42 protein-coding genes (1 of these 42 running past the window's edge) are annotated in these 57,671 nt (G+C 64.7%); 16 read left to right on the forward strand and 26 right to left on the reverse strand.

The genetic code is table 11. The annotated features are described in order from the left end of the window. Window positions 1–213: 213 nt before the first annotated feature. Entirely contained in the window at window positions 214–1,470 is a 1,257-nt protein-coding gene (locus tag ABB27_RS06865; RefSeq protein WP_057627682.1) for a flavohemoglobin expression-modulating QEGLA motif protein, read from the forward strand. 6 nt (window positions 1,471–1,476) lie between these two features. Here ABB27_RS06865 and ABB27_RS06870 read toward each other — a convergent pair whose 3' ends face one another. The 8 genes from ABB27_RS06870 to ABB27_RS06905 form a co-directional block, all read right to left on the reverse strand. Then, window positions 1,477–2,718: an FAD-dependent oxidoreductase gene (locus ABB27_RS06870; protein ID WP_161809620.1), complete on the reverse strand. Its 1,242-nt coding sequence runs from the start codon at window positions 2,716–2,718 to the stop codon at window positions 1,477–1,479. A gap of 85 nt (window positions 2,719–2,803) precedes the next feature. Beyond that, a complete protein-coding gene (gene gltS, locus ABB27_RS06875) occupies window positions 2,804–4,009 on the reverse strand; it encodes a sodium/glutamate symporter (protein ID WP_057627685.1) in 1,206 nt (401 codons plus the stop codon). A gap of 467 nt (window positions 4,010–4,476) precedes the next feature. Then, a complete protein-coding gene (locus ABB27_RS06880) occupies window positions 4,477–4,872 on the reverse strand; it encodes a RidA family protein (protein WP_057627687.1) in 396 nt (131 codons plus the stop codon). 34 nt (window positions 4,873–4,906) lie between these two features. Continuing rightward, window positions 4,907–6,346, reverse strand: coding sequence for an N-acyl-D-amino-acid deacylase family protein (locus ABB27_RS06885; protein ID WP_057627689.1), 1,440 nt, complete (start codon window positions 6,344–6,346; stop codon window positions 4,907–4,909). A gap of 3 nt (window positions 6,347–6,349) precedes the next feature. Then, the gene (locus ABB27_RS06890) at window positions 6,350–7,225 is read right to left on the reverse strand and encodes a MurR/RpiR family transcriptional regulator (protein ID WP_057627691.1); all 876 of its coding nucleotides are present in this window, start codon (window positions 7,223–7,225) and stop codon (window positions 6,350–6,352) included. Between the two features lie 2 nt (window positions 7,226–7,227). Next, the gene (locus ABB27_RS06895) at window positions 7,228–8,583 is read right to left on the reverse strand and encodes a GntT/GntP/DsdX family permease (RefSeq protein WP_057627692.1); all 1,356 of its coding nucleotides are present in this window, start codon (window positions 8,581–8,583) and stop codon (window positions 7,228–7,230) included. A 23-nt stretch (window positions 8,584–8,606) separates the two neighbouring features. Continuing rightward, window positions 8,607–9,872 (reverse strand): amino acid deaminase, encoded by a 1,266-nt coding sequence (locus tag ABB27_RS06900; protein ID WP_057627694.1) that lies wholly within the window; start codon window positions 9,870–9,872, stop codon window positions 8,607–8,609. Window positions 9,873–9,994: 122 nt separating this feature from the next. Then, window positions 9,995–11,143 carry an OprO/OprP family phosphate-selective porin gene (locus ABB27_RS06905; RefSeq protein WP_057627696.1) on the reverse strand — a complete coding sequence of 383 codons (1,149 nt, stop codon included), beginning with the start codon at window positions 11,141–11,143 and terminating at the stop codon, window positions 9,995–9,997. Between the two features lie 111 nt (window positions 11,144–11,254). On the opposite strand from ABB27_RS06905, the gene ABB27_RS06910 reads away from it, so the two are divergent. Further along, on the forward strand, window positions 11,255–11,914 hold the full coding sequence (locus tag ABB27_RS06910) for a response regulator (RefSeq protein ID WP_057627700.1): 660 nt from the start codon (window positions 11,255–11,257) through the stop codon (window positions 11,912–11,914). 235 nt (window positions 11,915–12,149) lie between these two features. Here the strand turns inward: ABB27_RS06910 and ABB27_RS06915 are convergent, their stop codons facing one another. Continuing rightward, entirely contained in the window at window positions 12,150–14,792 is a 2,643-nt protein-coding gene (locus tag ABB27_RS06915; RefSeq protein WP_057627702.1) for a hybrid sensor histidine kinase/response regulator, read from the reverse strand. 192 nt (window positions 14,793–14,984) lie between these two features. Between ABB27_RS06915 and ABB27_RS06920 the strand changes: the two genes are divergently transcribed. Together ABB27_RS06920 and ABB27_RS06925 are read left to right on the forward strand one after the other, a co-directional pair. After that, on the forward strand, window positions 14,985–16,316 hold the full coding sequence (locus ABB27_RS06920; RefSeq protein ID WP_057627703.1) for a dicarboxylate/amino acid:cation symporter: 1,332 nt from the start codon (window positions 14,985–14,987) through the stop codon (window positions 16,314–16,316). Between the two features lie 233 nt (window positions 16,317–16,549). Then, window positions 16,550–18,841 carry an NADP-dependent malic enzyme gene (locus ABB27_RS06925; RefSeq protein WP_057627705.1) on the forward strand — a complete coding sequence of 764 codons (2,292 nt, stop codon included), beginning with the start codon at window positions 16,550–16,552 and terminating at the stop codon, window positions 18,839–18,841. A gap of 299 nt (window positions 18,842–19,140) precedes the next feature. Here the strand turns inward: ABB27_RS06925 and ABB27_RS06930 are convergent, their stop codons facing one another. Next, window positions 19,141–19,506 (reverse strand): helix-turn-helix transcriptional regulator, encoded by a 366-nt coding sequence (locus ABB27_RS06930; RefSeq protein ID WP_083491189.1) that lies wholly within the window; start codon window positions 19,504–19,506, stop codon window positions 19,141–19,143. 386 nt (window positions 19,507–19,892) lie between these two features. Between ABB27_RS06930 and ABB27_RS06935 the strand changes: the two genes are divergently transcribed. The 5 genes from ABB27_RS06935 to ABB27_RS06955 all read left to right on the forward strand — a co-directional run bounded on the left by ABB27_RS06935 (window position 19,893) and on the right by ABB27_RS06955 (window position 26,880). Then, a complete protein-coding gene (locus tag ABB27_RS06935; protein WP_057627709.1) occupies window positions 19,893–21,056 on the forward strand; it encodes an HlyD family secretion protein in 1,164 nt (387 codons plus the stop codon). Window positions 21,057–21,326: 270 nt separating this feature from the next. Beyond that, window positions 21,327–23,990 (forward strand): M16 family metallopeptidase, encoded by a 2,664-nt coding sequence (locus ABB27_RS06940; protein ID WP_244479171.1) that lies wholly within the window; start codon window positions 21,327–21,329, stop codon window positions 23,988–23,990. 250 nt (window positions 23,991–24,240) lie between these two features. Further along, complete coding sequence (locus ABB27_RS06945) at window positions 24,241–24,438, forward strand: zinc-finger domain-containing protein (RefSeq protein WP_057627713.1); 198 nt, start codon at window positions 24,241–24,243, stop codon at window positions 24,436–24,438. 11 nt (window positions 24,439–24,449) lie between these two features. Then, the gene (locus ABB27_RS06950) at window positions 24,450–25,562 is read left to right on the forward strand and encodes a glycosyltransferase (RefSeq protein ID WP_057627715.1); all 1,113 of its coding nucleotides are present in this window, start codon (window positions 24,450–24,452) and stop codon (window positions 25,560–25,562) included. Then, window positions 25,543–26,880 carry an O-antigen ligase family protein gene (locus ABB27_RS06955; protein WP_057627716.1) on the forward strand — a complete coding sequence of 446 codons (1,338 nt, stop codon included), beginning with the start codon at window positions 25,543–25,545 and terminating at the stop codon, window positions 26,878–26,880. The genes ABB27_RS06950 and ABB27_RS06955 overlap by 20 nt, the downstream gene beginning before the upstream one ends. Before the next feature lie 13 nt (window positions 26,881–26,893). On the opposite strand, the gene ABB27_RS06960 is transcribed toward ABB27_RS06955, so the two are convergent. Further along, a complete protein-coding gene (locus ABB27_RS06960; RefSeq protein ID WP_057627718.1) occupies window positions 26,894–27,814 on the reverse strand; it encodes an LpxL/LpxP family Kdo(2)-lipid IV(A) lauroyl/palmitoleoyl acyltransferase in 921 nt (306 codons plus the stop codon). 237 nt (window positions 27,815–28,051) lie between these two features. On the opposite strand from ABB27_RS06960, the gene waaA reads away from it, so the two are divergent. Then, window positions 28,052–29,365: a lipid IV(A) 3-deoxy-D-manno-octulosonic acid transferase gene (waaA, locus tag ABB27_RS06965; protein ID WP_057627720.1), complete on the forward strand. Its 1,314-nt coding sequence runs from the start codon at window positions 28,052–28,054 to the stop codon at window positions 29,363–29,365. Between the two features lie 22 nt (window positions 29,366–29,387). Next, window positions 29,388–29,579, forward strand: a complete 192-nt coding sequence (locus ABB27_RS19905; protein WP_161809621.1) for a hypothetical protein — start codon at window positions 29,388–29,390, stop codon at window positions 29,577–29,579. A gap of 78 nt (window positions 29,580–29,657) precedes the next feature. Here ABB27_RS19905 and ABB27_RS06970 read toward each other — a convergent pair whose 3' ends face one another. From ABB27_RS06970 to ABB27_RS06980, 3 genes are all read right to left on the reverse strand, one after another. Further along, on the reverse strand, window positions 29,658–31,016 hold the full coding sequence (locus tag ABB27_RS06970; protein WP_057627722.1) for a TolC family outer membrane protein: 1,359 nt from the start codon (window positions 31,014–31,016) through the stop codon (window positions 29,658–29,660). Window positions 31,017–31,036: 20 nt separating this feature from the next. Beyond that, window positions 31,037–31,684 (reverse strand): protein-L-isoaspartate O-methyltransferase family protein, encoded by a 648-nt coding sequence (locus ABB27_RS06975; protein WP_057627724.1) that lies wholly within the window; start codon window positions 31,682–31,684, stop codon window positions 31,037–31,039. Window positions 31,685–31,809: 125 nt separating this feature from the next. After that, on the reverse strand, window positions 31,810–32,484 hold the full coding sequence (locus ABB27_RS06980) for a TetR/AcrR family transcriptional regulator (RefSeq protein ID WP_057627726.1): 675 nt from the start codon (window positions 32,482–32,484) through the stop codon (window positions 31,810–31,812). 106 nt (window positions 32,485–32,590) lie between these two features. Between ABB27_RS06980 and ABB27_RS06985 the strand changes: the two genes are divergently transcribed. The 3 genes from ABB27_RS06985 to ABB27_RS06995 all read left to right on the forward strand — a co-directional run bounded on the left by ABB27_RS06985 (window position 32,591) and on the right by ABB27_RS06995 (window position 40,102). Further along, window positions 32,591–33,724: an efflux RND transporter periplasmic adaptor subunit gene (locus tag ABB27_RS06985; RefSeq protein ID WP_057627731.1), complete on the forward strand. Its 1,134-nt coding sequence runs from the start codon at window positions 32,591–32,593 to the stop codon at window positions 33,722–33,724. Between the two features lie 127 nt (window positions 33,725–33,851). Then, window positions 33,852–37,013, forward strand: coding sequence for an efflux RND transporter permease subunit (locus ABB27_RS06990; RefSeq protein ID WP_057627733.1), 3,162 nt, complete (start codon window positions 33,852–33,854; stop codon window positions 37,011–37,013). 164 nt (window positions 37,014–37,177) lie between these two features. Then, complete coding sequence (locus ABB27_RS06995; RefSeq protein ID WP_057627734.1) at window positions 37,178–40,102, forward strand: ligand-binding sensor domain-containing protein; 2,925 nt, start codon at window positions 37,178–37,180, stop codon at window positions 40,100–40,102. Between the two features lie 59 nt (window positions 40,103–40,161). Here the strand turns inward: ABB27_RS06995 and gdhA are convergent, their stop codons facing one another. The 9 genes from gdhA to ilvC form a co-directional block, all read right to left on the reverse strand. After that, the gene (gene gdhA / locus ABB27_RS07000; protein ID WP_244479172.1) at window positions 40,162–41,505 is read right to left on the reverse strand and encodes an NADP-specific glutamate dehydrogenase; all 1,344 of its coding nucleotides are present in this window, start codon (window positions 41,503–41,505) and stop codon (window positions 40,162–40,164) included. 119 nt (window positions 41,506–41,624) lie between these two features. Next, window positions 41,625–42,686 carry a 3-isopropylmalate dehydrogenase gene (gene leuB / locus ABB27_RS07005; protein ID WP_057627738.1) on the reverse strand — a complete coding sequence of 354 codons (1,062 nt, stop codon included), beginning with the start codon at window positions 42,684–42,686 and terminating at the stop codon, window positions 41,625–41,627. Between the two features lie 238 nt (window positions 42,687–42,924). Then, window positions 42,925–43,503 carry a 3-isopropylmalate dehydratase small subunit gene (gene leuD / locus ABB27_RS07010; protein WP_057627740.1) on the reverse strand — a complete coding sequence of 193 codons (579 nt, stop codon included), beginning with the start codon at window positions 43,501–43,503 and terminating at the stop codon, window positions 42,925–42,927. Between the two features lie 166 nt (window positions 43,504–43,669). Then, window positions 43,670–45,088, reverse strand: a complete 1,419-nt coding sequence (leuC, locus tag ABB27_RS07015) for a 3-isopropylmalate dehydratase large subunit (protein ID WP_057627742.1) — start codon at window positions 45,086–45,088, stop codon at window positions 43,670–43,672. Window positions 45,089–45,123: 35 nt separating this feature from the next. Then, the gene (locus tag ABB27_RS07020; RefSeq protein WP_057627745.1) at window positions 45,124–46,677 is read right to left on the reverse strand and encodes a 2-isopropylmalate synthase; all 1,554 of its coding nucleotides are present in this window, start codon (window positions 46,675–46,677) and stop codon (window positions 45,124–45,126) included. Further along, entirely contained in the window at window positions 46,674–47,774 is a 1,101-nt protein-coding gene (locus ABB27_RS07025) for a threonine dehydratase (protein WP_057627747.1), read from the reverse strand. The genes ABB27_RS07020 and ABB27_RS07025 overlap by 4 nt, the downstream gene beginning before the upstream one ends. A gap of 111 nt (window positions 47,775–47,885) precedes the next feature. Beyond that, window positions 47,886–48,137 carry an ACT domain-containing protein gene (locus ABB27_RS07030; protein WP_057627749.1) on the reverse strand — a complete coding sequence of 84 codons (252 nt, stop codon included), beginning with the start codon at window positions 48,135–48,137 and terminating at the stop codon, window positions 47,886–47,888. Then, window positions 48,121–49,848, reverse strand: coding sequence for an acetolactate synthase 2 catalytic subunit (gene ilvG, locus ABB27_RS07035; protein WP_057627751.1), 1,728 nt, complete (start codon window positions 49,846–49,848; stop codon window positions 48,121–48,123). Before ilvG ends, ABB27_RS07030 begins: the two co-directional genes overlap by 17 nt. Window positions 49,849–49,891: 43 nt before the next feature. Then, window positions 49,892–50,866, reverse strand: coding sequence for a ketol-acid reductoisomerase (ilvC, locus tag ABB27_RS07040; protein WP_057627754.1), 975 nt, complete (start codon window positions 50,864–50,866; stop codon window positions 49,892–49,894). A gap of 31 nt (window positions 50,867–50,897) precedes the next feature. On the opposite strand from ilvC, the gene ABB27_RS07045 reads away from it, so the two are divergent. Both ABB27_RS07045 and ABB27_RS07050 read left to right on the forward strand, forming a co-directional pair. Then, complete coding sequence (locus tag ABB27_RS07045; RefSeq protein ID WP_152984474.1) at window positions 50,898–51,464, forward strand: hypothetical protein; 567 nt, start codon at window positions 50,898–50,900, stop codon at window positions 51,462–51,464. A 133-nt stretch (window positions 51,465–51,597) separates the two neighbouring features. Further along, window positions 51,598–52,338: an AfsR/SARP family transcriptional regulator gene (locus tag ABB27_RS07050; protein ID WP_161809622.1), complete on the forward strand. Its 741-nt coding sequence runs from the start codon at window positions 51,598–51,600 to the stop codon at window positions 52,336–52,338. 143 nt (window positions 52,339–52,481) lie between these two features. Here ABB27_RS07050 and ABB27_RS07055 read toward each other — a convergent pair whose 3' ends face one another. The 3 genes in view from ABB27_RS07055 to ABB27_RS07065 are tightly spaced (each overlapping or abutting the next) and all read right to left on the reverse strand, a layout consistent with a single transcriptional unit that may run on beyond the window. After that, complete coding sequence (locus ABB27_RS07055) at window positions 52,482–53,738, reverse strand: type II secretion system protein (RefSeq protein WP_083491190.1); 1,257 nt, start codon at window positions 53,736–53,738, stop codon at window positions 52,482–52,484. After that, window positions 53,735–54,817 carry a type II secretion system protein gene (locus tag ABB27_RS07060; protein ID WP_057627762.1) on the reverse strand — a complete coding sequence of 361 codons (1,083 nt, stop codon included), beginning with the start codon at window positions 54,815–54,817 and terminating at the stop codon, window positions 53,735–53,737. Before ABB27_RS07060 ends, ABB27_RS07055 begins: the two co-directional genes overlap by 4 nt. Further along, a protein-coding gene (locus ABB27_RS07065; RefSeq protein ID WP_152984475.1) for a hypothetical protein crosses the window boundary here: on the reverse strand, window positions 54,814–57,671 show its 3' portion. The gene runs 40 nt beyond the window's last position; only the last 2,858 of its 2,898 coding nucleotides appear in the window; its start codon lies off the right edge, out of view — the gene reads right to left on this strand; its stop codon occupies window positions 54,814–54,816. Before ABB27_RS07065 ends, ABB27_RS07060 begins: the two co-directional genes overlap by 4 nt.

A 57,671-nucleotide genomic window follows, 5' to 3' on the forward strand; every position in this document is an offset into this window, starting at 1 on the left:
TCCCTTTTGCGTAGCAAAGGGGGTGAAGAAGGCCCGCTTGCGCGCCACTGGCGCGCGGCCTGATGAACGACCGAAGGCTATGCCTTCGGGCCGGGCGGGTTGGGGAGGGGTAAGCTGTTCGCAGCGCTGATAGGTTTGTGGTTTCGCGGCTTACGCCGCTCCTACAAAGAGCGCGATCGTTGCGCTTGATGACGTGATTTGAACGAGGCAGGCATGGGCACAGTTGATACCCACAAGGATCCGGCCATCAGCCATCACGCCGCGCTCGATGCGCGCATGGTGGCGGCGGTACGCGGTGTGCGTCTGCTGGGTCTGACCAGCTGGCCGGCCACCACCCAGGCGCCGTTCCTCGACAGCGTGGCACGTGGCAAACCGCTGCTGCCGCAGGTGGAATATCCGAAACAGGATTTCAGCGATACGCGGCGTGAATTGGCGGCGATCATGGCCGCGGCCGATACCTCGCATCCGCTCGGCGTCTACGTACACGACTCAGCGCACAGCTGGGATCTTGCCGCCGGCTTGCTGGAAGCCCTGGGCACACGCGCGGTGAGTGATTACTCGGCGCAGTTGTTCGGCGTGCCGGAGCAGCCCATGCCCGGCAATGGCCCGACCACCCGCGATGCCGCCCGGCACTTCATCCAGATCGCCGAAGAACTCGATCACGAACTGTTGGCGCCGGAAGAGCAGGTCCCTGTGTCGGCCACCGCGCTGCAGCTGATGCTGCAGAGTGACCTGGATGATTTCTTCGACGGGCGCCTGATCACGGTGGAGCTGGACCGCGAGCTGATCGCCAAGGCGGCCGCTGGTGCCACCCGCATCCGCCTGCGCACCAGTGCCACGTTCAGTGCCTACGACCGCGCCCAGCTCTACCACCACGAGGCGCTGGTGCATTCCTTGACTGCCCTCAATGGCCGCGAGCAGACCTTGCTGCCCAGCCTGGCCCTGGCCTCGCCGCGTATCACCGCCACCCAGGAAGGCCTGGCCACGTTTGCCGAGCAGATCACCGGCAGCATCGACATCCAGCGCCTGAAGCGCATCAGCCTGCGCATCGAGGCGATCGCGATGGCGCGCGATGGTGCGGATTTCATCGAGGTATTCCAGTATTTCCGCGCTGCCGGGCAGACCGCCGAGGAAAGTTTCTCCTCGGCCCAGCGCGTGTTCCGCGGCGTGCCGACCAGCGGCGGTGCCGCCTTCACCAAGGACAACGTCTACCTGCGTGGGCTGGTGTCGGTGCACACCTTCTTCCGGCAGATGCTGCGCGATGAAAAGCTGCAGACCTGCCGCTGGCTGTTTGCGGGCAAGATGACCCTGGGCGATGCGGTCGCGCTGACGCCCTTGTTCGAAGCCGGGGTATTGGCGCCGCCACGCTGGTTGCCGCAGTGGATCAACCGCGCCAATGGGCTGGCCGGCGCGTTGGCGTTCTCGCTGTTTGCCAACCGCATCCGCATGGACCAGATCAGCGAAACCTGAGCGGGCTCAGGGCGTGTCGAGCAGCTTTTGCACCGCGTGTTCGCCACTGCCCATTGCCAGCGTCCAGCCGAGCATGCCGTGGCCGATGTTGCAGGCCAGGCCATCGCCAAGATTGCGGATGATCGGGGATGTCCATGGCGTGACCGGGCGCAGTCCGGCCCAGCTGCTTTCGATATGATCGTAGTCGGCTGCCTCGGGCAGCGAGGCGCGTGCCTGTGCGATCAAGGTGGCAAGCCGCGCCGGTTCCGGTGCGGGATTCCAGTCGTTGAGATCGGCCAAGCCGGCAACGCGGATGCGCTCGCCCAGGCGGCAGAACACCAGCTTGCGCTTGGTATCGGTGAGGCTGACCCGCGGCGCGTTGGCACCCAGTGGCGCGGTGAAGGAATAGCCCTTGATCGCCATCACTGGCATGCGCAGGCGCAAGGGTTTGAGCAGCGCGGCGCTGTCGATGCCGGCACAGACCACGACGCGCGCAGCCTGCACGCTGCGGCCATCGCGAGCCTGTAATTGCCAGCGGCCATCAACATGGCGCAATGACTGGGTGTCGAAGCCGAACCACGCCTGCATGCCGTAGTGCTGCTGCAGTACCTGCAGCAGGCCCTGGCTGAAGCGGTAGGGGTCGCCGGCTTCTTCCTCGGGCGAGTAGACCGCACCGGCCAGCCACGGCGCGCCACTGAGTGCGGGTTCGATGGCGGTCGCTTCGGCAGCATCCACCAGGCGTTGCTGCACACCACTGTCGCGCTTGAGCGCAATCATCGCCGCGGCACCCTGCACGCCCTCGGCTGAAGGGTACAGGTGCAGCTTGCCGGAAACCTCGTGGTCGAAATCGATGGGGTGCTGCTGCAGCAGGGCCTGCATGGCTGCGCGCGATTGCAGCGCCAGTTCCAGCGTGGCCAGCGTATTGCGATGCAGGCCGGCAGTATTGGCTTGGCGCAGGAAGGCCAGCCCCCAGCGCAGGAAATCCGGGTCCGCCGACCAGCGCGTGCGGAACGGCCCGTTGCGGCCAAAAGCCATCTCCGGCAGTTGCGCCCAGGTGGCAGGGCCGGCCATCGCGTCGGTATAGGCGTAGCTGAGCTGCGCGCCATTGGCGAAGGACGTGCCCAGCGCCGGGCCGGCATTGCGGTCCAGCAGCAGCACCGAGCAGCCCCGCTTTGCCGCGGCATATGCGGTGGCCAGGCCCACCACGCCAGCGCCGATGACGATGAGGTCATGGCCAGAAGAAACCGGGGGCACAGCGTTGGGGGTCATCAGCGGAGCAGCACGGGGCAGGTGAGTGCCCATTGTCGCGCCAACCCGTGCGCAAGGCACGGGTATGGCGCACGGAACGGACCGGTCAGTGCGGCCAGAAGTTGAGGAAGCCGGTGATGATCAGGGCGTTGATGAAGTCGATGAAGAACGCGCCGACCAGCGGTGCCACCAGGAAGGCGCGCGGCGCCGGCCCGTAGCGCTGGGCCAGGCGACGCATCACCGCCATCGCGTTGGCGGTGGTGCCCAGCATGAAGCCGATGAAGCCGCCGCCCATCACCGCCGCGTCGTAGTCGCGGCCCATCAGCCAATAGATCGGCACCGCGAACAGCGCCACCACAGCTACCTGGATGATCAGGTTGACCAGCAGCGGCAAGCCCATGCCCGCCAGCTCCCAGAGTTTGAGATCCATCAGCGCGATGGCAAGGAACAGGGCCAGGCAGATATTGCCGATCAGGTCGGTGGTGGGCACCGACAGTTTGATCCAGCCGGTGTAGTCATCGATGTTGCGGATCACTGCGCCCACCAGCATCGCGCCGATATAGGTCGGCAGGGTCAGGCCCAGGCCTTCGAAGCCCTTGCCCACCCAGACGCCGAGCCACATCGCCATCAGCAGCACGACGATGCTCTTGAGTGCATCGAACTCGCGTGCGGATTCGCTCGGGTAGCGCACGGTGACGGCTTCATCCTCGCCGAGCTGCGCACCGGTCGCCTTCTGGCTGGGGTGCTGCACCTTGAAGCGCTGCATCAGCACGGTGATCACCGGGCCGCCGACCAGGCCGCCACAGATGATGCCGGCCATTGCCGCAGTCACCGCCAGGCTTTCCGCGCCGACCAGGCCGGCCTGCTCGAAGTGGCCAGCAAAGGCCAGGCCGGTGGCCGGACCACCGGTAAGCGTGGCCGAGCCGGCCAGCACACCGAACATTGGATTCAGGCCGAACATCTTGGCCACGCTGATGCCGATCAGGTTCTGCAGCACCGCGAAGATGCTGCCGATCAGCAGGAACAACATCACCTGCTTGCCGCTGACCCGCAGCAGCCGCACGCTGGCATTGATGCCCAGGGTGGTGAAGAAGGCCACCATCAGCGGTGTCTTGAGGGTGGTGTCGAGGGTGAACAGGGTGGTCTGCTGGCTGTGTGCCCACCACACCGCCAGCGCGACCAGCAGGCCGCCAACCACCGGCTCGGGCAGGTTGTAGCGGCGGAAGAACGGAATGGCGCGGCACAATGCGTAGCCGGCAAACAGGGTCAGGCCGGCAAAGGCGACTGTCTGTACTGCGTCAAGTTGAATCATCAGGGCGGGGACCTTGCACCAGCGAAAGGCGAACTTTGTCGTTCCCCCGGCACAATAGCAACCGGGCCTATTGGCACTGGCCGGGTTGTCAGGGTGCGCTCGCTCGCCCGAATGTGGTGCCGAGCCATTTTCAGCCGCCGCATTGCCTGTAGTGCCGAGCCATGCTCGGCAAGGGCTTTCCAAGCGGACTGTAGTGCCGAGCCATGCTCGGCAAGGGGCCTTCCCGGTAAAGCCTCTGCCGAGCATGGCTCGGCACTACGGTTTGGGTCTTGCGGTAAAGCCTCTGCCGAGCATGGCTCGGCGCTACAGTTGGGGTCTTGCGGTAAGGCCCCTGCCGAGCATGGCTCGGCACTACAGTTTGGGTCTTGCGGTAAAGCCCCTGCCGAGCATGGCTCGGCACTACGGTTTGGGTCTTGCGGTAAGGCCCCTGCCGAGCATGGCTCGGCACTACCGGTGATGGGCGGGGCTCAGCGTTGCGGCCGCTTGTAGGCCACGCAGTCCACTTCCACCTTGCAGTCCACCACCATGCGGCTTTCGACGCAGGCGCGGGCGGGTGGGTTCTCGCCAAAATAGTGCTTGAACACGCCGTTGAAGGCATAGAAGTCGCGGGCGTCGTCCAGCCATACGCCGCAGCGCACCACGTGCTCCGGGCCGTAACCGGCCTCGGCCAGGATCGCCAGCACATTGCCGATGACCACATGCGATTGCTCGGTCACGGTGCCGGCCACCAGCTCGCCATCGCGCATCGGCACCTGGCCGGATACGAACAGCCAGCCATCGGCTTCGACCGCGCGGGAGAACGGCATGTGTTGCTTGCCCTGGCCAACGCCACCTTCGGCGCCGTAGCGTTTGATGTCACTCATCGGTATTCCTCTTCATGGGGTGCGGCGGTAGCAGTCAGGCCGTCGGTGCCGGCTCTGGCCGTACAAAACGGCCGGCGCGGGCGACGACGCGGCTGCCGTCATAGCTCATACAGCCGTTGACCCAGACCGCGTTGATGCCTTCGGCGGCGCGGATCGGATCGTGGAAGCTGGCGGTGTCGCGTACCCGGGCCGGATCGAACAGCACCAGGTCGGCGCACCAGCCGGCACGGATGAAGCCGCGTGCGCCCATCGCGAAGCGCGAGGCTGGCAGACCGGTCATCTTGTGCACGGCGGTGTGCAGCGGGAACAGTTGTTGATCGCGCGCGTAGTGGCCCAGCACACGAGGGAAGGTGCCCCACAGGCGAGGGTGCGGGCGTGGATCGCGCGGCAGGCCATCGGAGCCGATCATGGTCAGCGGATGGCTGAGGATGCGGCGTACGTCGGCCTCGTCCATGCCGTGATAGACCGCGCCGGCCGGTTGCAGGCGGATCGCGGCATCCATCAACGGGACCTTCCAGTCGGCGGCGATATCGGCCAGCAGGCGGCCGCCCTGGTCGGGTTCGGGCTCGGACCAGGTGATCAGGATGTCGTAGGCCTCGGTGACCTGCTTCAGGTCCAGGGTCGAGGCGCTGGCCGCATACGGGTAGCAGTCGCAGGCCACATCCTGGCTGGCCGAGGCCGCATGCAGGCAGTCCAGCACTTCGCCGCTGCGGCCCCAGTTGTCGACGCCGGCGCACTTCAGGTGCGAAACACGCACTGCGGCCTGTGGCGCGCGTGCAGCGTGGAAGGCTTCTTCCATCGCATCGAGGATGCCGCCGAATTCATCACGCAGGTGGGTGGCGTACAGGCCGTTGCGCGGCAGCTCCTTGGCCAGCGCGTCCACTTCCGAGGACGGTGCGCTATAGGCTGAGGCATAGGCCAGGCCGCTGCTCAGGCCCAGTGCGCCCTGCGCGAGGCTGTCGCGCAGCTGTGCGCGCATCGCACTGATTTCGTCGTCAGTGGCGGCGCGGTCGAGGCGATCCATATGGTTCTGCCGCAACGCGGTATGGCCGACCAGAGCGGCCACGTTCACGGCCGGGCCTGCGTGCTCGACGGCGTTGCGGTAGCTGGCAAAATCCGCATAGCGGAAATCCTCGGCATCGCCGAGCAGGTTCATCGGATCCGGTACCTGGTCGCGGATCTGCACCGGGCTGGCACTGATGCCGCAGTTGCCGACCACCACCGTGGTCACGCCCTGTGACAACTTGCTGAGCATGTCCGGGTTACGGATCACTTCCAGGTCATCATGGGTATGCACGTCGATGAAGCCCGGCGCCAGCGCCAGGCCCTGCGCGTCGATGACATTTGCAGCCGCAGCCGTGCCCAGCGCACCAACGGCGGTGATGCGCCCGGCGTCGATGGCGACATCGCCGCGCAGCGCCGGTTGGTCGCTGCCATCGAAGATCAGCGCATTGCGGATCAGGAAATCATGCATGGATCAATCACCCAGCGGTAGGCGCGAATCACCGCCGCGGTGGCGGTCCAGCGCCAGCTTGATGCGGCGCAGGTGTTCATGGTTGGCGTTGGCGTCGTTGAGCGCGGTGGTGGTGGCAAGCACGTCGATCGCCAGCATCATCGCGTAGCGCGAGGCCGAGGGCTTGAACACGAAATCGGTTTCCTCGATCTGGATCGGCAGCAGCCAGTCGCTGCGCTCGGCCAGCGCCGTGTTGGCCTGGGTGATGGCGCCGATACGGGCGCCATAGGTGCGGGCGATATCCACTGCCGAGACGATTTCCGGGGTGATGCCGCTGACCGACAACACCAGCACCAGGTCCTGCGGGCCCAGCGTGGCGCCGATGATCTTCATCATCAATGCATCGCTGCAGGCCGATACCGGCCGGCCGAAACGCACGAAGCGGCTCTGCAGTTCCTGCGCGAACACGGTGGAGCAGCCGCCCAGGCCGAAGATATGGATCATCCGCGCCTGGCAGATTGCTTCGGCCAGTTCCTGCACCACCTCTTCCTTCAGGTTGGCGATGTTGTGGCGCAGGCTTTCCTGGATGTCGTCGCAGATCTGCGCGTACAGCGCGGAGACCGGCGGCGCGTTCTGCTGTTCCAGGAAGCGCTTGCCGACCGCACTGGCCGAAGCCAGGCGCGCACGCAGTTCGCGCACGTGCTCACAGCCCAGGGCCTTGGCAAAGCGCGAGATGGCGGCGGCGCTGACTTCGGCGCGTTCGGCCAGCTCGCTGACCCCGTACTGCGCGGCGGCATCCACGTCGGCGAGGATGGCCGCGGCAATGCGCGATTCCACCGGGCTGAACTCGTGCTGGCGCTGGCGCAGCTCATAGACGATATCGAACGTATTCTGCGACATGTTCAGAGCACCATGGAGAGGGCCATCACCAGCGACAGGGCGATGACGGAAATAAGGGTTTCGAGCACCGTCCAGGTCTTGAAGGTCTGGGCGACGGTCATGTTGAAGTATTCCTTCACCAGCCAGAAGCCACCGTCGTTGACATGTGACAGCACCACCGAGCCGGCGCCGGTGGCCAGCACCAGCAATTCAGGGTGGGCGTAGCCCATGGCGGCGGCAATCGGGGCGACGATGCCGGAGGCGGTGGTCATCGCTACTGTCGCCGAGCCGGTGGCGATACGCATCAGCGCGGCCATGGTCCAGCCCATCAACAGCGGCGACAGTTCGAAGCGTTGCGACAGGCCGATGATCTCGGCGGCCACGCCGGTGTGCACCAGGATGCCGTTGAGGCCGCCACCGGCACCGACCAACAAGGTGATCGCGGCGGTCGGGGCCAGGCATTCCTGGGTGAACTTGAGGATCTGCTCGCGGCTGAAACCGCGCATCAGCCCCAGCGTGATGAAGCTCATCAGGGTCGCCAGCAGCAGCGCCACCACCGAATGGCCGATGAAGCGCAGGCCGTGGTTGAGCGTGGAGCCCGGCGTGGCGATCTGGTCGGCCCAGCCGCCGAGTAGCATCAAACCCACCGGCAGCAGCAAGGTGGCCAGGGTGATGCCGAAGCCGGGCAGCTGTTCATCGGGAATGCGGCTATGGCCTTCGTCCAGCAAGGCCGCTTCCATTGGGTTGTGCGCCGGCAGCTTGACCCGTGGCGCGACGAACTTGGCGAATACCGGGCCGGCCAGGGCTGCGGTTGGCAGGCCGACCAGCAATGAATAGAACACGGTGCGGCCAACGTCGGCGCCATAGGCGTTGACCGCCAGCATCGCCGCCGGGTGCGGTGGCACCAGGCCGTGCACCACCGACAGGCCGGCCACCATCGGCAGGCCGACCAGCAGCAGCGGCACGCCGGTGCGACGGGCGACATTGAGCACGATCGGGATCAACAGCACGAAGCCGACTTCGAAGAAGATCGGCAGGCCCACGCAGAAGGCGATCAGCATCATCGCCCAGTGCACGTTCTTGCTGCCGAAGCGGGCGATCAAGGTGCGCGCGATGCGCTCGGCGCCGCCGGACTCGGCCATCATCTTGCCGAGCATGGTGCCCAGCGCGACGATCAGCGCGATATGCCCCAGGGTCTTGCCGACGCCTTGTTCGTAGGCGGGCAGGATCTCCGGTGCCGGCATGCCGGCCAGCAGTGCCAGGCCCACCGAAACCAGGGTGACACTGATGAAGGGATTGAGCCGAAAACGGGCGATCAGCACGATCAGTGCAAGGATCGACAATGCGGCGTAGATCAACAGCAGATTACCGTCGGTCATGCGTACAGGCCCGGAGGAAGCGGTTAGAACTGCGTGGAAACAGCACCGACAACGCGGTGCGCGTCATCGACCACCAGCAGGTGGCGCCATTTGTCGAAGGTCAGGCAGGGGTGGGAAATATCGAAGCAGAGCATGTCGCCCACCTGCAGCACATCGTCGGCCTGCAGTTCGAGGAAGGCGTGCTGGTCCATCATCGCGGTGACCTTCCAATGCGCGGCGGCGGCAGTTGCTGCGGCATCGCCGGGGCGGTAGTGCAGGGCGGGCACCGGCAGGCCGGCATCGAAGGCGGCATCGCGCTTGCCCAGGCCGATGATGGCCTTGCCCGGCTCCGGGCGGGACTGCACGTACGCCCACAGCCGCAGTGCCGGTTGCAGGCTGCTGCCCATCGTGCGCGCAATCGGATTGCTGGCGTGGATGCGCTCGGCGGCCTGCCGGTAGATGCCGACGTCATGGCTCAGGTAGCAGCCCGGGCGCAGTACGATCTGTGCATCGGCGTCGTTGGCGAGTACCGAGAATTCCTCGGCCACCACGTCGAACCAGGCCGACCCGGCGCCGCTGAGGATGGCCGGTAGCCGGCGGAAACCGCCGTTGGCGCGGATCGCCTGCCACTGCGCAAGGCTGCGCTGCAGCATGGCGCGCACGCCGGCCTCGTCGCTGGCGACACCTTCATAGACTTCGACGCCGACCAGCGCCACCGCATCCGGCCAGCGGGCGATCTCGTCCAGCACGGCCTGCGCCTGTGCATCGTCGCGCACGCCGGTACGGCCACCGGCTAAACCAATCTCCAGCAATACCTTGATCTGCTGCCCGCGCGCGCTGAAATAGCGGCCGAGCGCGGCCACGTTGTCGGCCGAGTCCACCACGCAGGCAAACCAGAAGCCCGGGTCACGCTGCTGCAGGGAGGCGATCAGCTCGAAGTTGCCCTTGCCGACCAGCTGATTGGCCAGCAGCACGCGCTGCACGCCTTCGCCATGGGCAGCGACCGTCTGCGGGGCAGTGGCCAGGGTGATGCCCCAGGCGCCGGCGTCCAACTGCATGCGGAACAGCGCCGGACTCATCGTGGTCTTGCCGTGGGGCGCCAACTGGCAGCCATAGGCCTGTGCGAATTCGCGCATCCACAACAGATTGTGCTGCAGCGCCGATGCGCTCAGTACCGCAGCCGGCAGGCTGAGCTGCTCTGCAAGCAGCGACGGTGCGGCGGCGGCAAGCGATGCAGGCGTCCATGGGCCACCGCTGGGGAGGCCCTTGCCGAGCAGAACTGTTTCGGAATGAAAGTAATTTTCCTGCACGAATCCTTCCCCTTGCCTTGTTCACCCGGGAGTGCGGGTGGCTGTCGTGGCGAAAGGTGGAGGATACGTGAAAATTATTTTCTTGTGTGCCTGGGGCCGGATGAAACCGGTCCGGTCGGGGGTCAGAAGTGCAGCTGGGCGCGCCCGGCCAATACTCCGGTGTGGTCCAGGCGCTCTCCGCGCAGTTCATCACGGCGCCGGCTGTCGGTCCAGTCCAGCATCAGCCTGACGTTGCGGGAGGCATACCAGTTCACGCCAAGGGTCCAGGCGTCGGCCGAGGCATCGCGTTGCTGCGCTGGCCACTGGCGTCCGCTGATGTGGTCATAGCGGGCCACCAGCTCCCAGGCGCCGTAATCGCGCTCGGGCTCGAGCTGGATGAAGCGGCCAGCCTTGGCATCATAGGGGCGGTTTTCGCCGGTGAGCAGCCAGCTGCCCTGCAGATAGCCGGCCAGTACTTCGCCGCGTTGCAGGCCATCGTCGTAGCGGGTGCCACCGTACTCGGCCTGCCACGACCACGGCCCGGCCACACCGGCGGTTTCAAAGCTGTAGCGTTGGACCGAAACGGCGCGACCGCTGCGGAAATCCACCAGCGGCAAGCGACCGTTGTCGCCGAAGTAGCCGTTGGCACGGACCTGCGCACGCAGTGGCAAAGTGCCGTCGGCACCGGGGTGGCTGTGATGCTCGTGGGCGCCGGAGACACCAAAGTGCAGTACATGGCCCGGTTGGCTCCATGGCGCATGGCCGACGCGTCCGCCGATGACGTGGCCCTTGGCCTGCCAGACGTCAATGCTTTCCAGGCTGAAAACGCTGCCGCTCCAGAAAATGCCGTTGTGATGCCCCTGCGCACCGATGCCCAGCCGGTAGGCCGTACCCAGTGACTGCACCAGGAAGCTGCGCTCGATGGTGGGGGTGTGATTGGCGCTGCTGCGGTCGTCCAGCGTATAGAACTGCTTGAACTGGCCCAGCGTGAGCTGGGTGTTGCCGAATCTGTGGGTCAGGTAGACATCGCGGGCAACCGGGCGGTGGCCGGCGAAGTCGGCCTCGACTTTGTAGCCCACGCTGTAGACCTTGCCCGACACACCCAGCCATGCCGCACGCAGATCATCGCCGCTGCGCTCTGCCGGGCCACTGCTGTCGTTGTCGAAATGGGCAAGTTCGTAATACAGGCGGCCACTGGCCTTGGCGGTAAAGGCGTCGTTGGCAAGCGCGTTGGGCGCGGCGGCCAGCAACAGCAGGCCGGTGAATGCGGCGCTCAGGGGGTAATCGGCCATCCGTTGCCTCGGTGCAGTAGGGAGTGCGCGGACGATAGGCAGGGCCTGGGTGGCCACCAATAGCGATTTGGGACTAGGGCGGCTGGGCAGCGCCCATGCCAAACTGGCGCCATGAGCCTGATCAAGGTGCTTGTTGCCGACGACCATCCCCTGTTCCGCGCCGCCGTGCTGCACGCACTGCGCGACGGCGGTGCCGTGGGCGAGATGCTGGAAGTGGCCAGCGTCTCGGCGCTGACCGAGGCGGTGGCCGAGCATGCCGATGTGGACCTTGTCCTGCTGGATCTGACCATGCCCGGCGCACACGGGTTTTCATCGCTGGTGTGGCTGCGAGGCGAACGCCCCGAGCTGCCGGTGATCATCATTTCCTCCAATGACAACCCGCGGGTGATCCGCCGCGCCCAGCAGTTCGGTGCGGTCGGCTTCATTCCCAAGTCCGCGCCGGTGGAATCGATAGGTGCGGCGGTGAGCGCGGTGATGGAGGGCGATACCTGTTTCCCGCCCTTGGCGGCGGTCCGCTCCGAGCACGACGCGATGCTGGCCTCGCGGCTGGCGCGGCTGACCCCGCAGCAGATCCGGGTGCTGCTGTGCATGGCCGACGGCCTGCTCAACAAGCAGATCGCCCACGTGCTGGGCTTGGCCGAAAACACGGTGAAGGTGCACGTCACCGCCGTGCTGAAGAAGCTCGAATGCAATAGCCGCACCCAGGCCGCGGTATTGCTGAAAACCCTGGAAGCAGAGTGGGAGCCGGAGTTGCCACGCGCAGCACCGTAGTGCCGAGCCATGCTCGGCAGGGGCATTGCCAGGAAAGCCTGACTGTAGTGCCGAGCCATGCTCGGCAAGGGCGTTACCAAAAAAGCTGACCTGTAGTGCCGAGCCATGCTCGGCAAGGGCATTACCAGGAAAGCTGGTCTGTAGTGCCGAGCCATGCTCGGCTAGGGCGTTACCGGTAGAGCCTCTGCCGAGCATGGCTCGGCACTACAGGTGAAGCCTGCCGATCGCGCGTCAATCAACTACCGCGCTGATACAGGTGCGTCATCAACGCGCGCAGTGCCGCGGTGCGCGCCTGTTTGGAGACATAGCCCCAGTTGCGCTCGCGTGCGAGCTGGCGCAGGTCGGGGTCCTGTTCGGCGGTGAACAGGATCACGCCGGGCTCGCTGCCCCAGCACTCGACCAGCTGTGGCAACAGGTCGGGGCCGCTGATATCTCCCATGCGCACATCCAGCAGCAACAGGTCGGGCACATTGTCGGGGCGGGTCGCTGCCTGCGCTGCTTCCACGCCGCCGGAAAATTCCACCTGGCAACCCCAGCGTTCCAGCAGCAGGCGGGTGGCCAGGCTGATGCGCGGATCGTCGTCGATGCACCAGGCACGGCAGCCGGCCAGCAGGGAATCGACCTGTGCTTCTTCCGGCGGGTTCACCGGCAGTACGCTGCAGCCGACATCGCCGCGCGGCAGGGTGACCGAGAACACGCTGCCGCGGCCGGGCGTGGAGCGCAGGCCGATGCGGTGATCGAGCAGGCGGGCGATGCGGTCGACGATGGCCAGCCCCAGACCGGCACCGGGTTCTTCGCTGCCGGCGTTGTCGAGCCGACGGAATTCCTCGAAGATTTCCTGCTGGCGTGCCTGCGGGATGCCGGTGCCGGTGTCGTGCACTTCGATGCGCAGCTGCTCGCCGTCGCGGCGGCAACCGATGACGATATGGCCGCTGCGGGTGTAGCGCACGGCATTGGACAACAGGTTCTGCAGGATGCGCCGTAGCAGCGCCTCGTCACTGCGTACCACCGCAGTGGTGGCGACATGATGCACACGCAGGCCGCGCGCATTGGCGAGGATGCCGAACTCGATGGTCAGGGTTTCCAGCAACGGCTCCAGTGGGAAGTCGCGGACTCGCTTTTCAAGTGCGCCCGACTCCAGCCGCGAGATGTCCAGCAGGCTGGTCAGGATGCTGTCCTGTGCGGTCAGGGCGTTGTCGACGTTGTCGGCAATGTCGCGGCAGCCGGCATCGGTCAAACGCCCACGCAGGGCCGACAGGAACATGCGCGCCGCATTCAATGGCTGCAGCAGGTCGTGTACGGCGGCGGCCACCAGCCGCGTCTTGGCCTGGTTGGCCTCTTCGGCCTCGCGCTTGGCGCCAGCCAGGTCGTGGGTGCGTTCGCTGACCCGCAGGCTGAGGGTGTCGGCCAATGAGCGCAGGTCGCGGGCGGCATTGCGATAGGCGGTGATATCGGTATAGCTGGTGACAAAGCCGCCATCGGGCAGCGGATTGCCGCGGATCTCGATGACATTGCCGTCGCCGCTCTCGCGCTCATGCATATGCGGGGTGGCCGAGCGCAGATGGTTGAGCCGGCGCTCTATCGCCTCTTCGACCGGGCCGGGGCCGAGCAGGCCGCGCCGTGCGTTGTAGTGGAAGACGTCGGCAATCGGCCGGCCCACCTGGATCAGCCCCGGCGGGAAGCGGAACAATTCGATATAGCGCCGGTTCCACGCCACCAGATTGAGCTGCGCGTCGACCACGCAGACACCTTGCGGCAGATGCTGCAGGCTGGCGCTTTCGCCGTAGTCGGCCGCATGCGCGGCATGCACCACGCCATCTTCAGTGGTGCGCAGTTCCTGCGCGTGCTGTTCCACCAGCTGTTCCAGTTCGTGACGGCTGCGCTCGCGCAGGCGCGCCAGCCGCTGCCGTTGCCAGAGTCCGTAGCTCAGCAATAACAGCGCGATCAGGCTGGCGATCAACGCGCCGGCAAAGCTGCGCGCGCTGGCGGTACTGGCAGCGGTGCTGCGCAGCAGGTGCAGGGTCCATTGCTGTTGCGGCAACTTTTGCGATACCCAGATCACCTCGTCGCCATCGGCCAGCTGCACGCGTTGCTGGTTCGGCCGCAGCGCGGTGCCTGGCGCGTGCTGCAGCTGCTGCTGTGGCAGCTGCGTGTACTGGCGCGTGCGCTGTAGTTCCTCGCGCACGCCCGGGTCCAGCGCGTGCAGGGTCAGGTAGCGCCAGGGCCGGTGGCTGGAGAGGAAGATCACACCGTGGCTGTCGCTGGCGAAGACCCTGTCGGCGGAGTCGGCCCAGGTCTGCTCCAGCGGCCGCAGCACCACTTTCACCACCACCACGCCGACCGCCTTGCCGGTGTCATCGCGCACCGCTTCGGACAGGAAATAGCCGGGCATGGCGGTGGTGACGCCTTCGGCGTAGAAGGTGCCACTGCCTTCATGCATTGCCTGGCGGAAATAGGGGCGGAACTGATAGCTGTTGCCGACATTGGTACTGCGGTTCATCCGCCAGTTGCTCGCTGCCAGTGCCACGCCACTGCGATCGAGCAGGGTCAGGGTGGAGGTGGCTGCCACGCCGTTGACGCGCTCCAGCTTGCGATTGAGGCGGTCCAGTTCCGGCTTGCCCAGATTGGCCCGTGACAGGGCTGCGCGCACATCCGGATCCAGCGCCAGTACTGCCGGCAACACGCGGTGGCGCTCGATCAGTGCCTGCAGGGCTTCGCCATGAAGATGCAGTTGGGTCTGCGCCCGCATCGCTTCGCTGGCAATGCTGGTGCGTTCGAAATGGCGCAAGCCCACCAGCCCGATCGCGGCGATGGCGAGTGCGGCGGTGAGCGGCAGCAGCCAGCGCATACGGCGCCGATGGGTGGGGAAGAACGGCATGTACCGATGGTCCGGCACCACCGCAGCGCAGTGCCATAGGTCTTGTCCGGTTATTTGCCGTGGCGGCTGACGCGGGCCGGTTTCGCTGGTGCGGGTGCGGCCGTGCGCAGGCCTTAACACCAATGCGTTATCGGCGGCGCGCGCGCGGACCGGTAAAAAAGCCGGCAGTCAGTGAATCTTCGAGGTTTCCCCATGCATGCCGCTTCGGCCAGTGTTGCTATCCCTGCGGGGCGTCGGCTGCCGCTTTACCGCCAGCTTTACGTGCAGGTGCTGGTGGCGATAGCGCTGGGCGTGCTATTGGGTCATTTCGAGCCAGTGTTCGCCGAGCAGCTCAAGCCGCTGGGCGATGCCTTCATCAAACTGGTGAAGATGATCATCGCACCGGTGATCTTCCTGACCATCGTCACCGGCATCGCCGGCATGACCCATCTGCGCAGCGTTGGCCGTGTATTCGCCAAGGCGATGGCCTATTTCATGTTCTTCTCCACCCTGGCCCTGGTGGTTGGCATGGTGGTGGCACATGTGGTGCAGCCCGGTGCCGGCATGAACATCAATCCGGCCGACCTGGACCAGAGCGCGGTGGAAGGCTATGTGCAGCGCTCGCATGAGCTGAGCCTGGTCGGCTTTGCGCTGGACATCATTCCCAAGACCCTGCTGAGCCCGTTCGTCGGTGACAACATCCTGCAGGTGCTGTTCGTGGCGGTGCTGTTCGGTATCGCGCTGGCCTCGGTCGGCGAGAAAGGCCGGCCGGTGCTGAACCTGCTCGAAGCGCTGACCACGCCGGTATTCAAGCTGGTGCACCTGCTGATGCGGGCCGCGCCGATCGGTGCGTTTGGTGCCATTGCCTTCACCATCGGCAAGTACGGCATTGCCTCGCTGGTCAATCTGGCCTGGTTGGTGGGCTCGTTCTACCTGACCTCGTTGCTGTTCGTGGTGGTGATCCTGGGCGCGGTGGCGCGTCTATGCGGGTTCTCGGTGCTCAAGCTTGCCCGTTATCTCAAGGCCGAGCTGCTGCTGGTGCTGGGTACTTCCTCCTCCGAATCGGCGCTGCCTTCGCTGATGGAGAAGATGGAGAAGGCCGGTTGCAGCAAGTCGGTGGTGGGGCTGGTGGTGCCAACCGGCTATTCGTTCAACCTCGACGGCACCAACATCTACATGACCCTGGCGGCATTGTTCATCGCCCAGGCCACCAATACCGAATTGAGCCTGGGTCACCAGATCGCGCTGCTGCTGGTCGCCATGCTCAGCTCCAAGGGCGCGGCCGGGGTCACCGGTGCGGGCTTCATCACCCTGGCGGCTACCCTGGCGGTGGTGCCGGAGGTGCCGGTGGCCGGCATGGCATTGATTCTGGGTGTGGACCGTTTCATGAGCGAATGCCGCTCGCTGACCAATTTCATCGGCAATGCGGTGGCCACCGTGGTGGTTTCGCGCTGGGAGGGCGCGCTGGATCGGCAGCGCCTGCGCCTGGTGCTTGATGGCGCCGAGCCGTCGGAGCTGCCGCCCACGGTGCCGGCCAAGGCCTGAGATTTACCTGTGTGTGCGTTTTTGCGCGGGGCCTGCTGACGAACGGGCGGCCCCGCGACTTTTTTGCGTCCCTTGCTTGTCATTCTCAGGACCGAAACTGTTGCGCACGCCATGCCATCGAAAGCGGTAGATTGTGCACTTGCAGCATTCATGCGACAGCATAGCGACAGGTCCAACCGCCTTAACGGCGTTATCATCTGTCGTCCTTCTTGCCCATTAGCGCCCACAACTCGATGTCCAACGAAGATTTCAAGCAGGCAGCCCTCGAATACCACCGGATGTCGCCGCCCGGAAAGATCAAGGTGGTGGCAACCAAGCCCATGTTGACCCAGCGTGATCTGTCGCTGGCGTATTCGCCGGGTGTGGCACATGCCTGCGAAGCGATCATGGCCGACCCGGCCATGGCCAGCGAGATGACGGCACGCGGCAACCTGGTCGGCGTCATCACCAACGGCACCGCCGTGCTGGGCCTCGGCAACATCGGCCCGCTGGCCGGCAAGCCGGTGATGGAAGGCAAGGGCGTGTTGTTCCAGAAGTTTGCCGGAATCGACGTCTTCGACATCGAAATCAACGAGAACGACCCGGACAAGCTGGTCGAGATCATCGCCTCGCTGGAGCCGACCTTCGGCGGCATCAACCTGGAAGACATCAAGGCACCGGAGTGCTTCATCGTTGAGCGCAAGCTGCGCGAGCGGATGAACATCCCGGTATTCCATGACGACCAGCACGGCACCGCGATCATCGTCGGCGCGGCCGTACTCAATGCCATGTGCATCACCGGCAAGAAGATCGAAGAGGTCAAGCTGGCCACCACCGGCATGGGCGCGGCGGGTATCTCCTGCGTCAATATGCTGGTTTCGTTGGGTTTGAAGCCGGAAAACATCCTGGCCTACGACCGCGACGGCGTGATCCACACCGGCCGTACCGATCTGGACCCGGAAAAGGCGCGCTACGCCCGCGACACCGACAAGCGCACCCTGGCCGAGATCGTCGACGGCGCCGATATCTTCCTGGGCCTGTCGGCTGGCGGCATCCTGACCAAGGACATGGTCGCCAGCATGGCGCGTGATCCGGTGATCTTCGCCCTGGCCAACCCCTACCCGGAAATCCTGCCGGAAGACGCCAATGCGGTGCGTTCGGACCTGATCATGGGTACCGGCCGTTCGGATTACCCGAACCAGGTCAACAACGCGCTGTGCTTCCCCTACCTGTTCCGTGGTGCGCTGGACGTGGGCGCCACCACCATCAACGAAGAAATGAAGGTCGCCTGCGTGCGCGCAATTGCCGCGCTGGCCCGCAAGGAAGCCTCCGATCTGGGTGCCGCCTATGGCGGTGACGTGCCCAGCTTCGGCCGTGACTATGTGATCCCGCGTCCGTTCGACCGCCGCCTGCTGGTGGAGCTGTCGGCCGCCGTGGCCCAGGCCGCGATGGATTCGGGCGTGGCCACCCGGCCGATCGCCGACATGGCGGCTTACCGCGACAAGCTGGCCCAGTTCGTCTACCGCACCAGTCTGTTCATGAAGCCGGTCTATGACCGTGCGCGTTCGGACAAGCAGCGCGTGGTCTACGCCGAGGGCGAGGAAGAAGTGGTGCTGCAGGCAGTGCAGAACGTGATCGACGAAGGCGTGGCCTTCCCGATCCTGATCGGCCGCCCGGACGTGATCGAAGCCCGCATCGAGCGCCTGGCGCTGCGCATGCGTGCCGGTGTCGACTTTGAAGTCACCAACATCAATGACGACCCGCGCTTCAACGAGTACTGGCAGTACTACCACGAGATGACCGGCCGCAAGGGCGTCACCGTGGCCGCCGCCAAGAACCTGATGCGCTCGCGCCCGACTTTGATCGCGGCGGTGATGGTTGCCCGTGGCGAGGCCGATGCGATGCTGTCGGGCCTGGTCGGCCGCTTCCACAAGAAGCTGGGCTATGTGCGCAGCGTGATTCCGCTGGAACCCAAGGTCAGCTCGACCTCGGCAATGACCGGTGTGATCAACAACCAGGGCGTGTTCTTCTTCGTCGACACCCACGTGCAGGAAGATCCCACCGTCGAGCAGATTGTCGAATCCACGCTGCAGGCGGCCTTCCGCATGAAGCTGTTCGGCATCGAGCCGAAGATCGCGCTGCTGTCGCATTCCAACTTCGGCAGCCACGATTCCAAGGATGCGCTGAAGATGCGCCAGGTGCGTGAGGCGCTGCTCAAGCGCAACCCGCGCCTGAACGTGGACGGTGAGATGCAGGGCGACACCGCATGGGATGAAGCACTGCGCGACAAGCTGCTGCCCAACAGCACCCTGAAGGGCCGTGCCAACCTGTTCGTGCTGCCCAACCTGGAAGCGGCCAACATCGCCTACAACCTCGTACGCGTGTTCACTAATGGCGTGGCGATCGGCCCGATCCTGATGGGCATGACCAAGCCGGTGCATATCCTCACCAGTAGCGCCAGCTCGCGCCGCGTGCTGAACATGACCGCGATTGCCGCGGTGGATGCGCAGATCCGCAAGCAGATGGAAGCCGACCGCGCAGGTTGATTGCCAACCTGCATGTGTCAACGCAGAGCCGGCCTTGTGCCGGCTTTGTTTTATGTAGGGTCTGGTGATGGTGTGGCCAGGCGTGAAGAAGCCTGACGAATGCACGCCAGTGTGCGCCGTTTGTGGGAGCGGCGTAAGCCGCGAAGCACGTAGATCATCAGCCAGCACATTCAGCCGTTTTCCCGGCATTGCCAGCTTCGCGGCTTACGCCGCTCCCACAGTCATTTCTGCAGTTCCCGTGTGCTGTATGCAGCTTGTGCACAAGCGGCGCCGATGTAGCCCCCGGTCGCCGCTGCCCATCAGAACTGATGAATCTTCTGCGCTTCCACTATCTGCAACACCAGTTTCCGCGTGGCCGCCCGGCAGGACCGGTAGGCCAACAGCAACCTGCGTTCGGACGGATCATCCACAAGCTCCGCATTCTCGTTGGATGTGGCTGCCGAAATGGCGTCAAGTTCGCCACGCCCGGTTGCCAGCCATTCGAACGAAACATCGGTGACCAATGCGATGGTGATCAGGCGCATGGTGCTGGGCGATATACCCGTTGGACTTTCCCAGTTTCCCACTGCGCTACGGCTTACCTTCAGTTGGCCTGCCAACTCCGCCTGCGTCATCCTCATCTTTCTCCGCGCTTTGCGGATGCGGATTCCCAGATGGTCATGCATAAATTTCTCCTCGAGCGTTGACCATGAGAGCCGACTAAAAGCCTAAGCCATTGCGAGCTTGCGCAGTCGGCAAAGACTTATTGTCAATGTTCATTACGTTCTTGGATTATCAGAACCGGGCTCGTCATCAATATTGACGACTTTTGCCAATGTAACTTGCACCTGCTCCCTGCTTTGTTTGATGTCGCTACGCTGCAGTGCGGAAAGTATTTTCAGCCAGAGCTTGTTCGTAAAACGCCGACAGCTTGACGAGCTTTTTTCTTAAGCGTTGAACCAATGGTGCAAGCGTGGCGCAAACCACTACGAGTGAAAAACTGCAGGCTGCTGATCGGCGTTGGAGGTCACGGATGGAATTCAAGCGACCGTGGAAACTGTCTGTTTATTTGATGGGTACATTGACCGTGTTGCTGCTTTCATTGGCGGCGCTGGCCATCCGCAGCGACAACGAAGCGGCAATCATCGCGGGCCGGCTGGTGCCGGTGCAGGGAATGGCGACCGTACTGGCGCCGGTTGCCGGTGTGGTGCGCTGGTTGGATGTGGATGACGGCAAGCGGGTGGTGGAGGGCGACACGCTCGCACTGGTAACCACTGCGCGCGCCATGCCTGATATCGGCGATGCCAATCGGGCGTTGGAGCACGGCCTGCAGCAGAAGGAAGACAGCATCGTGCTGGCGCGTGAGGCCTACAAGGAGCAGCTGGCGGCACAGACGACCGGTCTGCACGAGCAGTTGCAGGCTGCACGCGCTGAGGCGCAGCAGATCGATCTGCAGATACGTACGCGGCGCGAGCTGATTCGCATGGCCGGTGATGTATTGACCCGGAAGCGCAGTTTTGAAGCTGCTTCCGTCGCGGGCCTTGCCGCGGCCGAGCAGCAGGAGGCGCTGGTGCTGGACTACACCGCACAACTGCAGTCACTGCGTCGGCAACAGGCAGCGACGCAGCGGCTGATCGCCCAGCTCAAGCAGGCCGTGGGCGAACTGCCCGGCCGGCGCAAGGCCAACGATGCCGCCTATGCCGAGCATCTGGCGCAGCTGCGCCTGGAGCGGGTCGAGAACGAAGCCAGCGCCGCGCTGCTGGTGAAGGCGCCGGTGGATGGCGTGGTGGTGGCGCAGATGGTCAAGCCGGGGCAGTCGGTGCACCTGGGCCAGCCATTGCTCAGCCTGCTGCCCGGCGATGGCCGGCTTGAGGCCGAGCTGATGGTGCCGGGGCGCGCGATCGGGGCGATGGCGCCGGGTGATCGCGTGGTGCTTCGTTACCAGGCGTTTCCGCATCAGAAGTTCGGTGCGCAGCACGGCACCATCGCGCATATCAGCCGCACCGCGGTGGACAGTGAAGAGGCCAGCTTCGCCGCAGAGCTGCCAACGGTTAGGGAAGCCTTCTACCGCGTCACGGTCGAATTGACCAACCAGGCGATTCTGGCCCACGGCCGGATGGAGCCGCTCAAGCCGGGCATGATGCTGGATGCGCAGGTCAGCGGTGAGCCCGAGCCGCTGAGTGATCGCCTGCTGGCACCTATGTACTCGTTTGGCGGTTGGTTGGGTGGGCGCTGAGTTGGCGTAGTTGCAAACCAAGCATCCGATCATGGCGCTGCGTGCAAGTGGGTCTTGCCTTGCGCATGCCACAGCGCAGCTGGGTTTTGCGATGATGGGGCGCGCTATCCGCCTGCCCATTGGGATTCAGGGCAGGGTACGCACAGGGATGGGTGTACTGATCGCATTACCGAGGACTGGATCCGGATGAAGAAATTATCGTGCTGTGCCTGGGCTGTCGCGCTGTCGTTGGCTTGGGCGCCGTTGGCACAGGCAGAGCAGGCGCCTGCCATGCTGCCCAAAAGTGTGCAGGCAGGCCCCTGTGTTGAAGGCGTCTGTGAGTACCGCCTGCAGAACGGTATGCGGGTATTGCTGTTTGCCGATGCCAGCAAGCCGACGGTGACCGTCAATCTGGTCTATGGCGTGGGCTCCCTGCACGAGAACTACGGCGAAACCGGCATGGCGCATCTGCTTGAACACCTGATGTTCAAGGGCACGCCCAAGCACCCGGATATTCCCGGTGAGATGCAGCAGCGCGGCGTCGACAAGAATGCGACCACTTCGCTGGACCGCACCAACTACTTTGCCTCCTTCCCGGCCAACGACGACACCCTGGACTGGCTGCTGGGGCTGGAAGCGGACCGTATGCTCAATTCCAAGGTGGCCAAGGCCGACCTGGACAGCGAGATGACCGTGGTCCGCAACGAGATGGAAGCCGGCGACAACAATCCGGTTGGCGTATTGATGAAGCGCATGCGCTCGGTCGCCTTTGACTGGCACAACTACGCCAACATGCCCATTGGTGCGCGCTCGGACGTGGAGAATGTGCCGATCGGCAACCTGCAGGCGTTCTATCGGACCTGGTATCAGCCGGACAATGCGATGTTGATCATCGCCGGTCGCATCGACAGCACGCAGGCGCTGGCGCGGGTTGCCGCCCATTTCGCCCCCTTGAAGAAGCCTGCGCGGATCATGCCGGCTTTCCATACGGTGGAGCCGGTGCAGGACGGCGAACGTGAAGTCACGGTACGCCGCAGCAGTGAGCTGTCACTGATAGCCGCCAGTTATCACGTTCCCGCGCTTGCGCAGGCCGACAGCGCGCCGCTGTCGGTATTGGGCAACGTACTTGGCGACAACCCGAATGGGCGCCTGTACAAGGCCTTGCAGGAACCCAAGCTGGTCGCGTTTGCCGGTGCCAGCGGCGAGACCCTGCGCGATCCTGGCTTGTTCACCCTGGTTGCGGCCCTGCCCAAGGAGGGTGACCCGGGCAAGGCCGAAGCCGAGCTGCTCAAACAGGCCGAAGCCATCGCCGCCAGCCCGGTGACCGAGGCGGAGGTTGCGGCGGCCAAGCAACGCATTGGCAATGCCATTGAAAAGCGTGCCAGTGACGTCAATGCGATGGCGATGGCCTTGTCCGAATACCAGGCGGCCGGGGACTGGCGGCTGTTGTTCGTGCAGCGCGATACCATCGACGGCGTCACCGCGAGCGACGTCAACCGTGTCGCGGCTGCCTATCTGAAACCGCAGAACCGCACCATTGGCCGCTTCGTACCGACCGCGACGCCGGACCGTGCGCTGATTCCAGCAGCGCCGGCGGTTGCAAGCCTGGTGGATGGCTACAAGGGTCGGGCCGCCGTTGCTGCGGGTGAGGCGTTCGAGCCCAGCCTGGACAACATCGCCGCGCGTACCGAGAGCTTCGTCATTGGCGATGGCCTGCGGGTATCGCTGCTGCCAAAGCGCAATCGTGGCCAGACCGTCATCCTCGATGCCAGTTTCCGTTTTGCCGATGAGCCCTCCATCACCGGCCGCAGCTACGCCGGCAGCTGGGTAGGGCCGATGTTGATGACGGGCAGCGAGCGCATGGATCGTGGGCAGATTGCCGCGCGTTTTGATGCACTCAATACCCAGGCGCAGGTGAGTGGCGGCGCACAAGGGGCGGCCATCCGCCTCAACGGCAAGCGTGAGACCCTGCTTGAGGCGCTGCGTCTGGCCGCCGATGTGCTGCGTCATCCTGCGTTTCCGGCAGACCAGTTCGAGCAGTTGCGGCTGCAGGCCATCACCGGCCTGGAGTTCCAGCGCAACGAGCCGGGCACGCTTGCGTCAATGGCGCTGAGCCAGTATTTCGATCCGTGGCCGATTGGCCATCCGCTGCATGTGGAGTCGATTGATCAGTCGCTGGCACGTTTGAAGGCAATCACCGTCGAGGATATCCGCGCCTACCATCAGGCCTTCTACGGCAGCTCGGTCGGTGAGATCGCCGTGGTCGGTGATTTCGACCCGGTGGCGATGAAAGCCGAACTGCAGGCCTTGTTTGCCGACTGGAAGGCGCCGCATGCGTACGCGCCGATCAGCACCCACTACCGCGAAGTCGCCGCCAGGCACGAGCGCTTTTCCACTCCGGACAAACCCAATGCGGTGTTGCTGGCGCGGCAGAATGTATCGATCAACCTGGCCGATGCCGACTTCCCGGCACTGAACATCGCCATCGGCATTCTCGGCGGCGACCCGCTCAAGGCGCGTCTGGGCGAGCGCATCCGCCAGAAGGAGGGGCTGAGCTACAACATCGGTGCCGGCCTGAGTGCCGATGAAAGCCGCCAGGGACGTGACGACAACGGCAGCATCAGCATCCAGGCCATCGCCGCGCCGGAGAACATGGCCAAGCTGGAGGCAGCCCTGCGCGAGGAGTTGGCGCGGCTGCTTGCCGACGGCATCACCGCGCAGGAACTGCGCGATGCGGTGGCGGAGAAGAAGGTGGCGCGTGAGCAGTCGCGCGCGGCCGATGCAGCCATCGCAGGTTTGCTGGGTGACCATCTTTACTATGGCCGTGACATGCGCTTTGAAGCGCAGCGCGATGCCGCCTACCAGGCGCTGACGGTGGAGCAGGTCAATGCCGCCATCCGCAAGCACCTGAAGCCCGAGCAGCTGAGCGTGTTTGTTGCCGGTGACTTCAAGTAAGCGGTTACCCGGGGCTGTCTGTCACAGCCCCGGTACTGCTGCCGGCCAAGCTGCTTCCACGGCCCGCTGCCGTTGTTGTCTGCCCCAGGTTGGTACTGCCCCTGACCAAGCGGGCTGATCCAACGGCGAAGCGTGCCCCGCTTCAGGTTCGCCGCCGCCGTATTCTGCCGAGCAGGGCGCTGCCGGGGCGGCCGGGCTGGCCCGGCACTGCTAGAATTGCGCGGACCCGTTTTTTTTCGTGAATGACGCCATGAGCCATACCGCAAACGCGCCCGCCAATGCCGAGAAGCGTTACACCGTACATCGCGCTGACCTGCCGCTGAGCTGCCCGACGCCGGAAATGGCGCTGTGGAACTCGCATCCGCGGGTGTACCTGCCGATCGAAGACGAACCCAATGGCGAGGCAGCCTGCCCGTATTGCGGCTCGGTATTCGTGCTGGCTGACTGAACCGCTGACCGATGCGCCGTTTGACGGTGGTGCAGTTGCTGCCGGCGCTGCATTCCGGCGGCGTCGAGCGTTCAACCCTGGAAATTGCCGCGGCACTGGTGGCTGCCGGTCACCGGGCTATTGTCGTGTCCGCGGGTGGCCGACTGCTGCAGCCGCTGCTGGGCAGTGGCGCGGAGCATCTGACCCTGGATATCGGCCGCAAGTCGCTGCTTACGCTGCGTCATGTGGCCTCGCTGCGGCGCCTGTTCAGTGAAACCGGCGCCGATATCGTGCACGCACGTTCGCGGTTGCCGGCATGGCTGGGCTGGTACGCCTTGCGTGGCATGCCTGCGGCGCAGCGCCCGCATTGGCTGACCACCATGCACGGGCTCAATTCGGCCGGCCGCTACAGCGGCATCATGGCCAGTGGTGAGCGGGTGATCTGCGTATCGCAGACCGTGCGCGATTACCTGCTGCAGCACTATCCACAGACCGATCCGACCAAGCTGCGGGTAATCCCGCGTGGCGTGGATGTGGACCAGTTCCCGCGCGTGGAGCGCAGCGACCGACGCCCGCGGCTGGCGCTGGCAGCGCGTTACCCGCAGTTGGGGGGCGAGCTGCCGCTGCTGCTGTTGCCGGGGCGCGGTACCCGCCTGAAAGGGCATGCCTACGCCTTGCAGCTGCTGGCGGCATTGCAGAGCGCCGGCCGGCCGGCGCTGCTGTGGATGCCCGGTGTGCGTGAGCCCGGCCGCGAAGCCTATGTGCGCGAGCTGGAACAGTTGGCGCAGAGCCTGGGTATCGCCGGCCAGCTGGTGCTGAGCGAGCCCACCACCCGCATTGCCGAAGCCTATGCCGCCAGCGATCTGGTGCTGCAGTTGTCCGACAAACCCGAGGCATTTGGCCGTACCGTGCTGGAGGCCTTGTCGGTCGGCCGCCCGGTTGCAGGCTGGAACCATGGCGGGGTGGGCGAGCTGCTCGGCCAACTGCAGCCTTCCGGTGCAGTGGCCTACGCGGACATGGCGCAGCTGACGCAGTGCGTGTTGGCCCTGCTGGGCAACCCACCGCTGCTGCCACGGCGGATTCCGTATACGTTGCAGGCCATGCAACGTGCCACCCTGGATGTCTATGCAGAACTCGCTGGCTGAGCCGTCCATTGCCGCCACGCCGTCGCGCCAGCCCGGTTGGTGGGCGCCGGTATGGGTGATTGCCTATGTGGCCCTGTTGCCGCTGCCGGGCATTGCCGAGTCGGTGCTGGTGTTGGGTGCCTTGTTCACCGTGCTGCGCTTGTTGCTGCTGCGGCTGAAAAAAGGCGCTGGCATCCGCAGTCTATTGGGGGTGCCCGCGCTGGCACTGACCAGTGTGCTGTTCTGCGCCTACTGGTTGCCGCAGCTGGGTTCGGCGCTGGGTGCGGAAGATGCGGGCAAGGTCTGGGGCAAGGTCGGTGGTGGCCTGCGCTATCTGCCTTTCATGTGGCTGGTGGCAATCGCGGTGGCCACCCCGCAACGCCGGCGCGTCACCTTTGGCGGTATTGCGCTGGTGACGGGAGTCTGGGCGTTCGACGCCTTGCTGCAGGCCATTGCAGGTACCAGCCCCTTGTTCTGGGGTCTGGATCAGCTCAAGTGGCTGGTCAGCGGGCACGGCCTGTGTTCACCGGAAGAAGCGGCCCTGGCTGATCGCCTGGCCGGCATCTTCGGGCCCTGCAATCTGAAATTCGGCCAGGTGCTGGCCAGCCTGTCGCCCTTCCTGCTGTTCTTCGTAGGCGTGCGCTGGGGCCGTTGGAGTTGGCTGCTGGCCGCTGCGGTAGTCGGCGTGGTGCTGGTATATGCCGGTTCGCGTGCGTCGCTGATCACCTACAGCCTGGTACTGCTGGTTTCCGGTTGGCGTCTGCTCGGCGGCAAGTGGCTGCTGTTGCTCATGCTGGCCGGGGTGATGGGCGTCGCCGCGTTGGCTGCCGGCTCAAGCCAGGTGCGTGAGCGCTTCGAACGCACCGCGATGGCCTTCGGTGATGGCGCCCACGGCGTCAATGAAGCCTTGTCGGGGCGGGCGCAGATATGGGCGGCGGCACTGTGCATGGTGCGCGAACATCCGATCAACGGCGTGGGCGCGCGTGGTTTCCGTGAGGCGTATCCGCATTGCAATCCGGATGCGGCGCAGGCGCCGGTGTGGGGCGATGGGCCGGCGTTGCATGCGCACCAGATCCTGCTGGAGATCCTTGCCGAGACCGGCCTGCTGGGCTTGCTGCTATGGATTGCCGGTGCGGCGATGGCGCTGCGGGCCTGGGTCTACTCCGGGCCGGAGGCGCGCGAGCGTGCACGCCCGGCAGCGGTGGCCTTGGCGGTCACGGTGTTCCCGCTCAATACCCACCTGGCGTTCTATTCCGCTTTCTGGGGCGGGCTGACGGTGTTGCTGGCGGCACTGTATGCCGGTGCGCTGCTGGCCGAGCCGGACAGACGCGGCGACTGAGGCGGCAGGCGGCTCAGTCGTAGAAGTTGCTGCGGCCTTCGGGCTGGCGCTTGAAACGGCGGTGTATCCACAGGTATTGCGCCGGTGCCTCGCGCACCATTTCCTCGATGGCGGCGTTGACCTGGGCGGTGTCGGCAACCACGTCATCGGTGGGGAAATCGGGCAGCGGTGGGGCGATTTTCAGCACGTAGCCGCTGCCAACACGGCGATGGAAGTACGGCACCACGGCGCAGCCGGTCATGCGCGCGAACTGATGGGTGGCGGTGATGGTGGATGCCGGCATGCCGAAGAACGGTACGAACACCGAGTCCTTGCCGCGCATGTCCTGGTCCGGCGCATACCAGAGGAAACCGCCTTTCTTCAGATGCCGCACGGTGGCGCGGATGTCTTCGTTGGCGAACATCGCGCAGGCATATTTCAGCCGGCCGCTCTTCACCGCCCATTCCATCACCGGGTTGCGGTACTTGCGGTACATGCCGGCCAGCGGCACGTGGTCGCAGAGCAGGCGGCCGCACATTTCCAGGGTCATGAAGTGGCCTGATACCAGCAATACGCCGCGGCCTTCGGCCTGCAATGCCTTGAGGTGCTCCAGCCCTTCCCATTGCACCTGTGGGCGGATGACGTCGATCTTGCCCCACCAGGCGCGGGCGAATTCAAACACACCTACGCCAAGTGCATCGAAGCTGTCACGTAGCAGCCGCTGCCGCCAGGCCTCGTCCTTTTCCGGGAAGCACAGCTTGAGGTTGACCTCGGCGGCGTGGCGGCGACTGCGTGCCAGGTGCAGGGCCAGCCAGCCAATACCACGGCCCAGTGCGCGCTGCAGCGTCCATGGCAGGCGGGCAGCGATGAAGGCAATGCCAAGCCAGGCATAGGTGGGCCAGTGCCGTGGCTGCAGGAGCGAGGGCCGGGTGGCGGTGGAAGGCGAATCGGACATGTGGAGATTCTAAGCCACCGGGGTGAAGGCGGGAGCACCGCCGGCGAGGGCGGGGCAACTGCAACTGCAACGGCAAAGCTACCCCTCCTCAATCCTCCCCTGCGCTGTGCGCAAGGGAGGAGGCAAGGGCATTGCAACTGCAAAGCTGCCAGCGTCCGGTCCTGTGCGGTGTGGCCTGTCATGCAATGGCACTGCGCTTTGTCGCGCGCTTGTGTCGTTCTCCCGTATCCTTCGCCGATGCGTAAGGATCCAGTCGAAATTCTGTTGCGTGGCCTGTATTCGGCCGTGCTCTATCTATTGCTGCCCATCACCGTGTACCACCTGGTGTGGCGCGGTTTCCGGGTGCGCGAATACTTCCGGCGCTGGGATGAGCGCTATGCCTCCTACCCGGACAGCGGCGCGCAGCCGCGGGTGTGGTTGCATGCGGTGTCGGTGGGCGAGGTCAATGCGGCCGCGCCCCTGGTCAATGCGTTGCGTGAACAGCGCCCCGATATCCGCTGGATCATCACCACCATCACCCCGACCGGCTCGCAGCGGGTGCGCGCGCTGTGGGGAGATGCGGTGGACCATGTCTATCTACCGTACGACGTCCCCGGCAGCGTCAGTCGCTTCCTGGAGCATTTCCAGCCCAGCCTGGCGTTGATCCTGGAAACCGAGCTGTGGCCGAACATGTTGTTCGGTTGCCGCGATCGTGGCATTCCGGTGTACATCCTCAATGCGCGTTTGTCGGCCCGTTCGTTGAAGGGTTATCGCGTGCTCAAGGCGCTGGTCGGGCGCGCGCTGCGCACGGTGACCTGCGTCGCGGCGCAGTCGCAGGCCGATGCGGAGCGTTTCATCGAGCTGGGCGCATTGCCCGAACAGGTGCAGGCCTTGGGCAACCTGAAGTTCGATATCCATCCGCCGGACCCGACCGCGTTGTTGCAGGCCTTTCATCAGCACGTGGCTACTACGCGGCCGATATGGATCGCCGCCAGTACCCATGAGGGCGAAGAGCAGGCGGTGATCGAAATCCATGCGCGCCTGTTGCAGCAGCATCCCGATGCGCTGTTGTTGTGGGCGCCGCGTCACCCCGAACGCTTTGCCAAGGTGGAAGCTCTGGCGCGCGAGCAAGGCTGGCGCGTGGCTACGCGCAAGGCGCAGCAATGGCCTGCGGCCGATACCCAGGTATTCGTGATCGATACCCTGGGGGAATTGATGGCGTTCTATGCCTGCGCGCAGGTGGCCTTCGTCGGTGGCAGTCTGCAGGCCATTGGCGGCCACAATCTGCTGGAGCCAGCAGCGATGGGCACCGCAGCGGTTACCGGGCCGCACCTGCACAACTTCGCCGAGATCTCGCGGCGCATGGATGAGGCCGGTGCCCTGTGCATTTGTGCCGATGCGGCGGAAGTAGGTGAAGCCGTGTCACGTCTGTTGCAGGATGATGCCGAGCGCGAACGCATGGTGCAGGCAGGGCGGGCGCTGGTGGCCAATGGCCGCGGCGCGTTGGAGCATACGATCGCCTTGATCACTCCGCAGTTGCCACCGCCCAGCGAGAGCAGCCTGGCAGGTTGAAAGCATCACTTTCGGTAATTGGGTGGCCGCGCTGTGGTGTGGGAGCGGCGTAAGCCGCGAAGCTGATGGTGTTCGAAATCTTGGCGCCCATGCGCTGATGCTGTGTTTGCTTCGCGGCTTACGCCGCTCCTACAAAGAGAGCAGGCAAGGCCTGCGGGGCATCAACCTGGTCCGGGTGTACGTGGTGTACGAATTGCTGGCCCTGATCGAGTGATGGTGCTCGCAGGCAATGTTTCAGAAACAGGAAAGGCGGGCCGAGGCCCGCCTTTCTGCGTTACGTTGTCGCGCCGGATTACTGCGCGCTGCTCGACTGCAGCTTGGAGCTGGCATCCACCGTCAGCAGGCGGTTGATGTCCTGGATTTCGTTGATTTCCAGATCGCCGATGGCCTGGCTCAGCTGCAGGCGTGCCTGCAGGAAGTTGTAGCGCGACGTTGCGTAGTCCAGCTGGGCCTGGAACAGGGTCTTCTGGTTCTGTACCACGTCCAGCACGGTACGGGTACCAACTTCCAGGCCGACCTGTGAGGCGTCATAGGCGCTCTGTGCCGAGACCACAGTCAGACGACGTGCTTCGACTTCGCTGATGCCGGCAACCAGTGCCTGGTAGGCATTGCGGGTGTTGCGGTCGAGGGCGCGCTTCTGCTGCTCGAAGGTGTCCTGGGCGATATCGCGACGGGCCAGCGCCTGACGCACACCGGATTGGGTGGCACCACCGGCGAAGATCGGCACGTTCAGGGTAAGGCCGATCGAGTTGGTGGTGGCATCCGGAACAGCAGTGCCGCTACCAGTGGTGTCACCCCAACGCGCGCTCTTGCCCCAGCTGCCGCCCAATGACAGGGTCGGATAGTGGCCGCCACGAGCGGAGGAGACGTTGGACTCGGCGGCGCTGACCTGCAGCTCCTGCGCCTTCAGTGCCGGGTTGCGTGCGACCGCATCGGCGACGAGCTGGTCGACGTTGCTGCGATTGGCTGGCACTTCCGGGCGGAAGTCGACCGGCAGGCCGCGCAGGTCGCGCACCGGCTGGCCGGTCAGCTCGGTCAGCGCCTGGTAGGCATCTTCCAGTGCATTGCGGGCAAGAATGGTATTGGCGCGGGCCTGATCGTACTGGGCACGTGCTTCGTGCATGTCGGTGATCGGTGCCAGGCCCACTTCCAGACGCTTGTCGGCGTAGTCGAACTGCTTCTTGGCAGCGGCTTCGTTGGTCTCGGCGGCAGTCAGCGACTCGATGCCGACCAGCACGTTGAAGTAGGTGGTCGCAGTACGCACGATCAGCTCGTCGTTGGCCGACTCGAGATCGAAATCGGCAGCCTTGCTGACGTCACGCTGCGCGCGCAGGTTGGCGAACTGACTCCAGTTGAACAGGGTCTGGCTGCCGTTGATGCCGTAGTTGCGGGTCTTGGAGGTGGAGCTGCCGCTGATGTCGTCGTAACTGGTGCGGGTACGGTTCAACGAAGCCTCACCGCCGATCTGCGGCAGCAATGCGGCACGTGCCTGGACCTGGCCTTCCTTGTTGATCAGGCGCGTGGACTCGGCTGCGGCCAACTGCGTGTCACCGTTGCGGGCCATTTCGTAGACCTGCAACAGGTCGGCGGCATGGGAAGTCAGCGGAGTGAGGGCGACTGCCAGCGCAAGGGTGAGGGATCGGCGGATCATTGCGGCTTCCTTGGAAGGTTTCAGAGTTGGAATTGCGGTGCGGGCGCAGCGCCCTGCAGGTAATCAAGGTCGGTTTCAAACAGCGAGGCAATGCTGCCATCGGCCTGGACCAGCACTGCTTCCATCACCGGCGAAACGCCGCGGATGGCAAACAGGCGGCCGCCAGTGCGCAGCAGCTTCAACAGTTCCACCGGTACGGTTTCTACCGCACCGGTGATGCAGATGGCGTCGAACTGACGCTGGCTCTGCCAATTCAGGGCATCGGCGACTTCAATGCGGACATTGCTGCCCAGCTTGGCCGCGTCCAGGTTCTGGCGGGCGCGCTCGGCCAGCTCGGGGTGGATTTCCAGGCTCAGTACTTCGCGGGCCAGTTCGCCCATGCAGGCACTCAGGAAGCCGCTGCCGGTGCCGATTTCCAGCACTTCGTCAGTGGGCTGCAGATCCAGCGCCTGCAGGGTGCGGCCTTCGATGACCGGCTTCATCATCTTCTGGCCATGACCCAGCGGCAGCTCGATATCGGCATAGGCCAGGGCGCGGTGCGATTCGGCGACGAAGGCCTCGCGCGGCAGGCGCGCCAGCACGTCCAGCACGCGGACTTCCAGCACATCCCAGGGACGGATCTGCTGTTCAACCATCATTTCGCGGACGTGGGAGTAATCAATCGTCATGGGAAGCTCATCATTCCAGCGCAGTGGGCCGGCCATTTTACCGGTTACCAGACACAAAGTACGGACCCAACATTGCGGGGAGGGCCGCGCGCGACGCAGTGCCGGAAGTCATTCGGACCTCCGGTTCATTCAGCTTGCCGGCGCGGTGCATAGGCGCGGATGAAGAAATCCACGCTGGCGGCGATATGGACGTCGGCATCGAGCTGGTCCGGGGCGGCGCACAGGCCACACATCATATGCGTATGGACCTCGCCCTTGATCAGGCAGAAGAACTGCCGGGCGGCCAGTGCCAGGTCTTCGATGGCCAGCTGGCCACGGCTTACGCGGGCGCCGAGGAACTCGGCCAGGGCGGTTTCGGTGCGTGCCGGGCCGGCCTGCCAGAACATCTGGCGGATACGGTCGTCGGTGTCCGGGGTCATCATCATGCGCTGGGTGGCAATGGCCGCGTCGCTGCTGATCAGGGCGAAAAAGGCATGGCCGATGCCCAGCAACTGGCCGCGCAGGGGGGCCTCGTTGTCGGTGACAAACAGTTCATCGGGCATCATTTCCACGCACTTGGCCTGGATTGCCTCGGTGAACAGGGTTTCCTTGTCACCGAAATGACTGTAGACCGTCAGTTTGGAAACACTGGCACGGGCGGCAATTTCGTCCATGCTGACGCCGTTGAAGCCCAGTTCGATGAACAAGGCCTTGGCCGCATCGAGGATGGCCGCGCGCTTGCCAAGGTCCTTGGGGCGACCCGGACCGGAGCTGCGTGGCGCCGCTGTCGTGGGCGCGGAGGAGGGCTTTTTCGGGCACATCAGGCAATACTAGACCAGCTGGTTCGATATTTATACTATACCGATGCGTTTAGTAATGGCGGCGAAATCCCGCCATCTTCCTCCCTTGCGATCGCGACCTATATATATGACCTCCCTGCGTTGGATTGGCTGTTGCCTGCTGTTGCCCCTGCTTGCCGCCTGCGGCAAGCCCGAGACCGTACCCGTACACGCTGTACCCGTATTGGTGGAGCATCCGGCCGGCAATGGCGGGGTGGCCATTGGTGCCTATCCTGGCGAGGTACGCGCCCGTGAGGAAGCCGCGCTGTCCTTCCGCGTTGGCGGCAAGCTGCTGCGGCGCGAGGTGGATGCCGGCCAACGGGTGAAAAAGGGCCAGTTGCTGGCCGAACTCGACGTTGCCGACTACAACCTGCAGGCGCGCGCGGCGCAGGCACAGTTCGCTGCCGCCGAAGCCGACCTGGTGCGCGCCCGCGATGAGCACAAGCGCTACCAGGCGCTGGCGAGCCAGCAGCTGGTCAGCCAGTCGGCGCTGGATGCACAGACCGCGGCCTTGAAGGCAGCGCAGGGCCAGGCCGATGCGGCGCGGGCCAATCTGGATGTTGCCCGCAACCAGTCCGCTTATGCCCAGTTGCATGCGCCCGAGGACGGCATGATTGCCAGCCGCGAGGCCGAGGCCGGGCAGGTGGTGGCGGCCGGACAGACCATTTACACGATGGCCGCCGACGGTGCCCGCGAAGTCGCGATCGCGCTGCCGGAAAGTGCCATCCGCGATTTCAGCGTCGGCCAGGCGGTCGAGGTCGAGTTGTGGAACCAGCCGGGCAAGCACCTGGCCGGCAGCATCCGCGAGATCGCCGCCGCTGCCGATCCGCAGGCACGTACCTATGCCGCCCGTGTCAGCTTGGCGGCCGATGCGCTGAATACGGTTGAACTGGGGCAAAGCGCGCGGGTTTTCATTGCCCATGGCAAGCAGGGAGTGATGAGCGTGCCTCTGGCTGCCGTGCAGGCCGGTAAGCAGCCGCAGCAGGCCAGTGTGTGGGTGGTGAACCCGGCCGATGGCAAGTTGCAGGCGCGTGCGGTGACGCTGGGTGCCTATGGCCCGGAAAGCGTGCCGGTGCTGCAGGGTTTGAAGGCTGAAGATTGGGTGGTTGCTGCTGGCGGCCATCTGTTGCGCGAAGGTCAGCCGGTGACTGCCGTGGACAGGAGCAATCGGCCCATTGAACTTGGCGCACCGAAGAAGGCTGCGTCGGAGGGCTCGCGATGAGCCTGTCGAAATCTTGTATGTGCGACACCGTCGCCCTTCCCCCTGCGGTGGAAGCGGACGGGATGGGTACTGACGCTCGCGGCAATGCCGAGCGGCGCTGGATCCGCGCTGAAAAGGGGACTGAGGCGTGAAACGCTTCAATCTCTCCGAATGGGCGCTCGGTAACCGCCCGCTGGTGCTGTTCATGATGATCGCCATGGCGATCATCGGTGCCTGGTCATACAAGCACCTGGGCCAGTCCGAAGATCCGCCATTCACCTTCAAGGCGATGGTGGTGCAGACCATGTGGCCCGGTGCCACCGCCGAGCAGGTGTCCAAGCAGGTCACCGAGCCGATTGAAAAGGCGTTGATGAACACCGGTGAGTTCGAGTTCATCCAGGCCTATTCGCGGCCGGGTGAGTCGCAGGTGATCTTCATGGCGCGCGACTCGATGCCGTCCAAGGATGTGCCGGAGCTGTTCTACCAGGTGCGCAAGAAGGTCGGCGACATCCAGTCGCAGCTGCCGGCCGAAGTGATCGGGCCGTTCTTCAACGATGAGTTCGGCGACACCTTCGGCAATATCTATGCGTTGACCGGCAAGGGTTTCGACTATGCGCTGATGCGCGACTACGCCGACCGCATCCAGCTGCAGCTGCAGCGGGTGGACGATGTTGGCAAGGTCGACCTGATCGGCCTGCAGGACGAGAAGGTGTGGATCCAGTTGTCCAACACCAAGCTGGCCACGCTGGGCGTGTCGCTGCAGCAGGTGCAGCAGGCCTTGGCGCAGCAGAACGCCATCGCCCCGGCCAGCTGGTTCGAAACCCCGACCGACCGTGTGCAGTTGCGCGTCAGCGGCCAGTTCACTTCGGTCGAGGACATCCGCAACTTCCCGATCCAGGCCGGCGAACGCACCGTGCGGCTGGGCGATATCGCCGAGGTCAAGCGCGGCTTCGCCGATCCGGCCTCGGCCAAGATGCGCTTCATGGGCGAGGACGCCATTGGCATTGCGGTGGCGATGAAGGGTGGCGGCGACATCCTCAAGCTGGGTAAGACCCTGGACAGCGAGTTCGAACAGCTGCAGAAGACGCTGCCGGCCGGCATGCAGCTGCGCAAGGTGTCCGACCAGCCGCATGCGGTGAAGGAATCGGTGGGCGAGTTCGTCAAGGTGCTGACCGAGGCGGTGGTGATCGTGCTGCTGGTGAGCTTCTTCTCGCTGGGTTGGCGCACCGGCCTGGTGGTGGCGGTGTCGATTCCGCTGGTGCTGGCGATGACTTTCTTCGTCATGCATCAGTTCGATATCGGCCTGCACAAGATTTCGCTGGGTGCCTTGGTGCTGGCGCTGGGTCTGCTGGTGGATGACGCGATCATCGCGGTGGAGATGATGGCCACCAAGATGGAGCAGGGCTACGACCGCCTGCGTGCGGCCAGCTTTGCCTGGACATCCACCGCCTTCCCGATGTTGACCGGCACGCTGATCACTGCCGCCGGCTTCCTGCCGATTGCCACGGCGGCATCGAGTACCGGTGAATACACGCGCTCGCTGTTCCAGGTGGTGACGATTGCCTTGGTGGTTTCGTGGATTGCCGCGGTGCTGTTCATTCCCTACCTCGGCGACAAGATGCTGCCGGACCTGCACAACCCGCAGCCGCCGAAGCCGGGCAGCATTGCCGGGCGTTGGCGCGCGCTGCGCCTGCGCTGGGCCGACCGCAACCCGGCACTGGCCAACCTGGTCAGGCCGAAGGAACTCTCGCACGACCACGACCCGTACAAGAGCGCGTTCTATCAGCGTTTCCGGGTGTTCCTGGACGCCTGCCTGCGCCGTCGCTGGTTGGTGATCCTGGCCACTGCCGGCTTGTTCGTGTTCTCGCTGGTGATCTTCCGCTTCGTGCCGCAGCAGTTCTTCCCGGATTCGACCCGGCCCGAGCTGATGGTGGATATCGAACTGGCCGAAGGTGCGTCGTTGACCGCCACCCAGGCACAGGCGCAGAAGTTCGAGGCGCTGATCAAGGACCACAAGGGCGTGGCCAATTTCGTTGGCTACGTCGGCAATGGTTCGCCGCGTTTCTACCTGCCGCTGGACCAGCAGCTGCCGGCCACCAACTTCGCCCAGTACGTGGTGTTGGCCGAAGACACCAAGGCACGCGAGGAGCTGCGTGATTGGATGTTGAAGGAAGTGGTGCCGAAGTTCGGCGACGTGCAGCTGCGTGTGACCCGCCTGGAGAACGGCCCGCCGGTCGGTTACCCGGTGCAGTTCCGCGTTTCCGGCGAGCATATCGAACGCGTGCAGGCCATTGCCGCACAGGTCGCCGACAAGGTGCGGCAGAACCCGCATACCACCAACGTCAACCTCAACTGGAGCGAGCCGAGCAAGGTGGTACGGCTGGTGGTGGACCAGGACCGTGCCCGCGTATTGGGTGTGAGCAGCGCACAGATCGCGCAGTTCCTGACCAGTTCGCTGTCGGGCATGAGCGTGAGCACCTACCGCGAAGGCAACCGCCAGATCGGCATGTTGCTGCGTGGCCCGGATGACGAGCGTGCGCGCCTGGACATGCTGGGCAGCCTGGCCATTCCCACTGCCAGCGGCAAGCCGGTATCCCTGTCGCAGGTGGCCAAGCTGGAGTACGCCTTCGAGGACGGCATCATCTGGCACCGCGACCGCCTGCCCACGGTCACCGTGCGCGCCGACATCGGCGACAGCATGTTGCCGGTAGGCGTGGTCGAGCAGATCCTGCCGATCCTGGACGAGATCCGCGACGCCCTGCCCAGTGGCTATCTGCTGGAAACCGGCGGCACGGTGGAGGATTCGGCGCGTGGCCAGAACTCGATCAAGGCCGGCATGCCGCTGTTCCTGGTGGTGGTGGCGACCTTGCTGATGGTGCAGCTGCGCAGCTTCTCGCGGGCGGCGATGGTGTTCATCACCGCGCCGCTGGGCATCATTGGTGCCACCTGGTTCCTGCTGCTGTTCCAGGCGCCGTTCGGTTTTGTGGCGATGCTGGGCACCATTGCCCTGGCCGGCATGATCATGCGCAACTCGGTGATCCTGATCGACCAGATCCAGCAGGACATCGATGCCGGCCATGACCGCTGGCACGCCATCATCGATGCCACCGTGCGCCGCTTCCGCCCGATCGTGCTGACCGCACTGGCGGCGGTGCTGGCGATGATCCCGCTCTCGCGCAGCGCCTTCTACGGCTCGATGGCGATCTCGATCATGGGCGGGCTGATCGTCGGCACGGTGTTGACCCTGGTATTCCTGCCGGCCTTGTATGCGGCCTGGTTCCGGGTGCGCCCGGATGAGGCCACGCACTGAGCCGGGCAACCGCTTACGGCTGGCCGGGTGATCGGCCAGCCGTAAGAAATGGCGATGGATTTCACGGTTGAGATGGTAAATTGGCGCCGCCGGCGGGGGAGCCGGTGTGACCTGCGGAGGCGGGTTTGTCCAGGCGCCAGAGGATTTTCGACGTCGTGACTGCAATGCCCGCCGGCCGCAATCGGTGGCTAGCGGTGCTGTGGGCCGTGCTTGCATGCACCCTGCTATGGGGCAGCAGCGCGTCGCTGGTATTGGCGGCGGGGCGGCATACCGTGGCCGGCTGGGGCATGGAACAGGGGCTGCCGCACAATCTGGTGCAGTCGGTGGCGCAGGGCAGCGACGGTTTCATCTGGCTGGGCACCTGGGAAGGTGTGGTCCGCTTCAACGGCCGCAGTTTCACCGTGTTCGATCGCCAGAACACCCCGGGGGTGGAACTGTCCGGGGTGCTGAGCATCCTGCCCGAGGCCGATGGCGCAGTGCTGTTCGGCACGATTTCCGACGGCGTCTATCGCTATCACCGTGGCCGCTGGGAGGCGCTGGGCGGTGCCGATGCCCGGCACCTGTCGGTCACTGCCTTGCTGCGTGATCGCTCCGGCGGCTTGTGGATAGGCGCAAAAGAAAAACTATTGCGATTGCTGCCCTCTGGCCAATTGCTGGATGCCGGCCGCGCGGCTGGCCTGCCGGAAGTACCCATCACCGCATTGCGAAACGGCGCCGACGACACGCTGCTGGTGGCCACCGAGAAGGGCGTCTACCAGCTGCGGCAGGGGCAGTTGAGCGCATGGAACGACACCGCCGGTTGGGTGGTACGCGACCTGCTCGATGACGGCCACGGCGGCTGGGTGGTTGCGGCCGATGATGGTGTTCATTGGCTGCGCGGCAACGGCCAGCGTCAACATCTATTGCCGGGCGAGCGGGTGGACGCGGTGCGTCTGGACAGCAACGGCGCACTTTGGTTAAGCCTGTCGGCCGGGCGCCTGGTGCGCTGGAGCGCAGGCAGCATCGAGCGCATCGCGGTGCCGGGCCAGGTCAGCCCGGCACTGATGATCGATCAGGAAGGCCTGGTCTGGGCGGGCAGTACCGATGGCCTGTTCCGCATCGATGAAGGTGCCGCGCGCGGGCTCACCAGCGAGGACGGCCTGGGCTCGGACTATGTGCGCGCGCTGATCCAATCGGACAACGGTGATGTCTGGATCGGCCACTCCGAAGGCCTGAACCGGATGCGCGGTGATGCCATCAGCCACGTGCGCTTGCTACCCGGCAACGGCCGTGACGCCTCGGTGCTGGCGCTGGCCAGCCGCGATGGCAGCGTGTGGGCGGGCACGTACAACCAGGGTGTGTTTCGCCTGGATGGCAGCGGCCGTGTCATGCAGCAGATCCGCCTGCCCGGTACGGTGCAGCCGCTGGTACGCAGCCTGCTCAGTGAACGTGATGGCGGCCTGTGGATAGGCAGTTCGGAAGGCCTGTTCCATTACCAGCAGGGGCAGTTGCGCCATTACGGCCTGGACGAAGGCCTGCCAGGCCTGGCGGTGCATGCCTTGTACCGCGACCCGGCCGGCGTATTGTGGATTGGCAGCAATGACGGTGTGGCCAGCCTTGATCCTGATGGCAAGCTGCAGGGATGGTCGGCCGATCTGGATTTCCCGGCGCGCTACGTTTTTGATTTCCTTGGCGACGACAACGGCGACCTGTGGATGGCCACCGACCATGGCCTGCTGCGCAAGCGCGGCCTGGATATCACCGTGTTCGACCATCGCAACGGTCTGCCGCGGGACAAGATATTCCGGGTGATCGATGACGGTGCCGGCCATCTGTGGTTGCCCAGCAACCAGGGTGTGTTCCGGCTGGATCGGCGTGACCTGATTGCGGTGGCCGCTGGCGCGCGCACCCATCTTGCGGTGCAGGTGCTGGACCATACCGACGGCATGCCCAGCAGCCAGGGCAATGGCGCCTCGTCGCCGGCCGGCTGGCTCACCCACAAGGGGGAGTTGTTGTTTCCCACGGGCGGTGGCCTGGCGGTGATCGACCCGCAGCGGGTGGACGGCAATACCCGCTTCCGCAAGTTTCCGGTGGTCATTGAAAGCGTGGTGGTCGATGGTGATCCACAGCCATTGCGCAGCGCCTATGGGCTGCCGGCCGGGGTGGAACGCATTGCCGTGGCCTATAGCGGGCTTGGCTTCCGTGCACCGGACAAGATGCGCTACCGCTATCGCATGGAAGGGTTTGACACCGCTTGGGTGGATGCGGGCAGCCGCATCGAGGCGGTCTATACCAATCTGCCGCCAGGACAGTACCGGCTGCGGATCCAGGCGATGTCGTTGCCGTTGGATTGGGAAAATACCAGCCGTGGTGGCGAGGCAGTGCTGAACCTGGACGTCGCCGCACCACTTTGGCAGCGGCCTTGGGTGCGCTGGTTGAGTGGATTGGCCTTGCTGGCCTTGCTGCTGTTGTTGCTGGGCTGGCGCGCCACAAGCTACCGCTTGCGGCAGAAGCGCTTGAACAACGAAATCGCCGCGCGCACGCAGGAATTGAGCGAGAAGAACCGCGCGCTGGAACAGGCCGATTTCGAACGCGCAAGTTTGTTGCAGCGGCTGGAACACCAGGCCATGCACGACGCGCTCACCGGCCTGCCCAATCGACGCGCCGGCGATGCCTACCTGCAGAAGGCGCTGTTGCAGGCGGCGGCCGACGGCAAGCCGCTGACCGTGGCGCTGGTCGACGTTGATCACTTCAAGCAGATCAACGACCGTTACGGCCACGATGCCGGTGATCAGGTGTTGCGCGATATCGCCAGTCTGCTGCAGTTGCGCTTGGGCAAGTCGCAGTTTGTGGCCCGCCATGGTGGCGAGGAGTTCCTGGTGGTGATGCCGGGCCTGTCATTGCAGGACGCGGTGACGGTCCTGCAGGAACTGCGCATGCGATTGGCACGGCTGCGCTTTGAAGAAGTGGATGCGGAAGTCAGTGTGACCGTCAGCATCGGTGTTGCCGCGCTGGGGCCGGGCCAGAACACCGGGCGTACGCTGCTGGCAGCGGCGGACCGGCAGCTGTATCGGGCCAAGCGCGAAGGACGCAACCGGGTGCTGGCGTGATGCCGCCGCAGCGGTGCCGGTAAGCACCGCTGCGGCAACAAGTCCAGGCGCGGCTGGGCTCAGTACAGGCCCTGCGCCAGCATCGCGTCGGCAACCTTGACGAAGCCGGCGATATTGGCGCCATCGACATAATTGACGCTGCCATCGGCTCGCACGCCGTGCTGCACGCAGTTGGCGTGGATCTCTTTCATGATCACGTGCAGGCGTTCGTCGACGTCGGCGTGGCGCCAGGACAGGCGCAAGGCGTTCTGGCTCATTTCCAAGCCTGAGGTGGCTACGCCACCGGCATTGCTGGCCTTGCCGGGTGCATACAGCGTGCCGGCCTGCAGGAAGACATCCACCGCTTCCAGCGTGGACGGCATGTTGGCGCCTTCGGCCACGCACAGCACGCCGTTGTGCACCAGGGTGCGCGCGTCGGTTTCATCCAGTTCGTTCTGGGTGGCGCAGGGCAGGGCGATATCGGCCGGGATATGCCAGGGGCGGCGGTCGGCCAGAAACTCGAAGCGGGCGTCGTCGGCCAGTTCGGAGAGCCGACCGCGGCGTTCGTTTTTCAATGCCATCACTTCCTGCATGGCGGTTTCGTCGAAGCCGTCGCGCGCGTACAGGGTGCCGCCGGAGTCGGAGAAGGTCAGCACCTTGGCACCGAGATCACTGGCCTTGATCGCCGCGTACTGGGCCACATTGCCCGAACCCGAAATCAGCACCTTGGCACCGTGGGTCTGGCGCTTGGCATGGTGCAGCATCTGCTCGACGAAGTAGACCGTGCCGAAGCCGGTGGCTTCCGGGCGCATCAGGCTGCCGCCATAGGCCAGGCCCTTGCCGGTAAACACGCAGGCGGCATCGTTGCTGAGCTTCTTCATCATGCCGGCCATGAAGCCGACCTCGCGCGCGCCGACGCCGATATCACCGGCCGGCACGTCGGTATCCGGGCCGAGGTGGCGGTAAAGCTCCAGCATCAGCGCCTGGCAGAAGCGCATCACTTCGCCATCGCTCTTGCCCTTGGGGTCGAAGTCCGAGCCGCCCTTGCCACCGCCCATTGGCAGCGTGGTCAGCGCGTTCTTGAAGGTCTGCTCGAAGGCCAGGAACTTGAGGATGGACAGGTTCACCGACGGGTGGAAACGCATGCCGCCCTTGAACGGGCCAATGGCCGAGCTGTGCTGCACGCGCCAGGCGCGGTTGACGTGGGTCTGGCCCTTGTCATCGGCCCAGGCGACGCGGAACTGGATGACCCGCTCCGGCTCGACCAGACGTTCCAGCAACCCGTACTGCGTGTATTTCGGGTTCTGCTGCAGGAACGGCCACAGGCTGTGGGCCACTTCCTTTACTGCCTGCAGGAACTCGGATTGGTTGGGGTCGCGCTTGGCCACGTAGGCCAGGAAGTCGTCGGGGGTACGGTAGTTCAAGGTCATTCCTTTGTTGATGCGGGACCTGAAGCGACAGGTCCAATGAAGAAACGGCGAGGTATCCACCTGCGGGAATGGCCCGCAAAAAAAGACGCGGCCAAGGGCCGCGTCGAGGTACTTCAGTGCAACTGTGCAAGCACGGACTGGCCGGCTTGCTGGGTGCTGAGTGCCTGGCCTTGCGCGGCGAGATCAGCGGTGAACTGGCCCGCATCAAGCGCGGCGCTCACCGCCTGCTCGATGGCGGCCGCCTCGTCCTCCAGCCCCAGCGAATGGCGCAGCAGCATGGCCGCGCTCAAGATGGTGGCATAGGGATTGGCGATGCCCTTGCCGGCGATGTCCGGCGCCGAACCATGGATGGGTTCATAGATGCCGACCTTGCCCTGTTCGCCCAACGAGGCCGACGGCAGCAGGCCCAGCGAGCCGGCCAGCATCGAGGCTTCGTCGGTGAGGATGTCGCCGAACATGTTCTCGGTGACGATCACATCGTAGACGCGCGGCTTGGCGATCAGGTGCATGGCCATGGAATCAACCAGCTGGTGTTCCAGTTCAACGTCCGGGAATTCTTCGCGGCCGATGCGGGTGGCGATGTCACGCCACAGGCGCGAGGTTTCCAGCACATTGGCCTTGTCCACCGAGGTCAGCTTGCCGCGACGGGCCTGGGCCAGGCGGAAGGCGCTGCGCAGCACGCGCTCGATCTCCACCGTGGTGTAGCGGCACAGGTCGCTGGCGCTGTCGGCATCGCGGGTCTTGTCGCCAAAGTAGATGCCGCCGGTCAGCTCACGCACGACCACGAAATCCACGTCCTTGAGCAGTTCCGGCTTGATCGGCGAAGCATTGAGTGCCGCCGGATGGGTGCGCACCGGGCGCAGGTTGGCGAACAGGCCCAGCGCCTTGCGGATGGCCAGCAGGCCTTGTTCCGGACGCACCTTGGCATTCGGGTCGGACCACTTCGGGCCACCGACGGCGCCCAGCAGGACCGCATCGGCCTTGCTGCAGGCATCCAGCGTGGCAGCCGGCAGCGGCTCGCCGTGCCTGTCGATGGCAATGCCGCCGATGTCGTATTCGCTGAAGTTGAAACTGTGGCCGAAGCGGCTGGCGATGGCCTTGAGCACGTCAACGGCGACGGCAGTGATTTCAGGACCGATGCCGTCACCCGGCAGTACGACGATGTTGGCTTGCATGTAAAGGTTCCGGTTGCTGTTGTTGTCTTTAAAGCCCCTCTCCCTCCGGGAGAGGGGTTGGGGTGAGGGTGGGGAGCATCGCGTGCTGTTTGGCCATGCGAGGCTTCGCCCTTACCCTCATCCGCCCCTGCGGGGCACCTGCATTCGGCACATCCATGTGCCTCACCCTACGGGCGGCTACGCCGTGCAGTCCGGCAATCCTGCCGGACTGTCTCCCGGAGGGAGAAGGGCAGGTCGGTCACGCCGCGCGAGCAGCCTCAAAACGGCCAATCTCATCCGCACGCCCCAGCAACCAACCCAGCTGGTCCACGCCTTCCAGCAGGCAGGTCTGCGAGAAACCATCCAGCGGGAAGTGATAGACCTTGCCGCTGGAGGTGTGCAGCTCACGGCTGGCCACATCCACGGTCAATTCATCGTCCGGGTTCTGCATCAGCTCCTGCACGTCGGCTTCGTCCAGCACGATCGGCAGCAGGCCGTTCTTCAGCGAATTGCCACGGAAGATGTCGGCGATCTCGCTGCTGACAATCGCCTGCAGGCCCAGGTCGGTCAATGCCCAAGGCGCATGTTCGCGCGAGGAACCACAACCGAAGTTGCGCCCGGCCAACAGGATGGCGCGGCCCTGGTTGTGTGGCTGGTTGAAGGCGAACTCGGCATTGGGCGTGCCATCGGCCTGCCAGCGCCAGTCATTGAATGCGTTCTTGCCCAGGCCGGCACGCTCGGTGGTGGACAGGAAACGCGCCGGGATGATCTGGTCGGTGTCGATATTGGTCTGGCGCAGCACCACGGCGCGCGAAACGATGCGGGTCAGGGCAGCCATCAGTACAGCTCCAGTACGTAGCCCTTCTCCCTGCGGGAGAAGGTGGCGCGCAGCGCCGGATGAGGGTGGGCTTGCGCAGGGTGTTTGCCGGAATGAGCAGCGGTCGCCCTCATCCGCCCCTTCGGGGCACCTTCTCCCGCGGGGAGAAGGGTAGATGCCTTCGCCATCACGCCACCTCCTTGGCAAACAGCTCACGGGTATCGGCAACATGGCCATTGACTGCGGCCCAGGCCGCGCTCATCGGCGAGGCCAGCAAGGTGCGCGAACCGGGGCCCTGGCGACCTTCAAAATTGCGGTTGCTGGTGCTCACCGCCAGCTGACCGGGGGCGACCAGATCACCATTCATGGCGATGCACATCGAGCAGCCCGGTTCGCGCCATTCGGCACCGGCGGCACGCACGATCTCGTGGATGCCTTCGGCTTCGGCATCGCGCTTGACGATCTCCGAACCCGGTACCACCAGCATGCGCACACCATCGGCAACGCTGCGACCGCGCAGCACCTGTGCCACTTCGCGCATGTCGCTGAGGCGGCCATTGGTGCAGGAGCCGACAAACACCACGTCCACCGGCGTGCCAATCAAGGCGTGGCCGGCTTCGAACTTCATGTAGTCCAGGCCCTTCTGCGCGGCGGCATCGTTGGCGGCCGGGATCGGCGCGTCAACCGCAATCGCGGTGCCCGGGTGCGTGCCCCAGGTCAGGGTCGGGCGGATGTCGGCGGCATCGATGTTCACTTCGACATCGAAGCGCGCGCCGTCGTCGCTGTTCAACGAGGACCAATACGCCACGGCCTTGTCGAAGTCGGCGCCCTTGGGGCCGCGCGGGGTCTTGGCGACCCAGTCGAAGGTGACCTGGTCCGGTGCGACCATGCCGGCGCGGGCGCCGGCTTCGATCGACATGTTGCACAAGGTCATGCGCTGTTCCATGTCCATCGCGCGGATCGCCGAGCCACGGAATTCCAGCACGTGGCCGGTGCCGCCGTTGACGCCGATCACGCCGATGATGTGCAGCACCACGTCCTTGGCGCCGACACCGGCTGCCAGCTTGCCGTCCACAGTGATCGCCATGGTTTTGGCCTTGCGCTGCAGCAGGCACTGCGTGGCCAGCACGTGGCCGACTTCGCTGGTGCCGATACCGAAGGCCAGCGAGCCGAAGGCACCGTGGGTGGAGGTGTGGCTGTCACCGCAGACGATGGTCATGCCCGGCTGGGTGAAGCCCTGCTCCGGGGCAATGACGTGGACGATGCCGCGGCTGGCCGAGGCCATGTCGAACAGCTCGATGCCGTACTCGGCGCAGTTCCTGGCCAGGGTTTCGACCTGCGCTTCGGAGGCCTTGCTGGCATAGGGCAGCTTGCCATCCGGGCCGGCGGGCAAGGTCGGCGTGGAGTGGTCCATCGTCGCCTTGGTGCGGTCGGTACGGCGCGGCTTCAGGCCACGCGCGCGAAGTTCGGTGAAGGCCTGCGGTGAGGTCACTTCGTGGATCAGGTGCAGGTCGATATACAGCACGGCCGGCGCGTTGTCGGACTCGGGGACGACAACATGGGCGTCCCACAGTTTGTCGTACAGGGTTTTGGGTGCGGAGCTCATCAGTACGTTCCGTTGCCTATGTTCTGCCGTCGCGCTCAGGCGCTGACGGCTTCCTCGGTCTTGCTGCCTTGACGCTGGCGCAGCAGGCGGTTGGTGACATCCAGCCAGGCCAGTGCGCTGGCCTCGATGATGTCACGGCTGGTGCCGGTGCCTTCGAGGATCTCACCTTCGTGGCGCACGCTCAGGTTGGCCTCGCCACGTGCATCGGCGCCGATGCCGACGCTGTGCACGTGGTAGCTGTCCAGGCTCAGCTGGATGCCGGTGGCGGCCGACAGCGCCGAGAACAGTGCATCGACCGGGCCGTCGCCCTGCGCGGTTTCAGCCACGCGGTTGCCTTCCGGATCGGACAGTTCAACCAGTGCGTTGGCGCGGCTGCCGACATCGCTGATGGTCATCGATGCCAGGCGGTAGCCGTCGCTGCTGGAGGTACCCTGCATCAGGGTCTGCAGGTCGGCGTCGGTGACCACGCGCTGCTGCTCGCACAGCGCCTTGAACTGCTCGAAGACCAGCTTCAGTTCTTCTTCTTCCAGCCAGAAGCCCAGCGCACGCAGGCGTGCCTCGACCGCGGCGCGGCCGCTGTGGCGGCCCAGCACCATCTGCGAGGATTCCCAGCCCACGTCTTCCGGACGCATGATTTCGTAAGTGTTGCGATTGCGCAGCATGCCGTGCTGGTGGATGCCTGATTCATGCGCGAAGGCATTGGCGCCGACGATGGCCTTGTTGCGCTGGACCGGCATGCCGACCAGGCGCGACAGCAGCTGCGAGGTCGGCACGATGCGCTGGGTGTCGAAGCCGGTATCGAAGTTGTAGAAGGCATTGCGCACCTTCAGCACCATCGCGATTTCTTCCAGCGCGCAGTTGCCAGCGCGCTCGCCGATGCCATTGATCGAACCTTCCACCTGGCGCGCACCACCTTCGATGGCGGCCAGCGAGTTGGCCACCGCCAGGCCCAGGTCGTTGTGGCAGTGGGTGCTGAAGATCACCTTGTCGGCACCGGCGGCATTGCCGATCACGTGCTGGAACATCGCGCGGATTTCTTCCGGCGTGGTGAAGCCGACGGTGTCGGGCAGGTTGATGGTGCGTGCACCGGCGGCAATGGCCACCTGGGTGACTTCGGTCAGGAAGTCCAGTTCGGTGCGGGTGGCGTCTTCGGCGGAGAACTCGATGTCATCTAGATAGCCGCGCGCCATGCTCACGTGCTTGTGCACCGATTCCAGTACCTGCTCCTTGCTCATCCGCAGCTTGTGCTCGCGGTGCAGCGGGCTGGTCGACAGGAATACATGCAGGCGCGGGCGCGCAGCGGCTTCCAGCGCCTTGACCGAGGTTTCAATATCGCCGGCCAGGCAGCGCGACAGCACTGCCAGGACCGGCTGTCGTACCTCGCGGCCGATCAGCGCCATGGCTTCACGGTCGGATTGCGAACTTGCGGGGAAACCGGTTTCGATCACGTCCACGCCCAGTTCCGCCAGCGCCCTTGCCATCACCAGCTTCTGTGGTGGCGTCATGCTGCAGCCGGGTGATTGCTCACCGTCACGCAGGGTCGTGTCGAAGATGGTAATTCGCGGGGTGTTGTTGGTTGGAGTATTCACCAGAGGGTCTCCTCGACTGCGGCGGTAACGGGAAATTTGGGGGATTCGGTTTTGGAACTGCGCTGTGTCGATGCAACGACACGGCTTCTAAGTCGTTCGGCGTTACGCCGTCGAGGTTTGCGTGGAGGGCTGGGGCGGACTTCAGACAACAAGGTCGACAATACCGTGGCGTCGATGTTGCCGCCGGACACCACTGCGCATTTACGCTTGCCGGAAACACGGCGGCCGGCTGCCAAGGCCAGCGCGCCGGCGCCTTCGGCGATGACGTGTTCTTCCAATGCCAGCCGCACCAGGGTTTCGCGCAGCTCGGCCTCGCGCACGATGACCACATCATCGAGCAGACTGGCGCACAGCCGGCGGGTGATGAAGCCGGGGATTTTGACCTTGACGCCATCGGCCAGGGTCGGCACCGGGTCGATCTCGCGCACGTCACCCTTGATGGCGCGGGCCATGGAATCCACGCCCTCGACCTGCGCGCCGATGATGCGCACGCCCTGCGACTTCAGTGCCAGTGCCACGCCCGATGCCAGGCCGCCGCCGCCGATCGGCACGATCACCACGTCCGGCGCATGCGGGGCGATCTCGATGCCCAGTGTGCCCTGGCCGGCGATCACGTCCGGATCGTCGAAGGCGGACAGGAAACGGTAGCCATTCTGCTCGGCCAGCTCGCGGGCGAAGGCAAAGGCTTCGTCATAGCTGTTGCCATGCTGGCGCACGGTGGCGCCCCAGTGCTGGACGCCGGCAATCTTGGTGGCCGGTGCGCCGTGCGGCATCACCGTGATCGCCTGCACCCCCAGCCGGTGCGACGCCCAGGCCACGCCCTGTGCGTGGTTGCCGGCCGAAGCGCAGATCACCGGGCGCTCGTCGCCACGTTCCAGCGCGGCCAGCATTGCGTTCAGGGCGCCACGCACCTTGTAGGAACCGGTGCGCTGCAGGTTTTCCAATTTCAGCCAGGTGCCGAAACGCTCGGCGTAATGCAGCGGGGTAGGCGGCAGGAAACGGCGCAGGCGGGCCTGCGCGGCCAATACGTCGGCAACACTGACGTTCAGAACGTCAGTGGGTGCTGCAACTGCGACGGGGCGGCCACGATCAGGCATGTACGTGGCCGTCACCGCAAACCGGCGAACACCCTGTCGGTTGCCCGCGTTGAAGAAGACCCCTCCGTTGCTTGCGGCGGCGTACTACCGGTACGCCACTTACATCGCTGCTCATACGCTGCTACCTGCTACCGGTACCACGCGCACCGAATCGCAGTCATAGACTTTCTGCAACTGGTGGCACAGGGTTTCCAGCGGGCGCGTGCCATCGATGTCGATCTGCACGTGCCAGCGGCCGGCATCGTCGGCCTTGCGTGCGCCGGCAATGTTGCTGGCGGAAAAGCCGCGACGTTCGACCATGCCGAGCACGCGCACCAGCGCGCCTTCGGCAGGCTTCAGCACCAGGTCAAGCCGGTATTGCATTGGAACTCTCCTGCGTTGCCTTGGCATGGGCCGGGTTGCTGTCCAGCATGGTGCTGTTGGCGTTGTTGGGTGGCACCAGCGGCCAGACGTTGGCGCGTGCGTCGATGGCCACGTGCAGCAGCATCGGGCCGGGCGCGTCGAACAGTTCGGCCAGGCCGTCCTCGACCTCGGCACGGTCGACGATGCGCTTGGCCTTGATGCCGAACACCTGTGCCAGGGCGACGAAGTCCGGGTTGTCGGACAGGTCGATCTCGCTGTAACGCTCGGCGTGGAACAGCTCCTGCCACTGGCGCACCATGCCCAGCGAGGAGTTGTCCAGCAGCACGATCTTGATCGGCAGCTTGCAGCGGGCGATGGTCACCAGCTCCTGCACGTTCATCATGAAGCTGCCATCGCCGGAGACCAGCACCACGGTGCGCTCGGGGCAGGCGAACTGCGCGCCCATCGCCGCCGGCAGGCCGAAGCCCATCGTGCCCAGCGCGCCGGAGGTCAGGTGGTTGCGCGGATGGTTGAAGCGGCAGTGCTGCGCCACCCACATCTGGTGCTGGCCGACATCGCAGGCGATCACGGTGTCTGTCGGCGCCACTTCGCTCAGCCGCTTCAGCAAACGCGGGGCGTAGATCTGATCGCCGGGCGCATCGTAGCGGGCGGTGAACTTTTCGCGGTTGGCGGCGCAGCGGGCACGCCAGGTGTTGCAGTTGGCGCGCTCGCCAGTCAGCGCCAGCAGGCCGTCGCGGACGTTGCCAGGCAGCGAGATATCGGCGCCGCGCAGCTTGGATATTTCATAGATGTCCGCGTCCAGATGGATGACGCGGGCAAACGGGGCGAACTCGGCCAGCTTGCCGGTGGCACGGTCATCAAAGCGTGCGCCGACCACGATCAGCAGGTCCGACTCCTGCACCGCCATGTTGGCGGCGCGGGTGCCGTGCATGCCCAGCATGCCCAGGTATTGCGGATGGTTGGCGGGCAGGGCGCCCAGGCCGCGCAGGGTCAGCACGGTGGGGATGCCGGTGGCTTCGACGAACTGGCGGAACTCGCCCACCGCATCGGCCAGGGCAATGCCGCCGCCGCCGTAGATCACCGGCTTCTCGGCCTGGGCGATGGCAGCCAAGGCTTCCGCCAAGGCTTCGGCCGCCGGTGCCGGAATCGGATCAACCGAGGCCGGCACGTGATCGGGCAGATGTGCGGCACTGGCCAGCTGCACGTCCTTGGGCAGGTCGATCAACACCGGACCGGGCCGCCCTTCGCGGGCGACACGGAAGGCTTCAGCAACCACGTGGGGCAGCTCATCGACGCTGCGCACCAGCCAGCTGTGCTTGACGATCGGCAAGGTCATGCCGAACACATCCAGTTCCTGGAAGGCATCGGTACCCAGCAACGGGGTACCGACCTGGCCGGTCAGGCACACCATCGGTACCGAGTCGAGCATGGCATCGGCGATGCCGGTGACCAGGTTGGACGCACCCGGGCCGGAAGTGGCCACGCATACGCCGACCTTGCCGCTGGCGCGGGCGTACCCGTTGGCGGCCAGCGCCGCGCCCTGCTCGTGACGTACCAGGATGTGCTTGAGGCTGGAGTCCACCAATGCGTCATAGAACGGCATGATGGTGCCGCCCGGGTAACCGAACAGCGTTTGCACGCCTTCGGCTTCCAGGGCCTGCGTCAGCCAGCGTGCGCCATTGCGTGGCGCACCGGGGGTGGATGTGTTCATGGAGCGACCTTTGCCTGTTGCGGGTGGGGGACCGCCGCGTGGATTACGCGGTCTGACCTTGCAGCCAGACCATCTTGGCGCGCAGTTCCTTGCCAACCTTTTCGATCGGATGTTCCATGTCGGCCTGCTGGAACTTCTTGTAGTTCGGCAGGCCGGCGTCGTACTCGGCTTCCCAGTTCTTGGTGAAGGTGCCGTTCTGGATGTCGGTCAGCACATCCTTCATGCGTGCCTTCACCGAGGCATCGATGACGCGTGGGCCGCTGACGAAGTCGCCGTACTGCGCAGTTTCGGAGATGAACTCCAGCATGCGGGTGATGCCGCCTTCGTAGAACAGGTCGACGATCAGCTTCAGTTCGTGCAGCACTTCGTAGTAGGCGATTTCCGGCTGGTAACCGGCTTCCACCAGCGTTTCAAAGCCGGCCTGGACCAGCGAGGAAGCACCACCGCACAGCACGGCCTGCTCGCCGAACAGATCGGTTTCGGTCTCTTCCTTGAAGGTGGTCTTGATGATGTTGGCGCGGGCGCCGCCCAGGCCGGCGGCATAGGCCAGCGCGTACTGCTCGGCCTTGCCGCTCTTGTCCTGGTAGACCGCGTAGATGCAGGGCACGCCGCGGCCGATTTCATACTCGCGACGGACCAGCGCACCCGGGCCCTTCGGCGCGACCAGCACCACGTCCAGGTCGGCGCGCGGCTCGATCATGCCGAAATGCACGTTCAGGCCATGTGCGAACAGCAGGCAGGCGCCCTGCTTCATGTTCGGTGCCAGCACCTCGTTGTACAGCTTCTTCTGCACCATGTCCGGGGTCAGCACGGCGACCAGATCGGCGTCCTTGACCGCTTCGGCCGGGCTCTTGACGGTGAAGCCATCGGCCTGGGCCTTGACCTCGGTGGGGCCACCAGCGCGCAGGCCGACGATCACGTCGAAGCCGGATTCACGCAGGTTCATGGCATGGGCGCGGCCCTGGCTGCCGTAACCGACGACGGCGATTTTGATCTGGGGCAGTTCGTTGGTGCTCATGGTGCTTGGTTTCCTTGCGATGAAGAGAGACATGCAGAAAAAGAAACGGCCGTTGCGTCAGGACGCAGCGGCCGGGGTGGGCAGGGCAGACACCATGCAGGTCGCAGCGCTGCAGCTGGCAGCGTTGGCGGTGTGTTTGTTGAAGGTGTCTGGGGTCGAATACATGGTTTCAGATGAAATAGAAGCTGGAAACGAAAAACCCCGCGCCGGGGCCGGTGCGGGGTCTTTGTTCGAATCTGGCATTTTCTGCTACGCGCCAGCTCGCCCCGCCCCTGTAGGTTCGGTAATAAGTACGAGTACAAGCAGCGACGCCGCGGCGCGAGCCGGGGTCGAAGACAAGTTGGCGGTGGTGTTGTGGCGTTGCAGCATTAGTCGAGATAACCACCGCCGCCACGCGCTGTCAACGCTTGCAGGTGTGATTGCCCTGAACCGCCGCGCAAGCCCCGCCGTAGCGGCATGGTTGCGGCTGAAACCTCCACTGACGGCGACCTGCAGTGCGCGGATTGCGCGGATTCGGGCCGTTTATGGCCGCTTGAGTGAAGCCGGCGAAAGTTTTTTGCAGGTTGATGATTGGATTGCGCCGCTTTTGCCGGTTTAACAAGTAAGGGCCTCTTTTGCCGGGCCAGCCGGGGACAACCATGACGCAATTTGTAGAGCAGGACGCCGCATGCGCAGGCACCAACCGGTGTGGCGGGCACAGTGGCGCACCGATTACGGGCCTGGTCCAGCTGATGGGCCAAATCGACGGCTTGCCCGCGCCGCTGATCTATCGCAAGGGCTGGGCCCTGCTGGGCTACCTGGCGATGGAGTCCAACCGCATGCATTCGCGGGCGGCGCTGGCGGCGCTGCTGTGGCCCACCCTGGGCGAAACCAGTGCGCTGACCAACCTGCGCCAGGTGCTGAGCAACCTCAATCGTTTCTGCTGCATGGCCCTGGGTGCCGATGTGCTGCGCATCGAGCGCTCGGCGGTTGGCCTGATGCGCGGCAGTGAGCCCATGTTCGATATCGATCTGCTGCGGCTGGCGCCCTGTCAGTCGGTCTACCTGCTGGCCGAGCAACGGGTATTCATGGACGGCATGGAGGACATCGCCGACTCCAATTTTCAATCCTGGCTGGAAGCCACCCGGCAGATGCTGGAGGCCCAGCTGATGGGCGCGGCCGAGCGTTGCTGCGATGAGATGCTGGAAACCTCGCGCTGGGAACCGGCGATACAGCTGGCCCGTGCGTTGAGCCAGCGCGATCCGTGGAATGAAGCGCATGCGCGGCGGGTGATGCGCGCCCATGCCGGCAGCGGCATGCGCACGGCGGCGCTGAAGGTTTATCAGCGCTTCGAGTCGCTGCTGCGCAGCGAGCTGGGCTTGAACCCGGGCAAGGAGACGCGGCAGCTGTTGGAGCAGATTGGTGGCACTGTGCTGAATTGGGAATCCGGTCTGCGCAGCCCCGGTTACGAGACGGCGCACACACTGGCCTGAGCGGCGGATCGCGGTAGCGCAATGCGCGAATAATGGCGGCCGGTAACGGCCGCCATTTTTGTTCCATGTCGATCCGGGCCACGTCTCGCTCCGCAAGGATCGGGAGTCGGGGCATACCTTATCGAGGCTGCCATATGGGCAAGCTATGGAGTGCTGGCGGGGGTCAACAATGCGGCAGTTTCCAGGGTTTGTTTGCTGGGGAAATTACCCTGCATATCGCCGCGCTTGACGTTGTAGTCGACCTCCCTGCTCAGCGCCCGCGACCGACTCTGGAACGCCAGGGTCTTGAATGCGACGATCTGATCCTTCGAATCCTTGAGGTATTCACTGGCTTTGGCTTTCATGATGCCGGCGGCGATCATCCCGCCCACCGACGATCCCACACCGCCTACGGCCACTGCTACGCGTCCGCTCAAGGCACCGTAGGTTTCCAGTGATTCACCGATGGCATCAAGTAGCCCGGCCACTGCGCTGGACATCTGTCCGGCTGCCGACAACAGACCGGCATCGGCGCTCATGTCACTGGCACTGGCCATCTGCTGCATGATTTCCAACTGTTCCTTGTAGTCATCCATTACCGGTGGGATCAGCGCTGCCGCGGCGCCCAGGTTGGCATGGGCATAGGTCAATGCGCCGACGGATTCGCCACAGCGCAACCGGGTCCACAGTTGGTCAGGGCCGACCGCCAGGGTTCTTTGCTCCTCCACCGCACGGGCCTGCTGTGGAGCGGCAAAGCCCAGCGGTACGTTGCTCGCGCCTTGTTCGGCCTGGCCTGGGGCGGCAACCACATAGGCCATGTTGCGTTCGCTGGCGATGTCATGGATATGGCTGCTTGAAGGGGCTTGGGCCGCCGCGGTGCGCAGCGCCTGGCAGAAATCCAGGCCGTTGTTCTGCAGTTCCGAGTGCGCACTGCAATCCGGAGCGTTGCTGCCAGCCTGCTTGCAGGCCAGCCCCGGCATGACCACGCCCAGTTGTAGATTGCTGGTGGCGGTGACCTGCAGGTAATGGGCGCGGTCCTTGGCCACGGCCAGGTCCGCGTCCTGCGGTGCACTTGCATCGCTGCGACGCAGTACGCCGTACCAGAGCTGGCCAGCCTTTGGTTCGGGCAGCCCCAGCGTGTACCACGGCAGCCAACCGGTCTGGCCATGGCTGCAGTCTTCCAGGCCCTTGCCGTCGCTGGCGGCGGGGCAGGGCAGCCGGGCATGTGCGGCACTGAATGCGAGCAGGGCGTCATCGGCCCGCTGCAGCATTGTACGTTCGCTCTCTGTGCGGTTTACCTCACCCATCTGGCCAAGCCAGCGCACCAGCAGAACACCAATGATCCCGAGTATCACCAGAGTCACTGTCAGTTCGATCAGGCTGAAGCCGCGCGCAGCACGGCGCTGCAATGAACGTTTCACTGCTTTATGCCTCCATCGTTGAGGTTGACCGCAGCCTGCCCTGCGGCTTTGTACAGATTGTTGGCACGCGCCTGCTGCAGCACTGCAAGCGCGGCTACGTTCTGTGCCGTCTCAAGACCTTCCTTGCCACTTTCCACATCCTTGCTGGCAAGGTTCAGCTGGTAGATGGCATAGCCGATCGAGCCCAGCGCATTGCTGTGCTCGGCCACCATCACCGTGATATCCACACCGATGGCAATGGCAGTGCCGTCGGGTGGCCAACCGGCATAGGTGAGAATCACCGCCAACGCCTGGTCGATCAGGGCCTGTGCCAATCCCAATCCGGCAAAGGCAAGCCCGGTATTGGCCTGGGCCAGTACCAGCTCGGCGACGTCCACGTCAAAGTCGCGGAACGCCGCATTGAATTCGGCGATCTGGTCTGCGCTGTAAGCCGTCTGTGCGTTCAACGCCGCGCCCTGCACACGCGCAACGCGGTCCATGCAGGCGAGCCTGCCAGCAAGCTCGCCATTGCCCAGCGCTGCCAGGCGCGCACCGCTCAGGCGATCAATACCGCCCGGCGGTGTGGTTGCGATATCGCGGGCCTCGTTGCCAATGCCATCAGGGTGCAGCAGCGCGAATGCAGCGGGCATGCCAGGAAGCGTCAGGCTCGCTTCCGGCGGCGCCAACAGTTTCATGCACAGGTCCAATCCACCGGGGGTACTACTCAGTTGCGCGGCAAACGCTCCGGGTAGTTGCGGCGTGTAGCTGTGGGTGGACTCCTGCAGGCTTGGCCTGACTTCATAGCGCAATTTGATCCGCGGAGGCAGGTCGAGCGTCTTGTTCGGCAGCCAGCCGGTGGTCCTGCCCGCGTCCTGCTTGCCATCACCGTCGCTATCGGCGGAAGGCAGACGGCCTTGGGCACGCGCGTAACCGATGATCGCCTGCTGTGCATCATCCAACTCGCGACCGGCCACATCGCCTGCGGCGATCCGGGTGCCGAGCGGAATCAGCGGCACGATGGCGGCAGTGATCAAGGCGGCGATCACCAAGGCCACAGCAAGTTCAACCAGGGTCCAGCCCTGCTGCTGTTGCCGATTCATGGGGTGCAATCCGTGTTGTCGCCACCGACCGAACCGCGGCCATCGGCAAGCACGAGGATGCATTCGGCGCCGAGCGCCGATGGCGCGCTCGCGCCGCCACCGCCGGGTGCGAGGTTCATCGCGCGCAGCTCCTTGTACTGCTGTTCAAGTGCATCGAACTGCTCCTTCAAGCTTGCATGGTTTTCTTCGGCGCTGACCGTGGCTTCCTTGGCCCGCAGCCAATCGGCATAGGCGCGGCTATAGGGATAGCGTTGGCACATGGTGCCGGTCCCGCCGGGGTAGGCACCGGCAATGTAGGTCAGGAACCAGCTGCCCTTGGAGCAGTTGTCGGCGACCTGGGTGGGATTGCTGCCGCCCACCAGCATCAATTCCGCACTGGCGACCCAGATCGGTGCTCCGACTATCCCGGTGCCGGGTCTGCCACTGTAGCCAGTGTCCTTGTCACCTTTGCAGGGCATCGAGAAGTAGTTGCAGGCAAAGGGTTCGGGTGCGTAGTACGGCTTGTTGCTCGCAGAGGTTTCCCATGCATACGTGGTGACATCCCTGCCGTCCTTGTCCTTGGTGGTGGTCTCCTTGATGCGCCCGCGTGACCACTCGCCCGGGTAGTTCAGCAAGGGTGCGGGAGCGGCCTTGTATCGGTCTTGCGCGGTGCCGATGTTGGAGTTCAGGTTGGCTTGCTCACTCTCCACGCGCTGCAGCTGCTTCTGCATCATCGGCACGCAGGTGGCATTGGCGTTGTAGTTCTCATCCGATTCGGCCAGCTGGTCCTCCTGGATCAGCTTGTCTACCCAGCTCTGCGCGCCGGTTGCCGGGTTGGTCACCTTGGTGGTGATCTTGCGTTTGCATTCCTTGGTGTACTTGAGGCCGGCAATGGCATTCACACAGCGCAGGACATGGGTCGGCATCGCCTCGAAATTTCCATTGAACACGTCGTAATTCTGGTAGCTCTGGCCTTTGCAGTCGCTCTTCATCTGCGACTCCATCTGCGGAATGATGGTGTCTTTCCAGCGATCCAGCTCCTTGCGCTTCTCGCTGATCTCATCTGCCAGCTCGGTGCCGCGCTTTTCGTAGCCGGCCAGCGTTTCGGCGATTTTGCGCCTGGCGACAGCATCGTTTACCGCTTTGTCGCGATCAAACTCGGCAACCTGTTGCCAGTTGTAGCGCACCGTGGCATCAGCCGCTGCGGCTTGGTTGCAATTGCTGTTGCTGTAGCCGCCGGTCTTCTCGCTGCTGATCAGGCAGCGCCACACGTACTTCACATAGCGGCCTCCCTGTTGCGTCTGCCAGCCGCGGGTATCGATGCGGCTGCCGATATTGGCGTCGTTCCAGAAGAACAGGCGCTGTTGTTCCAGAAATCCGGAGTGTGCGGCGATGCGCTCGAGTTGAGTGCGGGCACTGGCAACCTGGGCATCCAGGCCAATCTGGTAGACCTTCTTGCTCTTCTCCGGGTTCTTGTCACAGTCGTCTACATAGGTCCACATCAACTGCCCAGCGCCGTCTTTCTTCTGGGTGACACCATCGGCATCCATGACCGGCACTGCTTCGCAGTTGAGCAGTTCGCCGCCGTAGAGCATGCGCTCCATCTGATCCAGGGCATCTTCAATATTGCTTGGTGGCGGCAGATTGGCTGCCTTGGCGCGTGCCAATGCATTGGTATGTGCAGTCAACGCATCATTGGAAGGTTTCAACGCGCCGGCATTCAAGCCCATGGCGACTGCATTGGCGATCACCGAGCCGATTTCCAGGCCAATGGCCGAGGCATCTACCGGCAGTTTGTGGCAGGTTGTGCCGCCGAAGATGCAACCCACCAGATCGGCGCCCAATAGTGCGAAATCGGTGATGCTGGAGGTAATGGTATTGGTGATCTGGCCCGCCGACAGCAGTACCGCGATGGTGGCCGATGCCACGCCTGCGCGGGCGTCCTGCTGGGCCAACTCCGCGTTTCCGACATTGTTGTCCTTGAGTGCAGCCAGGCTGTCGTGCAAGGAAACGGCCATGGCCAAGCTGTCGATGCTCGCTTGGGCGGTGTCGTAGTAGCCATTGCCGCTGACGGCGGTTTGGTTGCCGGCATCCAGCGATACGATGGCGTTTGGCAGCATCCGGCAGCCCACGGCCTGGGCAACACCGTCCAGGGTGCGGACACGGACGCTATCGTCGTAATCGGCATCCCATTGTTTGGCCGGCACTTCCATCGGGAAGGCAGCGTCATCATTCCTGCTGACAGTGCCATCCTGGTTGCTGCCGTCCAGGCGGCCTCCGGGCGATGCCAACGGCCCGGCAATGGCCAGTCCGTAGGCCCAAGTGTCGAGCGCCTGGTCAGGCTGAGCTGCGCTGGTGTCTACGCGTGTGCTCGACAGCTGTTGCAAGGTCCTGCACAGATCCAAGCCGTTGACCGCTGCGAACTTTGGCCGTTCGTCGGTACCGTCTATCGTGTCGGCGTTGCGGATGTTGCCTTCGGCGTCGGTGGGTTGATAGAAATTGCCGAGAAAGCTGCTGTCGGTGGTGTCCGCCAGGCGTGGGCGCACGCGGTAGGCAATCGGACCGGGACTGACGCCATCGCCGCGCGCGCTTGCCAGACTGGCTGTCGGCAGCCAGCGGGCACTGCTGTCGCTGCAGTTCTCTGCGCCGCCGATCTGCACGGCTGGGCAGGGCAGGCGAGAGTGGGTACTGGCGAACGCCACCAGTGCCTCATCGGCCCAGCGCAGATTCTTCTCCTGGCTGCTGGCTTGGCGTGAGGTCGCCTTGGATTGCAGCAACAGCGCACCTGCGGTGAGCGCAGATGCGACCAACAGCAGAATCAGCATGGCCTGCACCAGACCAAAGCCACGCGGCTGCGCCTGCAGTTGCCGGGCAG

Source organism: Stenotrophomonas terrae (genome assembly GCF_001431465.1).
In the GTDB taxonomy this organism is placed as follows: domain Bacteria; phylum Pseudomonadota; class Gammaproteobacteria; order Xanthomonadales; family Xanthomonadaceae; genus Stenotrophomonas; species Stenotrophomonas terrae.

Bases quoted from the DNA above. Each gene is read 5' to 3' on its own strand.
- ilvG (WP_057627751.1), bottom strand. From the start codon at position 49,848: ATGAACACATCCACCCCCGGTGCGCCACGCAATGGCGCACGCTGGCTG.
- ABB27_RS06970 (WP_057627722.1), bottom strand. From the start codon at position 31,016: ATGATCCGCCGATCCCTCACCCTTGCGCTGGCAGTCGCCCTCACTCCG.
- ABB27_RS06880 (WP_057627687.1), bottom strand. From the start codon at position 4,872: ATGAGTGACATCAAACGCTACGGCGCCGAAGGTGGCGTTGGCCAGGGC.
- ABB27_RS06870 (WP_161809620.1), bottom strand. From the start codon at position 2,718: ATGACCCCCAACGCTGTGCCCCCGGTTTCTTCTGGCCATGACCTCATC.
- ABB27_RS06865 (WP_057627682.1), top strand. From the start codon at position 214: ATGGGCACAGTTGATACCCACAAGGATCCGGCCATCAGCCATCACGCC.
- ABB27_RS06895 (WP_057627692.1), bottom strand. From the start codon at position 8,583: ATGACCGACGGTAATCTGCTGTTGATCTACGCCGCATTGTCGATCCTT.
- gltS (WP_057627685.1), bottom strand. From the start codon at position 4,009: ATGATTCAACTTGACGCAGTACAGACAGTCGCCTTTGCCGGCCTGACC.
- ABB27_RS06940 (WP_244479171.1), top strand. From the start codon at position 21,327: ATGCTGCCCAAAAGTGTGCAGGCAGGCCCCTGTGTTGAAGGCGTCTGT.
- ABB27_RS06975 (WP_057627724.1), bottom strand. From the start codon at position 31,684: ATGACGATTGATTACTCCCACGTCCGCGAAATGATGGTTGAACAGCAG.
- ABB27_RS06925 (WP_057627705.1), top strand. From the start codon at position 16,550: ATGTCCAACGAAGATTTCAAGCAGGCAGCCCTCGAATACCACCGGATG.
- ABB27_RS07030 (WP_057627749.1), bottom strand. From the start codon at position 48,137: ATGCAATACCGGCTTGACCTGGTGCTGAAGCCTGCCGAAGGCGCGCTG.
- waaA (WP_057627720.1), top strand. From the start codon at position 28,052: ATGCGTAAGGATCCAGTCGAAATTCTGTTGCGTGGCCTGTATTCGGCC.
- leuB (WP_057627738.1), bottom strand. From the start codon at position 42,686: ATGCAAGCCAACATCGTCGTACTGCCGGGTGACGGCATCGGTCCTGAA.
- ABB27_RS07050 (WP_161809622.1), top strand. From the start codon at position 51,598: ATGGGCCAAATCGACGGCTTGCCCGCGCCGCTGATCTATCGCAAGGGC.
- leuC (WP_057627742.1), bottom strand. From the start codon at position 45,088: ATGAGCTCCGCACCCAAAACCCTGTACGACAAACTGTGGGACGCCCAT.
- ABB27_RS07045 (WP_152984474.1), top strand. From the start codon at position 50,898: ATGCAGAAAAAGAAACGGCCGTTGCGTCAGGACGCAGCGGCCGGGGTG.
- ABB27_RS06910 (WP_057627700.1), top strand. From the start codon at position 11,255: ATGAGCCTGATCAAGGTGCTTGTTGCCGACGACCATCCCCTGTTCCGC.
- ABB27_RS06935 (WP_057627709.1), top strand. From the start codon at position 19,893: ATGGGTACATTGACCGTGTTGCTGCTTTCATTGGCGGCGCTGGCCATC.
- ABB27_RS06915 (WP_057627702.1), bottom strand. From the start codon at position 14,792: ATGCCGTTCTTCCCCACCCATCGGCGCCGTATGCGCTGGCTGCTGCCG.
- ABB27_RS06960 (WP_057627718.1), bottom strand. From the start codon at position 27,814: ATGTCCGATTCGCCTTCCACCGCCACCCGGCCCTCGCTCCTGCAGCCA.
- ABB27_RS06905 (WP_057627696.1), bottom strand. From the start codon at position 11,143: ATGGCCGATTACCCCCTGAGCGCCGCATTCACCGGCCTGCTGTTGCTG.
- ABB27_RS07060 (WP_057627762.1), bottom strand. From the start codon at position 54,817: ATGAATCGGCAACAGCAGCAGGGCTGGACCCTGGTTGAACTTGCTGTG.
- ABB27_RS07025 (WP_057627747.1), bottom strand. From the start codon at position 47,774: ATGCCTGATCGTGGCCGCCCCGTCGCAGTTGCAGCACCCACTGACGTT.
- ABB27_RS06945 (WP_057627713.1), top strand. From the start codon at position 24,241: ATGAGCCATACCGCAAACGCGCCCGCCAATGCCGAGAAGCGTTACACC.
- ABB27_RS06950 (WP_057627715.1), top strand. From the start codon at position 24,450: ATGCGCCGTTTGACGGTGGTGCAGTTGCTGCCGGCGCTGCATTCCGGC.
- ABB27_RS06985 (WP_057627731.1), top strand. From the start codon at position 32,591: ATGACCTCCCTGCGTTGGATTGGCTGTTGCCTGCTGTTGCCCCTGCTT.
- ABB27_RS06885 (WP_057627689.1), bottom strand. From the start codon at position 6,346: ATGCATGATTTCCTGATCCGCAATGCGCTGATCTTCGATGGCAGCGAC.
- ABB27_RS06890 (WP_057627691.1), bottom strand. From the start codon at position 7,225: ATGTCGCAGAATACGTTCGATATCGTCTATGAGCTGCGCCAGCGCCAG.
- ABB27_RS06920 (WP_057627703.1), top strand. From the start codon at position 14,985: ATGCATGCCGCTTCGGCCAGTGTTGCTATCCCTGCGGGGCGTCGGCTG.
- ilvC (WP_057627754.1), bottom strand. From the start codon at position 50,866: ATGAGCACCAACGAACTGCCCCAGATCAAAATCGCCGTCGTCGGTTAC.
- ABB27_RS06955 (WP_057627716.1), top strand. From the start codon at position 25,543: ATGCAGAACTCGCTGGCTGAGCCGTCCATTGCCGCCACGCCGTCGCGC.
- leuD (WP_057627740.1), bottom strand. From the start codon at position 43,503: ATGGCTGCCCTGACCCGCATCGTTTCGCGCGCCGTGGTGCTGCGCCAG.
- ABB27_RS06930 (WP_083491189.1), bottom strand. From the start codon at position 19,506: ATGCATGACCATCTGGGAATCCGCATCCGCAAAGCGCGGAGAAAGATG.
- ABB27_RS06995 (WP_057627734.1), top strand. From the start codon at position 37,178: ATGCCCGCCGGCCGCAATCGGTGGCTAGCGGTGCTGTGGGCCGTGCTT.
- ABB27_RS06980 (WP_057627726.1), bottom strand. From the start codon at position 32,484: ATGTGCCCGAAAAAGCCCTCCTCCGCGCCCACGACAGCGGCGCCACGC.